The 57,671-nt window shown below is 45.5% G+C and carries 35 protein-coding genes and 1 tRNA gene (1 of these 36 running past the window's edge); 21 read left to right on the forward strand and 15 right to left on the reverse strand.

Annotation, left to right across the window (positions count from 1 at the left end; genetic code table 11):
- The 4 genes from GF401_09550 to GF401_09565 form a co-directional block, all read left to right on the forward strand.
- The coding region (locus GF401_09550) for a hypothetical protein (GenBank protein MBD3345293.1) at positions 1-2,857 on the forward strand (2,857 nt) is incomplete at its 5' end.
- A gap of 86 nt (positions 2,858-2,943) precedes the next feature.
- Entirely contained in the window at positions 2,944-3,561 is a 618-nt protein-coding gene (locus tag GF401_09555; protein ID MBD3345294.1) for a DUF4389 domain-containing protein, read from the forward strand.
- Position 3,562: 1 nt separating this feature from the next.
- Entirely contained in the window at positions 3,563-4,060 is a 498-nt protein-coding gene (locus GF401_09560; protein MBD3345295.1) for a DUF4870 domain-containing protein, read from the forward strand.
- On the forward strand, positions 4,057-4,884 hold the full coding sequence (locus GF401_09565; GenBank protein MBD3345296.1) for a M48 family metalloprotease: 828 nt from the start codon (positions 4,057-4,059) through the stop codon (positions 4,882-4,884). Before GF401_09560 ends, GF401_09565 begins: the two co-directional genes overlap by 4 nt.
- Before the next feature lie 91 nt (positions 4,885-4,975).
- On the opposite strand, the gene feoB is transcribed toward GF401_09565, so the two are convergent.
- Complete coding sequence (gene feoB, locus GF401_09570) at positions 4,976-7,111, reverse strand: ferrous iron transport protein B (protein MBD3345297.1); 2,136 nt, start codon at positions 7,109-7,111, stop codon at positions 4,976-4,978.
- On the reverse strand, positions 7,101-7,592 hold the full coding sequence (locus GF401_09575) for a MarR family transcriptional regulator (GenBank protein ID MBD3345298.1): 492 nt from the start codon (positions 7,590-7,592) through the stop codon (positions 7,101-7,103). The genes feoB and GF401_09575 overlap by 11 nt, the downstream gene beginning before the upstream one ends.
- Positions 7,593-8,502: 910 nt before the next feature.
- Between GF401_09575 and GF401_09580 the strand changes: the two genes are divergently transcribed.
- The 9 genes from GF401_09580 to GF401_09620 all read left to right on the forward strand — a co-directional run bounded on the left by GF401_09580 (position 8,503) and on the right by GF401_09620 (position 22,336).
- Positions 8,503-9,795, forward strand: coding sequence for a hypothetical protein (locus GF401_09580; GenBank protein MBD3345299.1), 1,293 nt, complete (start codon positions 8,503-8,505; stop codon positions 9,793-9,795).
- Positions 9,795-11,786, forward strand: a complete 1,992-nt coding sequence (locus GF401_09585) for an efflux RND transporter periplasmic adaptor subunit (protein ID MBD3345300.1) — start codon at positions 9,795-9,797, stop codon at positions 11,784-11,786. The genes GF401_09580 and GF401_09585 overlap by 1 nt, the downstream gene beginning before the upstream one ends.
- Complete coding sequence (locus GF401_09590; GenBank protein ID MBD3345301.1) at positions 11,776-15,588, forward strand: AcrB/AcrD/AcrF family protein; 3,813 nt, start codon at positions 11,776-11,778, stop codon at positions 15,586-15,588. Before GF401_09585 ends, GF401_09590 begins: the two co-directional genes overlap by 11 nt.
- Positions 15,589-15,665: 77 nt before the next feature.
- On the forward strand, positions 15,666-16,679 hold the full coding sequence (locus GF401_09595; GenBank protein MBD3345302.1) for a hypothetical protein: 1,014 nt from the start codon (positions 15,666-15,668) through the stop codon (positions 16,677-16,679).
- Positions 16,680-16,751: 72 nt separating this feature from the next.
- Complete coding sequence (locus GF401_09600; protein ID MBD3345303.1) at positions 16,752-17,594, forward strand: HDOD domain-containing protein; 843 nt, start codon at positions 16,752-16,754, stop codon at positions 17,592-17,594.
- A gap of 7 nt (positions 17,595-17,601) precedes the next feature.
- Positions 17,602-19,107, forward strand: coding sequence for an HDOD domain-containing protein (locus GF401_09605; GenBank protein MBD3345304.1), 1,506 nt, complete (start codon positions 17,602-17,604; stop codon positions 19,105-19,107).
- A gap of 134 nt (positions 19,108-19,241) precedes the next feature.
- Positions 19,242-19,898, forward strand: a complete 657-nt coding sequence (locus tag GF401_09610; protein MBD3345305.1) for a redox-sensing transcriptional repressor Rex — start codon at positions 19,242-19,244, stop codon at positions 19,896-19,898.
- Positions 19,899-19,974: 76 nt separating this feature from the next.
- Positions 19,975-21,057 (forward strand): 3-phosphoserine/phosphohydroxythreonine transaminase, encoded by a 1,083-nt coding sequence (gene serC / locus GF401_09615; protein ID MBD3345306.1) that lies wholly within the window; start codon positions 19,975-19,977, stop codon positions 21,055-21,057.
- Positions 21,058-21,172: 115 nt separating this feature from the next.
- Positions 21,173-22,336 (forward strand): 3-phosphoglycerate dehydrogenase, encoded by a 1,164-nt coding sequence (locus tag GF401_09620; GenBank protein ID MBD3345307.1) that lies wholly within the window; start codon positions 21,173-21,175, stop codon positions 22,334-22,336.
- A gap of 35 nt (positions 22,337-22,371) precedes the next feature.
- Here the strand turns inward: GF401_09620 and GF401_09625 are convergent, their stop codons facing one another.
- The 5 genes from GF401_09625 to GF401_09645 form a co-directional block, all read right to left on the reverse strand.
- A complete protein-coding gene (locus GF401_09625) occupies positions 22,372-25,641 on the reverse strand; it encodes a hypothetical protein (GenBank protein MBD3345308.1) in 3,270 nt (1,089 codons plus the stop codon).
- Between the two features lie 166 nt (positions 25,642-25,807).
- On the reverse strand, positions 25,808-29,776 hold the full coding sequence (locus GF401_09630) for a hypothetical protein (protein MBD3345309.1): 3,969 nt from the start codon (positions 29,774-29,776) through the stop codon (positions 25,808-25,810).
- 64 nt (positions 29,777-29,840) lie between these two features.
- Complete coding sequence (locus GF401_09635) at positions 29,841-32,267, reverse strand: PorV/PorQ family protein (GenBank protein MBD3345310.1); 2,427 nt, start codon at positions 32,265-32,267, stop codon at positions 29,841-29,843.
- 12 nt (positions 32,268-32,279) lie between these two features.
- Positions 32,280-32,879 (reverse strand): hypothetical protein, encoded by a 600-nt coding sequence (locus tag GF401_09640; protein MBD3345311.1) that lies wholly within the window; start codon positions 32,877-32,879, stop codon positions 32,280-32,282.
- A gap of 56 nt (positions 32,880-32,935) precedes the next feature.
- Positions 32,936-34,150: an NADP-dependent isocitrate dehydrogenase gene (locus GF401_09645; GenBank protein ID MBD3345312.1), complete on the reverse strand. Its 1,215-nt coding sequence runs from the start codon at positions 34,148-34,150 to the stop codon at positions 32,936-32,938.
- 153 nt (positions 34,151-34,303) lie between these two features.
- Here GF401_09645 and GF401_09650 point away from each other — a divergent pair.
- The 3 genes from GF401_09650 to GF401_09660 all read left to right on the forward strand — a co-directional run bounded on the left by GF401_09650 (position 34,304) and on the right by GF401_09660 (position 37,474).
- Positions 34,304-34,375 (forward strand) — tRNA-Gly (locus GF401_09650).
- Positions 34,376-34,570: 195 nt separating this feature from the next.
- Positions 34,571-35,305, forward strand: coding sequence for a hypothetical protein (locus tag GF401_09655; GenBank protein MBD3345313.1), 735 nt, complete (start codon positions 34,571-34,573; stop codon positions 35,303-35,305).
- 12 nt (positions 35,306-35,317) lie between these two features.
- Positions 35,318-37,474, forward strand: coding sequence for a hypothetical protein (locus tag GF401_09660; protein ID MBD3345314.1), 2,157 nt, complete (start codon positions 35,318-35,320; stop codon positions 37,472-37,474).
- A gap of 33 nt (positions 37,475-37,507) precedes the next feature.
- On the opposite strand, the gene GF401_09665 is transcribed toward GF401_09660, so the two are convergent.
- Together GF401_09665 and GF401_09670 are read right to left on the reverse strand one after the other, a co-directional pair.
- Complete coding sequence (locus GF401_09665; GenBank protein MBD3345315.1) at positions 37,508-38,458, reverse strand: FHA domain-containing protein; 951 nt, start codon at positions 38,456-38,458, stop codon at positions 37,508-37,510.
- A 40-nt stretch (positions 38,459-38,498) separates the two neighbouring features.
- Positions 38,499-40,601, reverse strand: coding sequence for a hypothetical protein (locus GF401_09670; protein MBD3345316.1), 2,103 nt, complete (start codon positions 40,599-40,601; stop codon positions 38,499-38,501).
- Between the two features lie 357 nt (positions 40,602-40,958).
- On the opposite strand from GF401_09670, the gene GF401_09675 reads away from it, so the two are divergent.
- Together GF401_09675 and GF401_09680 are read left to right on the forward strand one after the other, a co-directional pair.
- Positions 40,959-42,536 (forward strand): tetratricopeptide repeat protein, encoded by a 1,578-nt coding sequence (locus GF401_09675; GenBank protein MBD3345317.1) that lies wholly within the window; start codon positions 40,959-40,961, stop codon positions 42,534-42,536.
- A gap of 114 nt (positions 42,537-42,650) precedes the next feature.
- Positions 42,651-43,493, forward strand: coding sequence for a hypothetical protein (locus GF401_09680; GenBank protein ID MBD3345318.1), 843 nt, complete (start codon positions 42,651-42,653; stop codon positions 43,491-43,493).
- Here the strand turns inward: GF401_09680 and tatA are convergent.
- The 4 genes from tatA to GF401_09700 form a co-directional block, all read right to left on the reverse strand.
- Entirely contained in the window at positions 43,488-43,673 is a 186-nt protein-coding gene (tatA, locus tag GF401_09685) for a twin-arginine translocase TatA/TatE family subunit (GenBank protein MBD3345319.1), read from the reverse strand. The two genes, GF401_09680 and tatA, sit on opposite strands and share 6 nt — an antisense overlap.
- 77 nt (positions 43,674-43,750) lie before the next feature.
- The gene (locus tag GF401_09690) at positions 43,751-44,896 is read right to left on the reverse strand and encodes a hypothetical protein (protein MBD3345320.1); all 1,146 of its coding nucleotides are present in this window, start codon (positions 44,894-44,896) and stop codon (positions 43,751-43,753) included.
- Complete coding sequence (gene gltA / locus GF401_09695; GenBank protein MBD3345321.1) at positions 44,757-46,163, reverse strand: NADPH-dependent glutamate synthase; 1,407 nt, start codon at positions 46,161-46,163, stop codon at positions 44,757-44,759. Before gltA ends, GF401_09690 begins: the two co-directional genes overlap by 140 nt.
- Positions 46,160-46,999, reverse strand: coding sequence for a sulfide/dihydroorotate dehydrogenase-like FAD/NAD-binding protein (locus GF401_09700; GenBank protein MBD3345322.1), 840 nt, complete (start codon positions 46,997-46,999; stop codon positions 46,160-46,162). Before GF401_09700 ends, gltA begins: the two co-directional genes overlap by 4 nt.
- A 364-nt stretch (positions 47,000-47,363) precedes the next feature.
- On the opposite strand from GF401_09700, the gene GF401_09705 reads away from it, so the two are divergent.
- Positions 47,364-51,683 (forward strand): activase, encoded by a 4,320-nt coding sequence (locus GF401_09705; protein MBD3345323.1) that lies wholly within the window; start codon positions 47,364-47,366, stop codon positions 51,681-51,683.
- 50 nt (positions 51,684-51,733) lie between these two features.
- On the opposite strand, the gene GF401_09710 is transcribed toward GF401_09705, so the two are convergent.
- Entirely contained in the window at positions 51,734-52,468 is a 735-nt protein-coding gene (locus tag GF401_09710) for a metallophosphoesterase (protein MBD3345324.1), read from the reverse strand.
- Between the two features lie 3 nt (positions 52,469-52,471).
- Positions 52,472-53,254: an FHA domain-containing protein gene (locus GF401_09715; protein MBD3345325.1), complete on the reverse strand. Its 783-nt coding sequence runs from the start codon at positions 53,252-53,254 to the stop codon at positions 52,472-52,474.
- 311 nt (positions 53,255-53,565) lie between these two features.
- Between GF401_09715 and GF401_09720 the strand changes: the two genes are divergently transcribed.
- Both GF401_09720 and GF401_09725 read left to right on the forward strand, forming a co-directional pair.
- Positions 53,566-54,495, forward strand: a complete 930-nt coding sequence (locus GF401_09720; protein ID MBD3345326.1) for a hypothetical protein — start codon at positions 53,566-53,568, stop codon at positions 54,493-54,495.
- Positions 54,496-54,544: 49 nt separating this feature from the next.
- A protein-coding gene (locus GF401_09725; GenBank protein MBD3345327.1) for a hypothetical protein crosses the window boundary here: on the forward strand, positions 54,545-57,671 show its 5' portion. Its footprint extends 650 nt past the window's final position; the window shows 3,127 of its 3,777 coding nt (coding positions 1-3,127); the start codon lies at positions 54,545-54,547; its stop codon lies off the right edge, out of view.

Below are 57,671 nucleotides of genomic sequence, written 5' to 3' on the forward strand. Positions count from 1 at the left end.
AGATGCCGGATTGGAGGCTTCTACTGACAAGGAAGGGAAGTTTTTTTTAGGAGGCGATTTTTTTCCATCACCATCAAATCCATCCAGAATAGCTCCAGGTTCCCGGCTGACTGCAAGAGGACGGCAGATTATTTTTACAATCGGCGCTCCAAGGGAACTTGTGCAAATCGCCCTCTTCGATTCCCGGGGGAGGGTGATTAAGCGAATTTACAGCGGTTATTGCAGGCAGGGGACTCACGAGCTTACTATCTTCGATGAAATACCCGATATTCCCGGGAGCAATTTTTTTCTTGTCAGAGTGAATATCGGTGAGTTTATCGGAACCTTTAAACTGCTTCATTTCACGGGGAAACAATATACGATCTCCGGTTTCCATACCTTTGCCCCTCTGAGCTCAGACACACAGAAGAGAACTCCGGTCTATAAAGACACTCTGGTTGTCTCAAAATACGGATATTTCGAAGAAAAATTTATTGCCACCTATACAAATATGAATGACTCGACTTATATTCTCACCCCCCGTAATAAAGCGGATTTTTATGCCGCAATTACCGGGTTTACCAGTTCCTGCAATTACAAAAGTGATACGGTTCTTTTGAGCTGGAACTACTCCGGATCGACAAACAATACCTTTTTCCGGGTATATACCACAACAAAAACCAATTCGTACGGTACGCCCGACAAAAGTACACTTGTCCCCGTTGATGGGTATGGAAATATAGCTGCATCGAGGAAAACGGCCAAAATGGTGCTCGCCACCCCGCAGGAAATTGTTTATTATACACTTCGACCGGGAATTTTTACTGAAAGCGACACCCTCTGGGGTAATGTCATTCCCTTTGCCAATGTTATTTATCCATCAGCACTGGTAACAGTTTACAATGACAAAACCGGCCAATATCGTGACAGGCGATTTGTCGAGCTTACCGACTACACAACAGAATATACCATGCCCGACTATACGAGCAAATCGCAATGGGTCAACCGGGCAGAGTATCTGAAAACGCACATAAAGGTAACAAACAGTTTATACCCCTCCTCCCCGGAAACACCCCTTAATCCTCGCTATTACGGATCGGTGGAGTTTGATGATTTCGTTGTTGACCGGGTCTGTTTTGAAAGTTTCCCCGGTTTTTATGTCACCGGAAATCTCTACAGACCCAAAGGCAAGGAAGGGCCTTTTCCGGCAATTCTCTGTCCTCATGGGCACTGGTCGAGGGGCAGACTGGAGAAGACATCCAGAGTTAATGTCCCGGCGCGGAGTATAATGTTTGCCAAAAAAGGCATAACTAATTTTTCCTATGATATGATCGGTTACCTGGATTCACGGCAGCTCGGTCATCGTTTCGATAATGATCAGGCCCATTTATGGGGAGTCAGTGCCATGAGCCTTCATATGCTGAACTCGGTACGAAGTCTGGATTTTCTTTTGTCTCTTCCGGATATCGATACTACCCGGGTCGGTTGCACCGGCGCTTCGGGGGGCGCAACGCAGACATTCATGCTTTCGGCTATCGATGATCGTATTACTGCTGCTGCGCCGGTAAACCATATATCGGCGCATCTTCAGGATGGATGTATTTGCGGGAATGCACCTTTAATGCGCATCGTGACCTTCAATGTCGAAATCGGGGCCCTCTTTGCTCCCAAACCGCTCTTTATCGTTTCGGCCACCGGTGATTGGACTAGCAATACCCCGGAAGTTGAATATCCTGCAATCAGACATATCTATTCTCTTTTCGGTAAAGAAGACCGGGTTGCCACGGTTCAAATTGATTACCGGCATAATTACAATCTCGAAAGCCGGGAAAATGTATATGCATTCTATGGAAAAGAGTTTTTTGATGACGCCGATGCCGGTAACTGGAAAGAATCGTCGATCCCATCAATTACCAGCAGTCAGTTTATGGTATTCAATGGACAATCACTCCCCGATAATGCTCTGGACAGTGTAGCGCTTGTTCAGGCGATGATCGACAGTGCCGATAACCGTATTCTGGAAGATATCGCTGAATCGTATGGAAAATTCAATGAATTCGAAAATTGTTATCGTACCTCTCTGGAACATACTCTTCTTGTTTCGGAACCTTCGGTGGAGAGCCTTGCCGTCGTCAACTGCGGAACTTGGAATCTGGATTCGATTATGCTCGAAAAACAACTTCTTTACAGAAATCTGCATTTCGATTATATCCCGGCTGTTCTGGTGTCTTCTCTGAAATACCAAAAAAACAAAAAGGCAACCTTGTGCCTTCACAAGAGCGGGAAAAACGGCCTGATCGATCAGCAAACAGGAGGCTTTCTGCCCCTTGTCGACAGTCTGATTGCCGGCGGCGAGCTGGTCTATATGATCGATTGTTTTAATACCGGTGAACACAAGATGCTCGAGCCGGGATATTCCAGGGAAGACAGCGTTACTTTTTTTACCTCTTATAACCGCTCAGACAGGGCCGAAGCCGTGCAGGATATTATTACCGCACTCAAGTATCTTTCTCGAAGGCATGATATTGACGAGGTCCGCGTAATCGGGATTGATGACGCCGGTTTGTGGGCAATGCTTGCCCTTTCCCAAACCGATTTGGCATCAACCGCAGTTGTCGACGCTGTGCAGTTTGACAATACGAATGATTTCTCTTATCTCTATAAACTGAACATACCAAATATCAGAAACACCGGTGGAATTGATGTTGCTGTTGGTTTGACTAAAGCAGACAGACTGATCATTCACAACGCAGGGGAATCGTTTCAGACCAACCGGATTGAATCGATCGCCATGGGGGCGGGAAAAGATAATATCGAGGTGTATGAAGATCGTGCTGCTCCGGAGGACATTCTTTACTGGTTGGCCGGTAAACACTAATTATCGATTTTTCTTTGATTTACCTCCGGCCCTTTATATATTAGCCCAGTGACGGTTTATCCACCCCTTTCTCAAGGAGGTTTTCAATGAAGCTTCGTATTCGTCATCAGGATCTCTATTCCCGGGGAGAGTTGCTTCTCAGGACTATTTTCGGATTTTTTTATATTATAGCCCCCCATTCGCTGCTTTTGATGTTTGTTGGTCTCTGGTCGGCAATTCTGACCTTTATTTCTTTCTGGATCGTTCTGTTTACGGGGAAATATCCGGAGAGTTACTTTGAATATCAGTTGAAAGTTAAACGATGGATGTTGCGGCTTCAAGCGATTATTATGAACCTTGTCGATGGTTATCCCTCTTTTGGTATCAACGGTTCGAGTGATAAGATTGATCTTGATGTTCCCTATCCTTCCCGGTTAAGCAGGGGGCTGGCCCTGGTGAAGCTTTTTTTTGCACCGGTATATGTCGGCATTCCCCATGGTTTCTGCCTGTTTTTCAGAATGGTTGCCACCCAGTTTTTGCAGTTTCTGGCCTGGTGGGTCGTGCTGTTTACCGGAAAGTATCCCGAATCCTGGCATGAGTTCAATGTGGGGACACTGAGATGGATGCAGCGGGTTGGGCTGTACAGCAGTTATATGACCGATGAATATCCGCCCTTTTCGGGGAAAGAATTGCAGACCGTGCCGGTAGGCGAGGAGACGAAATAATATGGAACCCGCACCCGCACCCATACCAATTCCCCAGCCTCATGAGATAAGCGATCGTGAAAAAGAAGATGCCATGGGGTCGTATCTCATGATGTTCGCTGCCTGGGGCGCCGGGCTTCCCCTGCCGATTATAAATCTGATCGCAGCGGTAATCTATTTCTTTATCAATAAAAAGACATCGCCCTTTGTTGCGTTTCACTCCTTTCAGTCGCTCTTGACTCAAATCCCCATTACGCTGTTTAATGCAGGGGTCATCTTCTGGCTTATAATGATTATTTCTCCCTATGCGGAGGATACCGTCTACTTTTATTCCTATCTGGTTTTTGTTGTGCTGTGGAATTTAATCTATATGGTTTTTTCTATTATCGCCTGTCTACAGGCACGAAAGGGTAAGTTGTACTATTTCTGGGTGTTCGGAAGGCTTGCCTTTGCCCGATATTTTGGTACAAAAGCAAAGAAAAAACGCGAGGAAGTGAATCGCCCGCCGGAGGGGTTTTGAGTATCGGAAAATGGATAAATAAAGAACTACTCTTTTTGTTGGCCTTTATTATTGTCACTGCAGGTACTGCATACCTTATTGCGAAGTATGTTCCGAAAAAAATGGAAGATTCAGGGAAGACAATCGAAGAAATTTCGGTTGAATGGGAAAAAAAATTCAAGGAGAGTGTAAAATCCTATATTGCCGAAGATTCAAAGATTGTTACCGACAAGGAACTCATCGGAATGCTGGAGACAATTTCCGACAGGCTGCTTGATAAAATCGATAAAAATCCCTATGATGTCGAAATACTGCTGGTTCAATCGGATGTTGTCAACGCATTTGCTTTTCCCGGGGGGTTAATTGTTATCTACACACCGTTGATTCGCACCTGTGATTCTCCCGAACAGCTTGCAGCAGTAATTGCTCACGAAATGGGTCATGTAATCCATCGTGATCCTCTCCGGAGGCTTATCCAGCAATTCGGAGTATCGGTACTGTTGTCAATGATCGGTAGCGGTGAATCGGTGGCCTATCTGGAAAGTATCATAAAAAATGTCATCAATATGAAATACAGCAGGGGCCAGGAAGATAAGGCAGATGATTTTGCACTTGCACTGCTCGATTCATGTTTAATCGACCCCATGCACTTTGCCGATTTCATGCAGAAAATAGCGGTGGATAAAAAATCAACCAATTTTGCCCGCTGGTTCATGACCCACCCCGACACGCAAAGCCGGATCGATAAAGCCATGGAAAAATCGGATGAATTTAACAACGTAGAGGACAGATTCACTATCGACTGGGAAAATGTCAGACAACAATTGCCGTCGGTGTTTGATTGAGTGGGGGCTAAAAAGAGCCGAAGGTATAAGGTCAGGATAGAGGATTCCCGGGTATTTTCTCAAATCGTTGTCTCTTTTTTTATCTTTGGCCCTATCCCAACCCCAGAAATTTTCCTGCCTGATACACGATTGTCGCACAAATCCAGGCAAAGGCGACCTGGTATCCAATCGAAAAGATCGACCATTTGAAGCTTCTCAGTTCGTGGACAACAGTTACCAGCGCAACAACGCAGGGAGTATAGAGCAGTACAAAAAGCATGAACGCAAAAGCTGAGAGGCGGGAAAAATGTTCCCGCAATTTTTCACGGAGGACTGTGCTTTTTTCGGTCTGTTCTTCGCCGGCCGCATACAGGACTCCCATGGAGCCAACGACAACTTCTTTTGCCACAAAGCCCGAAATAAGGGAGATAGCTCCCCGCCAGTCGGTTCCAAATGTTCGAACCATCGGTTCGAACAGGGTGCCGACCTTGCCGATATAGCTGTGTTTAAGGGTTGCGGATAGTTTTTCCGCTTTCAGGCTGTCTATCAGAGTGGCTTTTTTGTTTTGTGAAAGCTCCGATGCCGTTTTTATTGATTCGATTCTGTTTTCAAATTGCTGTTCGATCTGCGGTGCTTTCGGATACTCCACCGCCCACCAGAGGATTACCGAGAAGACAAGCACAACCCCCCCCATTTTTTTAAGATAATGTTCTGCTTTATGCCACATATGGATAACCACACTCCGGGCTGTGGGAATGCGATAGGGGGGGAGCTCCATGACAAAGGGGTAATCTTCGGTTTTGCGGAAAAGGGTATGTTTGAACACCAATCCCATGAAAAGAAAGGCGCCGAAACTGAATATGACCTGAAACAAGAAAACAATATTGCCTGCATGACGGGGGAACAGGGACCCTGCGAAGAGCACAAAAACCGGTAGTCGGGCTGAACAGGCGATGAGGGGGGTGAGCAGGATTGTTTTGATTCGGTCCTTTTCCGATTCAAGTGTTCGCGCCGCCATAATTGCCGGTACACTGCAGCCCAGCCCCATGATCATGGGAATAAAACTTTTGCCGTGAAGACCCACATGGTGCATCAATTTATCGGTGATAAATGCTGCCCGGGCCATGTAGCCGGTGTCTTCCATAATCGAAATACCCAGAAACAGTATCAGAATGTTGGGGAGAAAAACAGCGACTCCTCCAACACCGGCAATAACGCCTTCAGCAAGAAGGTCTCTGAAAGGGCTCTCATCCATAGTGATAATAACAAAACCATGGAGCCAGTCAAAAAGCATTTCGATCCATGACATAGGGTATTCACCCAGCTTGAATGTCGCCTGGAACAAAAGCCACATGAACATAATAAAGATCGGGTAGGCCCAGAAACGATGGGTAAGGACCGTGTCGATCCGGTCGGAAATCTCTACGCGGTTAATTTTTGTCTGTTTAACTGTTTCATGAAGCGCACCTGAAATAAATCCATAACGGGCTTCGGCAATCAAACTCTCGGAATCTTCACCCAGCACGCGCTCAAGATGTTTTTCGGCTTCATTCCGATCGCTAATGATCGTTTTTCCTTTGTCATGTTCATGGATAAACCGCTCTATTTGATTATCATGCTCGAAAAGTTTGAGTGCAAGCCATTCTGATGGATATTTTTCGATGCCGGTCTCCCGAATTTTTAACCCGAGTTTTAAAACTGCACTCTCAAGTTCCTCCGGAAGAGTTACCCGGAAATTTTCCAGCGAGGAAGGGTTTTGCCGTGTCTGCTTTACGGCTTCCCGGAGAAGCGTATCGATTCCTTTTCCTGTCGTCGCTGTCGTCGGCACGATAGCGAGCCCTAAAAGAGCACTCAGGCGTTCGATATCGATCGACACTCCTTTGGATAAAACTTCATCCCACATATTGAGCGCCAGAACCGGACGAACTCCCATTTCCATCATCTGGACAGTAAGATACAAATGACGCTCCAGATTGGTAGCATCGATAACATCAATAACAACATCGGGATTCTCTTCGATGATATAATCCCGGGCAACGCGCTCTTCGAGAGAATAGGCACACAAAGAATAGGTTCCGGGAAGGTCGATAATTGCAACTTTTTCGCTGTCAATCGATGTGAAACCTTTCTTTATATCGACAGTTACACCACCCCAGTTGCCAACCTTCTGCATTGCACCGGTAAGTTGATTGAAAAGTGAGGTTTTTCCGGAATTAGGATTTCCCGCAAGTGCTATTCTAATGCTCATCGTGCTCCTCGTTGATAGGGTATCCGCAGGTTGATGTACAGTCAATTTTTTTTGAATAGTATGCAATTTTTTTCTTCAGTGTTTCGGATAATCCAGGATTGTTTTCCATTACCGCACAAAGGGACGCTAATTTTCTGCACACCTTCGGAGTCATGCCATGTTCCATTTTGCATGCGGCGTCATTGGCGTCGGATTCGGGCAAATCGAATAGTTTCATGAAAACGTCCTGAAGAATATGATGCCGTCGATCGATGCATTGTGCGGCATCTCGCCCCTTTTCGGTAAGCGTGATATAGGACCGGGGGGTATAATTGATAAGGCCTTTTTCGGCAAGGGAACGGAGCGCAACGGTAACCGATGACCGCTTAACGCCAAGGTGTTCCGCTATCTCCATCGAGCGAGCAACTTCGTGAGTTGAAACGATAGAGAAGATGGTTTCCAGATAATCTTCGAGATTGGATGTAAGTTTTTTAGTGTTCACAGGCTATCCAAACAAGTAAGTTAGATTGTTCTAACAAAATAAAACAATCCTAACCAAAAGGCAAGGGCACAAAATAATTTGCAGATGCGCCGGTAACATAATTGGCTGCTCCTCATTTTTGCCCATTAGTTGCATGGATAATTTCTCTAAATGCAGTTAGTGCACATGCCACTACCCGATGTCGGTTACGACAATATGTTTAAATACAGCAATGAGTCATGCCAAACACTTGTATTCCTTTACCTGGTCGATTTCGATATCATTGGATGATGAGGCAATATATTAATTATATTTATAAATATTATAAACATTAAATACGTATTTTTATTGAAACTCGACCATATCAGGAGCTTGTACCATGAAACTGCTCAAAAGCGTTTTCGCACTCCACATTCTCCTCTACACCACTGTCTGGTCGGGGTCATCGTGTATGTGCGGGATACACTCCACCGGTGCACAAGCCATTAAATCCCCTGCATGTTGCAATTCAGAATGTTCGATAGAAAATCAACTCAATGAATCGCTGTCAGGCTTTTCATCGTCCAATCAATCAAATCAGAAACTTTGCGAAGGCTGTTGTTTCAACCATGATAATAAGCCTCTTGCCTTAGAATCACGAACAACTCATTTTCGATTTGTTTCATTAGCGCCATCATTTTTATGTGCATTGCCTTGTGTCAATGAATTGAATTCCGTTGTAAGCTCCTGTGCAAATCGCATAATGCCCCGAAAAACCGGTTTTCTTCAAGCAATTCCTCTCCGGCTCTGATTCTTTCCATACCTTGGTTTCAGCACATTCAGCTGTACGATAAAATTCGACTAATTATTATTTTACTTTAAAGCTTTAAAGCTTTAAAGCAGCATCTGAAATCCGCTGTTTTATTATCCTTAGCACTGGAGTTGATGCCGGATGCATACAACAATAAAAAAGATCAGTTATCCTCTTTCGATTACCTTTTTCATGCTGATGTCGCAGGTGTTTTCTCAGATTTCCAGCGCCGAAAGTGAAAAGCATGGGCTTGGTTATTATATCGATCTGGCGTTTAAAAACAATCCCGAGATGCATGCAATGAAAAATGCTGTTGACGCCGCCGGGCATGGGGTACAGGCAGCGTTCGATATGCCCGACCCGGTACTTGGAATCCATACGGGCATGACCGATTTCTCTCATCCGACAAAATTCGTACTTTCCCAGACAATTCCCTGGCCCGGCACACTCATGGCCCAAAAACGGGAAGCGCGCAGTCTCCATTATCAGCGAAAGGCTGAATACAAAGATGCGGTCAATGATCTGATATTCATGATCCGTAAAACCTGGGGGGAACTCTATGAGACCGGCAGAACAATTGAGCTGACCCGCCAGTCACTCAAACTGCTCGAACAGGCCGAATCGGTCCTTTTAGCCAAATACTCAGTGAATCAGGCTTTTGCCGGTGACCTCCTTAAACTCCAACTCGAAATGGCTGTCTTAGAGGATGATATCCGTCAAATGCGCACTGAAGCTGATAATATTCGTAACCGTTTCGGTATCCTGATCGACAGCAGCAACCTGTCTATTCCTTTCCCAGATTCGATACCCTCGCTGAGTGTTCCCGACGATCCGGCGACGGTGGTGCAGATAGCGCTTGAGCAGAATCCGGAAATCGTTGCCTATGAATATGCACTCGAGGTCAAAGATGCGCTGGTGGATGCAGCAAAATCACGTTACCGACCATCGTTGGTGCTGTCGGCGGATTATGAAACAAATAAAATGATAAACGGCGTATCGGTGGATGATGATCTTATGGCCGGTATTGGTATTTCTCTTCCGATCTGGTTGTCGCAAAAAAAAGGAAAACTCCAACAGGCCCGCTCGCTACAAAAAGTGGCCGCCAATGAACTCAAACAAGCTGAAAATGAACTTGCAGCAGAAGCGCGTATCTATTTGAATACCCATAATGATGCTGTCAGACGTATCGAATTGCTTGACAATGTCCTCATTCCGAAGGCAGAACAAACCTTGTCGGTTATCGAAGAAGGATACCGGAACAATACCATGTCGATTCTTGATTTTCTCGATGCACAGCGGACATTGCTTGATCTGGAAATTGAAAAAGTATCCAGAATAGAGCTGAAAGAAATGATAGCCGGGGAAATCGTTATCTGTTGCCTGGCGGAATTTACAAAAAATAAGTCAACCCATTCCACGGAGGCGGAGAAATAATGAAAATCAAAAAGCAACGGCTGTTTATCATCGCTCTTGTTGTGTCGGTGCTTGCCGCTTTTCTGGTCGGCAGGATTTCAAAGGGAACCGGTTCGCAAGCTCATAGCGATGCTGCAGCAGCAAAAGACGCTGGTGAAGATGTTACCTGGACCTGTTCCATGCATCCGCAAATTCAGCTCCCTGAACCCGGGCAGTGTCCCATCTGTTTCATGGATCTGATTCCGGTAAATGAGAGCGAAGCCGGTGGGGAGCACGAAGCTCCCGCCACGTTAACACTTTCGAAACATGCCGCTGCCCTTGCCGGCATTCAAACCATTCAGGCAGTGAGGCGTGGAGCTACCGCAAAAATTCGCATGGCCGGCAAAATCGATTTCAATGAAACGAAAGTCGAAATGATTACCTCCCGGATGTCGGGAAGAATCGACCGCCTCTATGTCGACTACACCGGAATCCCGGTAAAACGGGGCGACCATCTTGCCCGTATCTACAGTCCCGAACTTGTCTCGCTTCAACGGGAGCTCCTCGAAGCCAAAAAAGCGGCAAACCGTTTGGACAATACCGGAATTTCTGGTATTGCCGAAGAAAGTATAACCCGGACCCTCGAAGCGGCGAAGGAAAAACTGAGATTACTGGGCTTCTCGGACGCCGAATTGAATGCTATCCTTTCCCGGGGAACAACCTCCGAGCATATGACAATCAGGGCAGGGCAGCAGGGCGTGGTGATCAAAAAGCTTGTCGATGAAGGCATGTATGTTCAAACCGGAACCCCGCTGTTCCATATCGCCGATTTGCAGTCGCTCTGGGTAAAACTTGATGCCTACGAATCCGATCTTGCGTGGCTTCGCCTGGGACAGAAAGCCACTTTTAGTGTCGAGGCCTGGCCGGGGGAGAATTTCAAAGGAACAATTTCGTTTATCGATCCTGCGGTGGATCCCGAAACCAGGACAGTCAAGGTGCGGGTTATTGTCGATAACAAAGAAAAAAGACTCAAACCCGAAATGCTGGTTACCGCACGGGTAAAGGCCCACGTGTCAAAATCGGGAAAAGTGAAAGGCGGTAATCTCAAAGGAAAATGGATCAGCCCGATGCATCCGCAAATTGTCAAAGATGGTCCCGGGACCTGTGATATCTGCGGCATGCCGCTGGTACCGGCCGAGGAACTCGGATATGTTACCTCGGGCTTTGAAGATGTCGATCCGTTGGTGGTTCCCTCAACCGCGCCGCTGATCACCGGTGAACGGGCGATCGTCTATGTCCGCCTTCCCGATAAAGAAAAGCCGACATTCGAGGGCAGAGAAGTCGTTCTCGGGCCGCGGGTCGGCGATTATTACGTTGTTAAATCGGGGATCTCCGAAGGCGAACCGGTTGTTGTTAACGGTGCGTTTAAAATCGACAGTGAATTGCAAATCAGGGCAAAGCCGAGTATGATGAATCCCGGGCATGGCACAACCGCTCAGGCATCGGCCGACAAGACCCACCCAGCGGCTGCGCCGGCCAAAGTGTCCGGTACGGTCTCCACAGAGTTCAGAAAAAAATTGAATGGACTTTTCGAGAAATATTTTGCGCTTGCCAATGCTCTTGCAGGAGACGATCTCGCCAAATCAAAAAAAGCCATGGAATCGCTGCAAAATCACATTGCTGCTACCGATGCACCACAATCAAAACTGTACAAGGCATGGCGCTCGGCAAAATCGAATCTTTTGGAAGCGCTGAAACAGAAAAAAGATATCAAAGATTTATCCGATGCCCGGATGGTATTCGAAAAAATATCCGGGCAGGTTATCATCCTTCAAAAACACTATGAGACCAATACCGACGACCATTACCTGGCATTCTGCCCAATGGCGTTTGGCAATGAAGGCGCGTACTGGCTTCAGAAAAAGAAAGAAATCCGTAACCCTTATTTCGGAGCATCCATGCTCAAATGCGGTGAAATAAAAGAATCTTATCCATCACCCGGGCAAGCAAAGGGACATAACCATGAACACTGAAAAGAAATCGTTGTCGCCGGTTGATAAGGCGATCCGCTTTTGCCTGAACAATAAGCTCATTGTTGCCCTTGCCGCTGCCGGACTGGTGGTCTGGGGCATAGCCGTAGCGCCCTTTGAATGGGATATTCCCTGGTTGATCAGAGATCCGGTCCCGGTGGATGCTATTCCTGATATCGGCGAAAACCAACAGATCGTTTTCACCCGGTGGCAGGGGAGAAGTCCCCAGGATATCGAAAACCAGGTGACCTATCCACTCACCGTCTCTCTGCTCGGGATACCGGGCGTCAAGACAGTCCGGAGTTTTTCCATGTTCGGATTTTCGAGTATCTATGTGGTTTTCAAGGATGATATCGAATTTTACTGGTCTCGGAGCAGACTCATGGAAAAGCTGTCATCCCTTCCTGCAAACACGCTCCCTGAAGGAGCGAAACCCACCCTTGGTCCCGATGCCACTGCCCTGGGCCAGGTGTTCTGGTATACCCTTGAAGGCCGCGATGCAAACGGTAGTCCTGCCGGCGGATGGGACCTCCAGGAACTCCGGTCGATACAGGACTGGCATGTGCGTTATGCACTCATGGCCGCCGACGGCGTTGCTGAGGTTGCATCGGTGGGAGGGCATGTGAAAGAATTTCAGATCGATGTCGATCCCAGTGCGCTTCTGGTGCACAATATCACCCTCGAACAGGTCTACAATGCGGCCCGGCATTCCAATATCGATGTTGGTGCAAGAACCATCGAGATTAACAGCGTTGAATATGTGATACGCGGAGTCGGTTTTGTCAAAAATGTTGCCGACCTCGAAAACGCGGTGATCCGGGTTGAGAATAATGTGCCGATTACAATCGGTGATATTGCCACTGTCGGCCTGGGACCTGCTCTTCGACGGGGCATTCTTGATAAGGAAGGTGTTGAAGTTGTCGGGGGTGTTGTTGTTACCCGGTACGGCGAAAACCCTCTTAAAGTTATCTCCAATGTCAAAAATACGATTGCCGAAATTGCACCGGGACTTCCGGAAAAAGAACTCAGCGACGGCTCTGTTTCAAAAGTCACCATCGTTCCGTTCTACGATCGCGCCGGATTAATCAAAGAAACCCTGGGGACGCTCAATAACGCAATCTATCTTGAGATTCTGATAACCATCCTTGTAATCCTTGTCATGCTCAATAGTATCGGGAACTCCCTTGTCATCTCCATGGTGCTTCCGGTAGCCGTGTTGATAAGCTTTATCGGAATGAAATTATTCAATGTGGATGCCAATATTGTCTCTCTTTCGGGCATCGCCATAGCGATTGGAACTATTGTCGATATGGGAATCGTGCTCAGCGAGAATGTAATGAAACATTTCGGGAAAGCACAGCCCGGCGATTCAATTAAAGAACTCGTATTTAAAGCATCGTCGGAAGTAGGTGGTGCGATCCTGACTGCGGTACTCACCACGATTATCAGCTTTTTACCGGTCTTTACCATGGAAGCCGCAGAGGGTAAGCTTTTCAAACCCCTTGCTTTTACCAAGACCTTTGCGCTGATAGCTTCGATCCTCATTACGCTGTTTGTTCTTCCGCCGCTGCTTCATGTGATATTTGCGCGAAAAAGAAATCGGGGGGGTTTTGGCATATGGATTCTGCCGTCACTGCTGTGCATCGGAGGAATTGTCGCATGGGTTGTTATCGGATGGTGGGCCGGCATACTGTTGATTCTCTTTGGCATGCGTTCGCTCGCTGCTAAGTTTCTCCCGCAAAAATGGAAAACCCGCCTTCCTCTTCTCGGTACGAGTGCGGTGGTTGCGGTAACCGGTATTCTCCTCACAAAAGAATGGCTCCCCCTGGGCGCATCCCGGACATTCCTTTTCAACTTACTCTTTGTCGTTCTCAGCGTAGGAGGATTGCTGTTCTGTTTCAAAATATTTATCAGGATATACCCGAAACTTCTTGCGTGGTTTCTCGATAGAAAATGGGCGTTTCTGACGCCGGCAGGTCTGGTTGTTCTCACCGGGCTTGTAATATGGCTTGGGTTTTCCCGGGTGTTTTTCTTTATTCCCGATTCTGCCTATAAATTCAAGCCGCTCTCCGGGCTCTATCACAGTTTTCCCGGACTGGGTAAGGAATTTATGCCGTCCCTTGATGAAGGTTCCTATTTGTATATGCCCACTACCATGACCCATGCTTCGATCGGTGAAGTCCATGTTATTCTCCGGAAACAGGACATGGCGATTACCGCAATTCCGGAAGTGGAAAGTGCGGTGGGTAAGCTCGGGCGGGTGGAAAGCGCACTTGATCCTGCTCCGATTTCCATGATCGAAACGATAATCAATATAAAACCGGAGTATAAGCTCGATGAGAAAGGTGACCGAATCCGTTTTAGATACGATGGAAAGAATAAGGAATTTATCCGCAATGAAACAGGCGAGCTTATTCCCGATCCCCGCGGCAAGCCCTTTCGGCTGTGGCGTGATAATATCACCCATCCCGATGACATCTGGGATGAGATAGTCAAAACAGCGCAGATCACCGGGGTGACCTCGGCGCCGAAACTGCAACCGATCGCAGCACGCATAGTCATGCTTCAGAGCGGCATGCGAGCACCCATGGGTATTAAAGTCAAAGGCCCGGACCTTCACACAATAGAACAGTTCGGTATAGAACTGGGGCGTTTGCTCAAAGAGGTCCCAACCGTCAAATCTTCAGCGGTCTTTGCCGACCGGATTGTAGGAAAGCCCTATCTTGAAATCGAAATCGACCGGCATGCGATTGCCCGATACGGCATTTCTGTTATGGAAGTCCAGAATGTTATCGAAATCGCCCTTGGCGGCAAGAGTATTACGCAGACTGTTGAAGGACGGGAGCGGTATGCGGTGCGGGTACGCTATCCCCGGGAACTCAGAGGGCTGGGCAAGGGTATCGACGACATAAAGAAAATCCTGGTTGCGACCAGAGGCGGGGGACAGGTGCCGCTGGGGCAATTATCTTCGGTCATTTACCGGAGAGGACCGCAGGTTATTAAAAGTGAAGATACCTTTCTGACCGGCTATGTGCTCTTTGATATGCAAAAGGGAAATGCCGAGGTCGATGTTGTCCGTGATGCACAGAAATATATCAGCCATGCAATTGCAACAAAGGAGATAAGCGTGCCTGATGGGGTATCCTATTCTTTTGCCGGAAGCTACGAGAATCAGGTGAGGTCGGAAAAACGGCTGGTAATTATCCTTCCGGTCGCACTGTTTCTGATCTTTCTCATTCTCTATTTCCAGTTCCGGAAAGTACCCGTAACGCTTCTTGTTTTCAGTGGGATTGTTCTTGCCTGGTCGGGTGGGTTTATTCTGATATGGCTCTATGGTCAGGGATGGTTCATGGATATCAGCATTGCAGGAGTAAACTTCAGGAATCTGTTCCAGATACAAACGATTAACCTGAGCGTGGCAATCTGGGTGGGATTTCTTGCGCTCTTTGGTATCGCTTCCGATGATGGCGTTGTTATGTGCGCATATCTCGATCAGAAGTTTGCAGATAAGAAACCGGGTTCGGTCGACGAAATCAGGAAAATGACTGTGGAGGCAGCGATAAAACGGGTCCGTCCGGCCCTGATGACCTCTGCGACAACGATTCTGGCGCTGTTCCCGATCCTTACCGCCACCGGACGGGGCTCTGATGTCATGATTCCCATGGCGATCCCCTCATTCGGCGGCATGATGATCGAGGTGCTGACAGTATTTCTGGCCCCGGTGCTGTATTGTATGATTCAGGAGCGGAAGATGAAGAAAGCCCATGGAAAACATGGAAAGGCACAGAAGGAAGAGGATAATTGAGTATATAACGCACCTCTCGAATCCTTTTACCATCCAATCCTCCGTTCTCCAGCATCTTTCTTCGCCCCTGTGCTATTTTGTTTATATCCATGCAAAACGGCAAAGAAGATAAAATAAAGCGCCTTCGGGCAAAGCTCGATGCTCTGGAGCGGAAGCACAAAAAGGGGGAGAAGCAAACCCAGAGACGTCCTGCCGCGCTCGATGAGCTGTATCGGGCGGTTGGTCGCCATAAAAAGAAATCTTCTCCTGACTTTGAGCCGTCTGATAATGTTTTATCAAAGCCGGAGCCCATTGTCTATCACCGAAAACTGCCCCGTGCCGCAACAAAATCATCTGTTCGGACAAAACCTGCTGTTGCACAGGCCTGGAAAGTCTGTCTGGAAGATGCTGTTGAGGGTGTAGAAATGCCTGTTGAAGGCAGGGGAAAGGCCTGGCTGGTGTCGAAAATGATCGATGAAGTCGATCAGGCGGAATTTGTAAGCCGCGATTTTGCTCATCGATTATCAGAAGACAATTCATTTCTTGCGGGTAAACTTCAGGCCCTATTCGGGGGAGAAAAGCCTGCTCCCGATGATTTCATTTTTATGGATATCGAGACCACCGGCCTCAGTAATTCGCCGCTCTTTTTGATCGGGGTTATGGTATGGACCCGGGGTGGATTTGAAGTACAGCAGTTTTTTGCCCGCGATTACAGTGAAGAAGTTGCGGTGATCCACATGTTTTGCGAGGCCTGCAGATCAAAAAAAATTCTGGTCACGTTCAATGGGAAAAGCTTCGATTTACCCTATATCCGCACCCGCGCTGCTGCAATGGGTGTCGGGTTCGACCTGAATCCTCATCATTTCGATCTCCTCCATGAAAGCCGCCGAATCTGGAAATATACCCTCCCAGACTGCAAACTTCAGACTCTCGAACGCCATATCTGCAACCGGCGGCGATTCGGTGATATTCCCGGAAGTGAGATTCCCGATGCCTATCACCAGTATGTGCATACCGATAATGCCTGGCAGGTGGTGGAAATCCTCAAACATAACCTGCTCGATCTTGTCACCCTGGCCGATTTGATGGTCAGAATGCCCGCAAATGATTAAAATCATTTTCTTTATCTTACCATAAATATAAAATTAAATATCAAAGCATTATTCGTTTATCAACTGCCTGGTATGCTAACCATGATTTCATCAGAGCAAAAACGACAGCTGTCTCAAAAAATTACCGACCTGATCGAGCAATTACCCCCCCTGCCGGATACCATTGCGGAACTCAGGCGTGTTGCAGCCAATCCGAATGTGCGGTTTTCCCATATAGCGCCGATCCTCAAAAGAGATTCTTCACTCTGCGCCGATCTGTTGCACCTCGTTAATTCTGCCTATTTCGGTGTTAATCATTCGGTTGATACAGTCGATGAAGCTTTGCGGATATTCGGGGTAGAACCCCTGATTAACTTTGTCACTCTTACGTTTTCGGAGAAAGTAATACGGGAGCGGTTTCTCTCGATAAATAATGTCGGGGATTATTTCCAGCATTCCCGTGAAATTTCAAAGGCTGCGGTTATTGTTGCCGGGAAAGCGAAAATGAACCGGCGAATCAAAGATTTCATTTCCACGGCAGGATTGCTGCATGATATTGGAAGACTTGTCATACTCATGGCGCAGGATAAAAGTGTTTTTGAATTGGCGGGAAATTCGGCCGAAAGCCTGAAAGAAGTAATTGAAAACGAACAGGATATTGCGGGGATGAATCACTGTCTGGTCGGGAGTCTTATCTGCGAAAAATGGCATCTGTCCACGTTTTTACAAAACGCAATCAAATATCATCACACACCTCTTGATGGAGGAGTACATACTGAAGCCGCCTATATTTTTTTAGCCCACTTTCTTACTTTTAACGAAGTTTCCGATATGATGCTTGCTACGGTATTGCCCCAGGACAATATAAAATCACTCGGTCTCTCACCAAAATCCATTGTCGCTGCTAAAGAAGAATACTCGAAATCGCGGAAATAAAGCTATCATGGAATTCAGGGAATCAGAGATAGTTGAAGCTGTTGAAAATTGTAAGTCGATCAGGTATCGATTTTACCGGATAACCGATGATTCCAAGTTGTTTCTGAATTCTGTTATTACCACCCTTCTCAAAGAACTCAAAAAGGATTTTATTTCAAGCAAACTTCAGTATATTGTCCATGAACTGATCGATAATTCTTATCGTATACTGCTGAAACGGCTCTATTTCAAAAAAAGAAAGCTTGATATAAATAACAAAAAGGATTACGAGACCGGCATTCAACTCTTTGCGTCTCAGTTATGGGATGAAGAGGATGAGCTTGCGCCATACCTGGAGACAGAGGGATATTATACCGATGTTCAATTTAAGGTCGACGCCGATTTTCTTTCAATATTAATTGTCAACAAAGGCCTTCCGGTCGAACAGGAAATGGAAAAAATTCGGTACCGTCTTAATTCCGCCATGGGGATGCGAACTATTGGTGAGGCTCTGAAGCGACTGCAGGATAATACCGAAAGTGCCGGGTTGGGGACGGCAATGATTATCATGATCCTCCGCAAAATCACCAATAATCCACCCGAAATAGAACCTTATATCTTTTCTGTTGAGCAGAAAAACAATCGAAGTATTGCAAAAGTTACAATTGCGCTGAATACGCTGCCCGAAAAACTTGTTGAACCGCTGTCGGAAAAAATCGCCGGAGAAATCCGTACACTTCCCGTCTATCCCGAAAACCTGCTTGAGCTTGAAAAAATGCTGGCCCAATCGGATATTCAGTTTTCGCAGGTGGCTTCGGTGATCGAAAAAGACCCTGCGTTGACAGCCGAGCTTTTGAAAGTTATTAATTCGGCCCAATATTTTCTTCCTCAGAAAGTCAAAACCATTCAAAATGCCCTCTCCTTGATAGGTATTCGCGGTCTCAGAAACCTCCTTCTCTCCTTTGGCGCAGCACGGATAATGAAAAAGCGGTATGGAAAACAACAGCAACACTGGGAACATTCGGCGCGATGCGCATTCTATGCCTGTACAATTGCACGTGACTACAATAAAATGAAATTAATTGACGATATCTACATGGGTGCGATTCTCCATGATATTGGGGAGATCATTATCCGTAGCGTGGAACCCTCACTTGCAGAAACAATACAGAAATTTTGTGTTCAAAAAGGGATTAACGGCGACACGATCGAACAGCTCAGTATTGGAACTTCACATTTCAAAATAGGTGCTTCTGTCCTTCGGAAATGGAATTTCCCCGAGGACATCTGCTCGCTTATCGAATTTGTAATCGAACCGCTCATTGCTCCTGATAATCTCAAGGAGATAGCTGCAGTTATCTATGTTGCCGATCAACTGGCAATGTTTCATGAAAACAGAATCAGCCTTTCTTCAATGCAACCCACTATCTTTAATGTATTCGATCTAAAATCATCCGAATCAATTAAGAGCTACAGTCAGCACCTTCAATCAAAATATTCCTCGATGCTCGAAAAGAAAGAGTATTCTTTGTAGATTTATTTCAACCACCTAAAATGTGAAATATATCACAATTAAAATACTCTTCAGCGTATTTACTGAGGTATTCCAAAATATATTTGACTTTTTATTGCATTAAGCGTATATTTAATGTGAAATATATCACGATTATGGTACAAGCTATTATGAAAAAAGAAATGCCGAAGCCAACAATTGAACGACTCTGTCTGATTTACGGCTTTTTGGAAGACCTTTTAGAATCGGGCAAAAAGGCGACATCTTCGGTCGAAATCGGTGAAATGCTTGGAATCGGGGCGCACAGTGTACGAAAGGATATAAATTTTCTTGGTGAAATCGGCAATACCAAACAAGGGTATGAAGTAGAAAAGCTAAAAAATGCTATAGGCGAGACACTTGGACTTGAAAAACCGAGAAATACCTGCATTGTTGGTCTGGGTAAGTTGGGGACGGCGATACTCAATAATTTGACAATATCCGATGGAAAATACAGAATTATGGCTGGATTCGATTCCAATATTAATAAAGTCGAAACAATGAAAGCGCCGGTTGATCTGTATCCAGCCTATGAAATGGAAAATATTATCAAGCAAAAGCAGATAGAACTTGCAATTCTATCGGTTTCTGCTGATGCGGCCCAGGAAACGGCAGAAAACCTTATCGAGAGCGGTATAAAAGGAATTGTCAATTTTGCTCCTGTTGTTATCCATTCACCACGACCCGATGTCAGTATTCGGAACTTGGATATAACTGGAGAGCTGCGATTATTATCAGCATATATAGAAACAAAAACCGGTGTAGTGGAATAGGAATCGAAAAGAGTTCCATTATTCTTTCCATACCTCCCATACTCCACTACTCCATTCTTTCATGAAAGGAGCAACCATGAGCCGTGTATTTAACTTTTCAGCAGGTCCGTCGACCTTGCCGGAACCGGTATTGCGTAAAGCTGCCGATGAAATGCTTGATTCCCATGGAGCAGGCATGTCGGTTATGGAAATGAGCCACCGTTCCCCCGAATTCAAAGAGATTATCGAAGCTGCCGAATCCAATATCCGTGAGCTTATGGGGATTCCCGGCAACTATCGTGTCCTTTTTCTGCAGGGTGGAGCATCCACTCAATTTGCCATGGTGCCCCTAAACCTTTTCAGGAAATCAAAAAAAGCCGATTTTGTCAATACCGGCGCCTGGTCCAAAAAAGCTATTGCCGAATCGAAACGATACGGCACAGTTAATGTCGTCGCCGGTTCCGAAGACAAAACCTTTACCTATATTCCGGAGTTAACCGGCGACATGTTTGATCCTGAGGCCGATTTTGTTCATATCACCACCAATAACACGATCTATGGCACCCGGTATACGACACTTCCTGAGGTCGGTGATGTTCCTCTTGTTGCCGATATGTCGTCGAATATTCTCTCCGAGGCCATGGATGTCACCAAATTCGGGATAATCTATGCCGGGGCGCAGAAGAATATCGGCCCGGCAGGAATGGCGGTTGTCATTGTCCGCGAAGACCTTGTTGGCCATGCCCTCGATTTTACCCCGAAAATGCTGAATTACCAAACCCATGTGGATGCGAAATCGATGTTCAACACCCCCCCATGTTATGCCATTTATATCAGCAATCTGGTTTTTGAATGGCTGAAAGAACTGGGCGGAGTTGCAGCGATCCAGAAACAAAATGAAGAAAAGGCTTCCATGCTCTACGATTATCTCGATAATTCGAAAATGTTCGAGGGGACAGTGGCAAAAAAAGACCGTTCAATCATGAACGTGCCTTTTGTTTGTCCCACCGAGGAACTGAATGCAAAGTTTATCAAGGAAGCCAAAAGAATCGGGCTGGTTACTCTCAAAGGTCACCGTACTGTTGGTGGTATGCGGGCAAGCATTTATAATGCCATGCCTGTTGAGGGAGTCAAAAAACTGGTTGATTTCATGAAAAAATTCGAAGCGGAGAATAAATAACAGACTATGAATAGAACGCTGACAAGGCTGATTTTGCTGATATTCGCGGGTCTGACTTTCAGCTCAATCAGCGTAATCGGCGTTCTATCAAAAAGCACAGAAGGAGCAGACACGCATGTTTAAAATTCAGACACTCAACAAAATATCGAATACCGGACTCGATCTTTTTCCCCGGGAAGACTATGAAATAGCTTCGGAGATACTTAACCCTGATGCAATCCTGCTTCGGAGTTTCAAAATGCACGACATGGAACTTCCACCGTCCCTGAAAGCGGTTGCCCGGGCAGGCGCTGGAGTCAATAATATTCCTATCGACAAGTGTTCCCAGCAGGGAATCGTGGTATTCAATACGCCTGGTGCAAATGCCAACGGCGTAAAGGAGCTTACTATTACCGGGCTTTTTCTTGCTTCACGAGGTATTGTTGATGGCATTATGTGGGCGAAATCGCTGGTCGGCAAAGGTGCTGATGTTCCCAAGCTTATCGAAAAAAACAAATCGAATTACGCCGGTGGAGAAATTGTGGGTAAAAAACTCGGTGTTGTCGGCCTGGGCGCTATCGGTGTTTCGGTTGCCAATGCAGCAATTGCGCTTGGTATGGAAGTTACCGGGTATGATCCTTCAATTTCGGTGGAAGCCGCCTGGGGATTGTCACGAAGCGTGCAACGGGCATCAAGTTTGGAAAGCCTCCTTGCAGAGTCCGATTTTGTGACTCTTCATGTGCCCCTTCTCGAAAAAACCAAAGGGATGATCAATCGGGACAAATTTGTTCTCATGAAAAAAGGTGTGTGCATTCTCAATTTTGCCCGCGGAGGCCTGGTTAATAACGAAGATCTCAAGCAGGCTATCAATGACGGCATTGTTGATGTTTATATTACCGATTTTCCTGATGAAGAACTCTTGAAAATGGATAAAGTGATTCCGGTTCCCCATCTGGGCGCCTCGACACAGGAAGCTGAAGATAATTGTGCGGTTATGGCTGTTAATCAACTGAGAAATTATCTTGAGCACGGTACGCTGAAAAACTCAGTCAATTTTCCCGATTGCCAACTGCAGCGAACCGCATCAAAACGTATCGTCATCGGAAATGAAAATGTTCCTGCCATGGTTGGTCAAATTACCGCTGTTTTAGCCGAAGAAAAAATTAATATTGCAGAGATGCTCAACAGAAGTAAGGGCAAACTCGCTTATAATATTATCGATTTCGAGGGTGAACTCAGCGAACAATCAATGGAGAAAATCCGGAAAATCGATGGGTTGATAATGGCGAGGGTACTTTAGAAAGCGAGTGATGGGGGAAGCCGGTATTCGATTCACTACCGCTTTCCCCGTCCTTTGGAAATATAATCGGGGATTTCGATATATTCCCAGTTATCGAAACTGAAGCCGATCCCCACGGTAAACCGGTCACCGCCAACAGGAGCGCCACGGTCGATTCCCCGGTCCCATTTCAGTTTCAGGGCTAAAGGGTATCTGCTGAATGTCTGGGCTTCCAGGCGAATTTCTGCACCATAAGAAAGTAGCCAGTCATCACGGTTAAGCTCCTTGATTTCTGCGGGATCGTCCCATCCTGCACCACCGATTACATTGAATGCACCGTAGAGACGGTCGAAATAGATGAAACTCAGTTTCCGTTCAATAGAACCCGGCCAGAGAGGGAATCGATAGGAGAATTTGGCGTGAGTTACTGCATTGCCGGCAACGACACCTTTTAAATAGGGGAGACGTTTTATCACTGTATCGCCGGTTGTTTTGACAATGATCTCATTCTTTTCTTCCTGAGTATAGTAGGCATAGCCCGGGTGCCACCAGATAGCCGGTTCATAATAATAGGGGAATTTATCGGTATCGGCGCCCGAGAATTTAATGGGCTCGATACCCATTCCGCCAAGCTCTGCATAGAGTGAATGCTTCTTATACCAGGGTGCATCAAAACCGAGCTTAATATCGGCCTTTACCGAGTGAAATAAATAAGAATCGTAGTTTTCCTGCATATCGGAACCAAAAGCATTTTCATCGTCGATAAGTTTCTGTTTTTCCACACTGTAGAGTACTTTGAGGTACGACCCTTTGGGATTGATTCTCATTGTAGGTTCCAATTTTTGTCCCATAGAGGCCAGAAATGCGCCGATACGATGTCCTTTTCCGATATTGTACTGAAACGTGAAACCTTCCTGCTGCCGCAGAAGAATGGCGACATCGGTTCGGTTCAAAGATGCAAAGGGATAGATACCAGCGATCGCTGATGCATTTGAAGTTATACTTCCTCGCATAAAATAATAGGGCAAAATTATATCTGCATAGTAATAGGTAACATTATACGGCTGTGTCTGGAGTTCTTCCTGAGTTTCATTGTAAAACTCATCCTTGCCCGTTATGCTGCGTTGTGAATAATTAGTCTGAATTGGGGTGGGAAGGAGGTTTGTTTCTCCAAAAAAGCCCAGATCATAATCAACTTCAGGATTGATAAATCCTACCTGCGGATCAATAAATTTATGGATTTTCGCCGGATCGAGCAGTAAATACCCTCCCAGCGCGCTCCCGGTCTTGGCGGCAAAATAATAGGGGTCGAACAGATTTAATACAACCCCTGCCTTTAAAGCGGTTTTTCCCCTGAAAACATCATCGTCATCACTTACCACCTCTTCGCCCAGAAGCGTAGGGATCAAGAAGAGTTTTCTTGGCATAAACGAATATCGCCGCGGCGGGGTGGTAGGCACATGATTGGTTTCAACGACTTTAGGTTCACGGTCTTCAATGACAGTGCTGTCGGGGGAGAATTCTTCAACGGCGGTAATACTGTCGATCAGATAAATCCCGTAGCCCTTTTTGTCATAATTGGCGTATACCAGCATGGACTCATCGTCGGTAATATCCGGAGCAAAGGCGCCGCCCGATACATTGGTAATTCGCTGCAGGGCTTTAGTATCGAAATGGTATCGGTAAATATTGAATATCCCGGTCCGGTCGGAAGAAAAGTAGAGTGTTTTGCCGTCACGGGAAAACCGCGGGTCGCGCTCGTCGTGCTCGGTATCGCAGAACACGCTGAATTCTCCTGACGATGTATCGAAAATGCCGATTTTTCTGTCTTTGTTATCAATATAGCTGATAGCGATAGCGTTGCCCTCGGGCGACCAGTCGAGGCTGAATATTTTCTGAACACTCAATTCGGGACGGGATGAATCGGGGTAAAGACGTTTGACGTTTTCCCCGGAGGTGTCGCTCATACATAAATAATTTTTTTCATTGTTATATCTAACAAATGCAAGCATGTCGCCTGAGGGCGAAAAAGCAGCAGCCATAGCTGCTCTTTTTTCGGTGACCTGACGCTCTGTTTTGTGAAAGGGCCTGAATTTTTTTTCTTCAGGGGGGAGGGTGTCGATAAATATATCAGGAACACTTTTCGCTCCTTCACTAAGCGGTAACATTGATTTTCGTGATTTTGCACTTGAAAAGGCTATCAGGCCATTTGTATCGCAAAGTGAATAGAAACTTTTGACAGTATGCATCTGCGGTTTAATTCGCTTATCTTCCTCGACAGTATCAACAAGATTATATGAGTAGAGGGATCGTAACGAATATTCATATTCACCATTTGATATGAAATAGATTTTCTTTTCATCGGGTGAAAACCGGGGCCAGTAGTTGTCGTAGCCCTTTTTGTTGATTTTGGTGCCGTATACCTGTGGTCCGATTGCTTCGATCTGTTTTTTGTATTGTTTTTCTAAATGCTGTTTCCACTCTTTATAGAGTTCCCGTGCTCGAATACCCAGTACATTTTTGATACTTCGGTCAAAGTTAATTCTCCCGAATCTGGAGCTTTCCCGCAGAATCGCAACAACTTTATCATAACCGTACTCTTCTGCAATATACTTTACCAGCGAAAAACCATGGTTGTAGGTTTTTTCGTAATCATCACCACGGCCGGCAAAAACGTACATATGATCGTAGGGAAGCAGCGTCGATGACAAGGACAACGTGCGGACTATCATATCCCGGTGCGAATCCCATCGGTCGGAACCATGCCGGAAACTCTCGTATTGCGCAATCCCTTCAAAAAACCATGGGGGGAGAATTTCCAGTGGATATATGTGAAGCCCTTCAAAACGCTCACCCTCGTTTGGATGGCTGAATGCTCCAAACTGGAAGTAGGGGATTAACGACGACATCTTGTGAGATGCCGTAATGGAAACGATATGAGCGTACTCATGGGTAACGACATCCCTCAGCCAGTGATGCGTTCCCCTGAGATTGAAATCAAAGGCATTCGGCGAAATCAGCAGCATATTGGCAATATCCATCGCCCATCCATTACCGCCAACATCGTTGGCAACGAGAACGTCGGTTTTTTCCGGAAGTGTCAGATCGTAGGTGTCGCGATAGATCGTATACAGCTCTTCCAGGATAGTAGCCGTTCTTTCGGCAACATGGTGGAGGTCTTTGGTAAAATGAATCTTAAAATGGCTGCTTTCAATGGTATAAATCGGCATTCTGAAGGCATTGAAACTTGCAGATCCTGCATGAATGGCAAGAATGATAACCAGGAAGAGGCAGAGGGAGAGCATTTTTTTCATCTGTTGCAACATATTTCTAAAACAGCATTGAGTATATAACAACGTACAGCATCTCAAAAGATTTCGGTTAAAATAATCCTATATTATTGAAGCGCTAAAATTTCTTTCTCATATCGTTGTTTCTCTCCCGATAGCAATCGGGACAGGTTTTTGTCATGGATTTCCCTTTTTCACCCCATTATTTAACCACCGCCATCTTCCATAGAGTACTTACCTTTTCTCCATTCACGGTGGCTTCAAGGCGGCATCGATAGACCCCGGGACCGAATTTAGCCAGGCCGATTGGTCCGGGAAGCTCGTTCCAGTCTTTCCAGTGAGTCAGATACCGGTTATCAGAGGGGTTCCAGTGGTAAACATGAAAGCCGGTGTAGGTGTATATGTCGAGCCTGACATCCTTTGCCGGACCGTTGAATTTAAACCTGAACCGGACTTCATCGGCGCCGTTAGTGGGATTGGGAAATGAATAGAGACTGATTTTTTCCTTGTCTACACCAGATGCAACGGGATCGGAGCCCTGATAGGCAAAGGACCGTCCACTATTGTAACCCACCTGAGGCCAGAAGAGAGAATCGAGGGACAGGGCGTTATTCAGTTCCCATCGATACACACGGCCGTTTTCGGCAATGGCAAACATATCGATACGATTATCTGAATCGATATCAGCAAGAAGAGGTGAGGTGACAGGTCCGGCGCCATAGGTGAGTGGCCAGTAAGACTGGCGTTCGGGGCCAGTGCCCTGGAGATCGTTAATAAAAACGGGACGTTTCGGTCGTTTACCGCTGTAATCCACCGCATCGATAAATCCACCCGGCATGATATAATCGGGTATCAACGAATCGCCGTAAACAAAAAGCGTGTCGACCAGTGATGGTTTCAGGCCACCGATACTATCGGGTGTACCGTCGTTACGAGTAAAATAGACCTTCGTGCTGTCATCAGTTGTGCTGTCGATCTGGAAAAATGAAAAAGTCTCGTGCTCACCGGTCGGCGATGAATAGAGTACAATTGGATTATTCTGCTTCTCACCTGCAACAAGAGGTGTGGTGGTGACCGATTGACGGTAGTACCAGTACCGGTTATCGAGGTAATAGGGCCATCCGTACAACAGCACGCCTTTATAATTGAGTGCATAGAGGCCGTTTGTTCCTCCCACAACAATATCGAGCATACCGTCCTTGTTAAGATCGGCAAGGGCGGGTGATGAATTGTTGACCGGCAGTGTTCCCCGCGGCGCGGTTGTGCTGTTTTCCTGATAGGTATACACACTCGGCCAGTCGACTGGGGCATTCTCCCATCCGGGAGCCCGGGAAAGGTTGCGAGTATAGCACCAGAGTCCCTGGCGGCTGTCGGAGACGATTATTTCGCTCGAAGGATTATCTGGGCCGTTTAAATTTCCGGTCACCAGAGTAAAGGGGCCGATACCGTTGACCAGCGTGCTGTCGAGAGGATATCCTGAGGATGTGTCACAGATCGAAAGTATTCCATTGAGTTGAACGGCAACAGCCTTTCCTTGTTCTTCCGGAAGCGCCGCGCAGGCAACAACAGGAAAAGAATCGTTATGAGCAGTAACACTGTGTTCAATTGAATCGGTGATTGCATTGCCAAATAATACCTTGCCGTTCGCACATCCGATAGCCCACCAATTACCGCTCAGTTCACACACATAGGTAGTTGCCGGTGAAGGCAGTGGTATTGTGCGCCATACCGGAACGGCAGTCGTATCCGGATTGACAGCCAGGGGGTTACCGATAGAGATACTGTCGAGTATCCAGAGCGTATCGCCGGCCGGGAGGTATACCTTATCGTTAATGACACTTGGAAAGGATGATGCCTGGGATGGTCCCTGCATGGAGTATACAGTGTCAAAACCAACATGGATAAGCTTTGTTGTGTCGATTGTTGTATCATGGGGAAGCGAGGCGTCTGAGCTGTCGATAGTCATCAGGGTGACATCAGAACTGTCTTTCAACAGAACATCAAGGGAAGGAAATGTGTCGATATGCCCGCCGAAAGAACGTTTTTTCGACGAATCGGCCGACCAGACATAGAGTTTGCCTGTTTCTGAGAGGGCGATAAACTCCTGTGAAGCATCACCTTTATAGACATTTGCGCATACCGGTTCTAAAATTTTTTCGTCGGGATGAACCCGTTTGGGCCATCCGTTAACATAGGATGGAGCGAGCCATGCCGAGGCTGAATCTACCGGTGAAGGAGGGACATCCCATTGCAGCGATATCTCGAATACGGAGTCGACATAGTTTTCGGCGTAATAATCCCTGATTGCCGCCATTTCCGAGGGATTAAGACCGGTTGTCGCCGGTGTGATACGCATGGTGAGATAACTGTGCCCTCCGTCATTGCTCTTTGTCGACGGGCGGGTCCAGGGGCCCATGGAATCGACAACGATTACCTTATCGTTCTTCCGTACCCGGTGAGGGAAGACATCCTCGGCCCCACCATAATCGAAGGCAGCCTGATAGAAGACATCCTGGAACATGATTCCCAGATCGGTAATACCATCAGCCTCAACAAGCCGGACACCGCGATAAATCGAATCGGCATTGACCATGTTGTATTTGATTCGATCACGAATAATGTTTTCATCGATATGCCACACCAGTACACCCGAAGCCGGAAGGCTGACATCATAGTTTTTCACGTTTAGAATAGCATTTGTTGCATCCCCGGAGGTCGAATCGACAACTTCATCGAGATTCACATTGTACGGATAGGGGGAAATATAGACTGTATCCCCGTATTCTGTGGTGTCATACCCGAAAACATCGGGATTGCCTTCGAGATTGCGCTGGCGGTTCTCGATAAGGTAATATTCATGATCGTTGATCGGCACCATGAGGATTGTTGTATCAGCTCCCGAGGGATCCGCAGCACCGATTGCCCGCAGATAATGGGTTTGTTCCCCCTCCTGTGGAACGATATGGGGAGTGTCCCATCCCATGAACATACGGACCCAGGCCGATGGCCAGGGAGGGATAAAGCCGTAGCCGGCAGAATAACCTGCAAAATCCATAATACAAAAGGCTCCGATACCGGAAATACCGCTGCTGGTCGAAAAAAGATCGGGAATGCCGACAGCTCGTGCAATCTGATTTACCAGAATGCCGTGGACACCCCAGTTGAGATCATCCTGATTTGACGTCTCTCCCATAAGCATGATTTCATCAACCAGAATCGAATCGTTTCCGGTCCAGAGGGTCAAACCGTTTTCACTTCCAATCGTATCGAGATCAAGTGTATCGCTGAAATACTTGAAAAATTCCTGTGAGATAAAAGCATCGATCATATCGGCGGGGGTGTCTTTACCGAAAACGCCGTCTTTCCCGCCGTCGGTAAGATATGATGCCCCGGCATGGATAATCAGAAAGGCAACCTTCTTTCCGGTCGAATCAACGATATGACCGGTTGACGGGTCCCGCCGGAGAGAGGAAAATGGAGAACCGTAGATTTCGTCTTTTGAAGCTGTAATAATAGCGTCACGAACAAATTTCATCAACCCGACAGTCTTCCTGAATCCATATTCATCCCATGACTCCTTTTTCTTTTTCCCCGCAGGAGAGTAGTATGCCATGGTCATGGTGTCTTTCAGAGACCGTGCTTTTTTTATCAACATCGTGTCTTTGCTTACTGTCGGGGCTAGCTGGATTGTCGTATCGACACTGTCCCGCAAAACGATCGCTTCCCGTACCGAATAGGCGCCGGTCTCCGTTCTGGGGTAAACGGTATATTTGATGGCAAATTTTCCACGAGAAACCCGGTTGAAATATTCTTTTGCATACTGGAGCTGATATTCGAAATACTGGCGATTATGAGGCATGTTGTCGTATTTGTAAATACTTGTGTCGTTGTATGCTTCGATTTCCTCGGGATCATCCATGTCGCTGAAATTTCCGGTACCGGTTGTAGCATCGGCGGTGTCCCGTTTGAACTGAACCCGGAGAGCGATAACATGAAGTGTGTCGGTTTTTTCTTTTTTAAACGAATAGAGCGGACCGGGATTGTCGACCGCTGTCTTGAACAAGCCTTTGCTTGACTTGCTTTTATGAAGGGTCGGGGGGGACGAAGGATCGGCGGAACCCGAAAAAACGAACAGGAGCAATGCAACGCTTAACGATGCATATATTTTCATTGTTATTAACCCTTTCATCAATCGTTATACCGGGCAAAGAGCAGCGATTAGTTGTGCAGTCATATCAGAATTTGAAAATAAGCGAGAAACGGGGTTGTCCGTGCCGCACTCCATGACTTCCTTCCAGATGAGAATCGGTTTCATCCTTGATAAACGTTTTCATAACATCTTTAAAGAATCCCGGAGGGGAGTGGATATAGGAGAAATCGAAATTCAGATTTCCGTATTTGACACCAAGCCCGATAGTCAACTCATACCGCTCGCCGAGATAATCGAAGAGGAATCCCATACGAGCTGCTATAAACTGAAGATACCAGTATTCAAGTCCCATATTGACATTGACTTCTTCGAATATGTCGACAATGCCTTCTTCATCCTCGAGGTCGGTAACGATCGCTTTCCAGAACGGATCGGGATCGCGTTCGATATAATTTTTCGCAAGCTCCCTGTTTAAATCGAGGAGAAGGTTAAGGTCGTGAAGTGGCGTTTCGACAGCACGGTATGCTAAGCCGAATTTAATGGTGAAGGGAATTGGATCGGCTTCTTCACGGGAAATATAGAAGATTGGCGGTCCCATATTTTGAAGCGAAAGCCCAAGGTCTAAACCACGGGTCAGAAGATTCCGTTTCAGTAATCCGGCATCGACTGCAAAGGTTCGCCCCACACCCTCGGAACCTTCCCCGATACCCGGTGCCAATGCACTATGCACATACTTGATATTAAGGCCAAGTGAAAGGTCTTCTTTGAGCGCAAGACCATAGTTCAGACCGAAAACGCCTTCCCAGGACCTGAACCGGGCAATTTCGCGGCCCTCTTCATCGGTCATGTAATTTTCACCGAAATTAATGAAATTAATAGTAAACCCGAGCGTTCCCCAGTCTTCGGTAGGAAGGACAAAGGATGCGTACATATGATGAAGATCTCTGAGTTTCAGTGCAGGAAGAAGCAATTCCCAGAAGAGCATTACCTGCTTTTCTGCATAATCGTACTGATTCACCGCCTTATCGGTTGCCAGCCAGACATCTTTACCATGGACCGCAACACCATAAACATCATCGCCCTTCAGAGCGTTCTTGGAATGGAATGCTTTCCACTCAGGAGGTTCTTGGACAACAGCTCCTTCCTTATCGGTTCTCACCCGTCCTTCTTTGTAGGAAATAGCGCCCCGGTTGGTGCCGATCCACACCCGTCCTTCCTCGAGTTCACCGAAGGAGTATACTTTGCTCTCGGGGAATTTGTACCGTTTCCATGAAGTTTCATCGTAAATGGAGATGCCGCCCTTTCCACCGATCCAGAGCTGGTCCTGCGAGTCAAACATCAGAGCAGTAACCGACTGGTTCAGAAGTCCGTCTGATGTATCAAGCATTTCCCAGGAATCTTCTTTTTTCACGAGTAACCCATAGGGGGTACCGACATAAAGAACGCCCGGCGTTCCAAATGCAACGGCATCGACCTGGGGTTCGGGTATTTCCTGAAAATCCAGTTCGTAGGTCTCCCAGAGTCCTTCGGAAAAGACAGCAAGACCGAGATCGGTACCAACTGCTATTTCATCGTAAGGCCCCACTCCCAAAGAGGTGATATGGGTTGAAGGAAGACCATCAAGGATGCCGAACCGGCTCCAGGTGCTGCCGTCAAAACGCCACAAACCACTAGGGGTTCCGATCCATACCTTTTCGGAAGCATCAACAGCAAGTGCAGTGATACTGTCATCAACCGCAATAGTAAAAGGAACTTTCAGTTCGACAAGGTTTTTGAATTCTTTATCTTCGGTTGTAAGAATCTGAGTTACTTCGTTGGTAAGAGCGGCAGCGGTGGTGGTGTCGATTTTTTCTGCAAGAGCATTAAAGATACCGGAACTGTCGTGATATACCGGATCCAATTCGAGTATTTCGAGGGCAAGATCGGCCGGCGCCAGCGTGGAATCTCCGGATTGCTTATCGGCGCTTGAATCGGCAACCTGTTTTTCGAAAAGGGTGGTAAGGGATTTGTAGCGCTTCATCTCGATATCATTTGTTTTCCTGATTATCAAAGCCGCTTTTTCGATGGCCTCTTCATCCTCGGTTTCCAGGTATTTCCGGGCGATGGTGAGCAGATCGTCACCTTCCTCGATCAGATATATCTCATGGGATTCCCAGGATTTGCCGCTGTATCGTAAAAGGCCATTCTGGGTTCCTGCCCATATTTTTTCACTGAGACTGAACTCTTTTTTCTTTTTTGCGGCAATAACATAAAATGAGGAACCGGAGTTGGCAAGATGGGCTTTCCATGTATTGGCGAGCGGCGCCTGTCCCAAGCCTGCCGGGTTGAAAAATGTGGCATTGGCATCGTCGGCCAGCGCAACAAAAGCTTCTCCTAACCCGGTTGCCCGTGCACCGGGAGGGAAGACAAGAGTGATAACCGCAGCCTGAAATGCCGCTGAAACCGAACTCGAAAACAATAAAAGAAAAATCAGAAAAAATGAAAATGAAACCGATTTTCGTACACTTTTCATTAAATGAACTCTCTATTGAATTTTTGAGACATTTTTCCAGTCGGGAAGTGGAGGAAGTTTATCTTGGTTGAAAAGGGATTGCATGCCGATAACGGTTGTTTCCCTTAAATTTTCATCTCCGCTATATCTTTTCAGGGTGCATTGGCAACCCAGATGAAAGGGAGGAATAATTTTTGGATATTTATATATTTGTCCTCGTGTCACAAAATGCCCCCGGGAAATCTTATTTTTACATACAGGATCTTCATTTTTATAGCTGTAATAGTAAAACTCCACACCTTCTTTGTCGCCTTCTTCTATTTCGGAAATGCTCGATTCAATATCATTTTTCCAGTCTTCAATGAGCAGTTCTTTATCATTTTTAAGAAGCTTAGTACCCCTTATATCTTCGTTTTGTGCCGCCAAATATTTTCGCAAATCTTCCTCGGAAGGTTTGACCTGATCAATAGATTCCCGGGGGCTCTTGCGCACAATCGAATATATGCCGCTTTTATGGATTACCGGAGGGTGCAATTCCTGTTGACTTTTTTCTTTATTAACGCCGACTCGAATTGCTATAAGCAAAAAGACAACAAACAGAATTATGGCAACTAATGCGAGAATAATGCTCACAATAAACAGCTCGACAAGGTTAAGTGATATGCACTGTTATTTTATTACAATTATAGTTATTTGTCCATGTTTTCCACAATTGCTTTGCCAAAACCGGAGCATGACAAAGTTGTTGCGCCTTCCATAAGTCGGGCAAAATCGTAGGTAACCTGCTTTTTCTCGATTGCTTTGCTTATTCCGCGTTCGATCAGATCGGCAGGCTCTTCCCAGCCCAGATGACGAAGCATGAGGACACCCGAAAGAATCACCGAACTCGGATTAACTTTATCAAGGTTGGCATATTTGGGAGCTGTTCCGTGAGTTGCCTCAAAAAGAGCATGGCCGGTTTCATAATTGATATTGGCGCCGGGAGCAATACCGATGCCGCCTACCTGTGCAGCAAGAGCATCGGATATATAATCTCCATTCAGGTTCATGGTGGCAATAACATCGAATTCATTGGCCCGGGTTAGAATCTGTTGGAGAAAGATATCAGCGATCGCATCTTTTATCATTATCGTTCCTTCAGGAGGATTCCCTTTACACTCCTCCCAGGAGACTACCTTGCCGCCGTATTCTTCTTTTGCCAATTCATATCCCCATTTGCGAAACGCACCTTCAGTGAATTTCTGAATATTTCCTTTGTGAACAAGTGTTACACTCTTTCGATTATGCAGGAGCGCATATTCGATTGCTGCCCGGATAAGACGTTTTGAACCGGTAATTGAAATCGGTTTAATCCCGATACCCGAATCTAAACGAATCTCCCATCCGAATTTCTCTTTGCAGAAATCAATAAGCTTTTTCACCTCGGAGGTGCCTTCCTCAAGCTCTTTCCCGGCATAGACATCTTCGGTATTTTCCCGGAAAATAACCATATCAATAAGATGGGGCTTTTTAACAGGAGAGGGGACACCGGCGTAATATCGGACAGGCCTGAGACAGACATACAGATCGAGGAGCTGCCGGAGAGCGACATTAAGCGACCTGATTCCGCCTCCAACCGGTGTAGTCAAGGGGCCCTTGATTCCAACCAGATACTTTCTAAAAGCTGCAACCGTTTCATCAGGGAGCCAACTTCCGACCGTATCGTAGGCCTTCTGCCCGGCAAGAACTTCTTTCCACTCGATTTTTCGTGAACCTTCATACGCTTTTTCTACCGCGCTATCAAATACATACTGGGCTGCACGCCAGATATCAGGACCCGTCCCGTCTCCCTCAATAAAAGGAATTACTGGATTTTCCGGTACATTCAAACTTCCGCTTTTCATGCTGATTATGCTTTCAGACACCTTGGTATTCGCTTTCTGGTTGAGATGAGTTAAATTCTTCTTAAAAAGATTAAAAAATAGTTAAAACATTCTAAAATACGAAATAGACCATCAAATCACAAGGGCAGGTATTGACATTATTAACCAATAAAGTTATCTTAAACTATTCAAAACGCGGGAGTAACTCAGTGGTAGAGTGTCACCTTCCCAAGGTGAAGGTCGTGGGTTCGAATCCCATTTCCCGCTTTTTACTCTTTTTTTCCGATAATCCCATATAAACCCCCTTTTTTTTCGATATTACCTCTGCCTCCGTTTATATTTATAAGGTCCTAAAAATTAAAAAACCTGTTTCAGGCAACTAAATTCCAGAAAATATTTGTTTGAACAATCGTTTTTTTGTATAATATTATCAAATGCTACAACATCTTTTTGCCCTGAAAAATGAATAAACGCTACATTATCGACAGAGTCAAGTCGGACTTAAGAAACGACATATACGAGTTAATGACCCATTATGGCTACCATACTCTCGAAAAAGAGCTGACCGAATCGTTACTCAATAATAACGAAGTCTATTGTGCCTTAAGGCATTATATGAACAGGGGAGATATCCCATTACCGGAACGAGTGGAAAGAAAAACGGTCTATTCCTACCTTATTTTCAAAAAGATGAATGAACAGCTTGGCGGATTTCATTTCGATCGCTTCAAAAGCTTTACTATAGGAGACAGTCAGAATGATTTGCTCAATGAAATGATGAGTAAATATGATTTTGCTGATTTCCTCCGCAATTACGCTTCCTTTGAATCGATGAAAAATGAAGAACCTTACCACGATTTTGCAAAGTCAAATCAGCACAAGAATCTTGAGGACACCATTGCCATGGCAATAAAAAAAAATAATGTTATTCCTGCGGTCACCAATGCGATTGCCCAGGATATTGTCGATGCTCTGGAATTAACCGAGAACTATTTCTATATGCAATTAGGGGAGGCGTCCAGAGAACAGGTTTTCGATTACTCGGAAGAGTCCATTTCTGATTATATATCTCTGAAGAAACTGAAAGTGCTTGCCGATAATTCTCAATGCACGGTAATGCTGAAACGCAGCCAGCCCGGTTCACCCTATTTCACATTTTTGCTTACCAATTTCGGTTCATGTATTCGAGGAAAATAATTTAACAATTTTATGGTATCATCCCCAAAAACTCCTGAAAACGGATTTGCCCGGCGTGAGGCAGAACTTCTTGCAATCGCCTTCAATGTAATGTACAATAGCGCCAATTTTTATGGCGCACAGCATCCTACAACACAGAATAATGCCGCGGATTTTTTTAAACAGTTAAAAAAAACTCACACCCTTCTTCCGGTTGTTACCCTCTCACGACAGCATGATTCTCTTTATATCGAACAGTATTGCGTCGATTCGAAACTGAAGGCAGACAGGATAATTGGTGCATTTAAAAAAGTGGGCATCGAATCGATATCTTTTGAGCAGGGAATTGCTGTTAAAGATATCCGGGAATTTGCGCGAATTTTCGATTCGAACGAACAGTATGATTCAATTGATGCCGTGGAAACAGAACTGGCCCAGCGAAACGTTGGTGGTGTTCGTTTGAATTATATAACCTATCGGCAGGTTAAGGCTGATGAAGATATTGTTAATCGTGATGAAACTTTTCTGAATGATGCGCCAGGTGTATCGAAAGAAGATGCATTTCAGAACCATTCATTGGAAAAGCTGGGTAAGCTATTTTCCCTGAATGAACTGATAGAAAAACCCCGGGATATCGCCGGTGATATCCTTTCGGTTGTTACCGATGGCACCGATAAAGCTCAATCACAGGTCGTCGGCAGGATACGGGAACTGAATTATCAAATCCAGCAGCGGAAAGAGGTGGCTGAACAGGCGGTCTCAATTGATGAAATGATGGAAGCCATGTGTCAGCTGAAAATGCAGCTCCGGGAGGGGCTCGAATTGCAGCGAACAATGGGGAAAATCGTAAAAACTTCGGCCCCCGTATTTGAAGAGGTTGATCAACTCACCTACGAAGTCATTATTCGCCTTGTCCGTGAAGAATTCCGCAAAGGACAGATCTCGGTGAGTAGGCTGGCCCAACTCATACAACGGATTCTTCCCGATATTAACGAACTCAAGCGGTTACTTCCCCGGCTGAAACACGGGCTTCTCGAAGAAGGTATGTCGCTTCCCGATTTCCTCCTGCTGGCCAAAGAACTCAGCAAAGAACTTCAGAGCGAATCGGTCATTCATGCCATTTCGGAGAGCGCCGATGAATTCGGGATTTCCACCGATGAGGTAGTACATGCAATTAAACGGGATCCCAAAGAGGCTGTCAAACTGATTCTATTAGGCTCCGAAATCAAACAAGGTACCGGGGGCACCCAAGAAGAACTGTCCAATCTTTTGAGTTCCTATATAGAAAATACCAGCAGCAAGCTGGCTTTGGAATCCCATGAAGCACAGGGGAGGGCAGGCGGAATTCAGGCCCTTGAACAGATCATCCATACTATCGAAAAACAGCTTATCGCCCGATTGAGAACTGAAGGTGTATCAGAAGAGGTGATGCATCGTGTTGAAGATCAGCTCACTACACGGTTTAAAAAGGCGCTCTCGATCCTTAAATCAAACTGGATTGTCGATCTCGTTGCAAAGGGAGAAGAAAGCGCAACATCCTACATGATGCAGATTGTCGATACCATTGTCGATCAGGAAATTGAAATAAACAGCATTAATAATCCACTGAGAGATGTTCTGGCCCATAGGGGATATACCTCTGCTCAGATTAACGAATTTATGACAAAAATAGCAGAGCGGGTGAAAAATCGAAAAACTCTGCGTCCCCTTCCCAAAGGCGTTTTAAATACTCAGAACCTTCTCTATTTTCTCGGCCGCGAAATCAAAAGCTGGCTCAGATATCAGAGTCCCTTTTCCACTCTCATGGTTGCCCTGCGCGGCGTCAGGTATGAGATGGTCTGGAAAGAGCTCAAAAACAATGAACAGGCAGAAATTATGCCGGAAATATTTGCTTCCATTCGCTCATTGCTCCGTGATCTTGATCTGGTAGGTTCTATAGGAACCCGCTCCAAAGAAATACCCCTGATTATTCTTCCCATGACCGATGAAAGCGGTGCAAAAATTGTCAGGCGCCGAATAGCAACGCAACTTCAGAAGAATTCCATCCCCATTGACGACAAAAAAGCGGGAATTCAGACGGTCATCTCGATAACGTCGTCACAGAATGTAACCGGTCCGGATGTAATGGAGTATATGAAAACAGTTAAGGAGCGCCATAGGGCTGCTGAAGAGCAGGCCAGGAGTGCGTGATTTGCTGAAAAAAAGAAACCCGCCAAGAGAAATTTACTTTACACAGCAAACCTCGATAGGATTCTTGATCCCCTTCAGCTTGGCCGTACCGCACCAGATGAAATCATCGCCGAAACTCGGGGTACGTAGCTTGATATCTTCATAAAAATATCGGGTACACAGAACCCGGTCGCGTTCGGGAAAAGAATTTAAAAGTTTAATAAAGTCGTTCTTCTGGAGGCTCTCGATACGAAAGGCGATATTGACTGCATTGCCGTGAATGTCCTTTGCCCCGGAATCGATTGTGTATGTTTTCCCCTTGTGAAGAGCAATTCTGACATGGATTTTCGGATTTCGCGTGCGCTGATTGCGGTCGGTGATTCTCCAAAGTATTTCACGGGAGGCCCGGAATGCATCAATTGAATTTTTAAAAGAGGCAATGAAACCATCACCGGTATTTTTATGAAAACGAGCATGATGAGCATTGAGCGCCATGCGGGAAATCGTATCGACTCTTTTTTTCAAATGAAATGCCATGGTTTCATTCATGTTCGTTAAAGAGGTGGAATCACATAAATCAAGAACAAGCATGCTTTCTTCACGTTCGAGATTTTTTATGCTGTACACCTGAGACATCGACAGTTTGGGATGGGCCCGGGTGGCGTCTGCAGATTCATTTGCTAAGTGAGTAATTGCTTTCAGTTCTATGCGCAGAGATATTTCTTCGCCTAAAAGCAGTTTGAAAGGCGGAATGGTATGAGTCGTGCCGCCGATTTTATGCCATTTGTTATTTATTTCAAGAAATGTTCCATTAACGCTCCCGAGGTCTTCAATCAGGCAATCACCCTTGCATAGAGAAAGTATGAGGTGTTCGCGCGAAATATAGCTGTTTGCAATAACAATATCATTGGCAGCGTTGCGCCCTATCGTAATCCGTTCTTTTCGATTGGTGTAGCGCTGGGTTTCGTGGATTCGCAAATCTTCAACTTCAATTTTCCATTCCATGAAATTTGCAATACATGAATAGGGTGAAGAAACAGATTAATTATTGTGCACGTTCTTTTGTCCGCACGAAAAGTATTCGATCCGCGGAGTTGAGATCAGGAAGCTTGACAGTGGTTCCTGAGTAGTGCTTGTTACGAATATATTTCCCAATCAATCTTCCCTGCAAGGAATAAATAAAAAATTCACCGGCATCAGGAGAGAGGCTGATTTTACCGTCGAATGATGGAATTATTCTCTGGACAGAGAACGAAGGGTTTTGTTTGTTGCCGGTGTTGATTTTAGGAGTGCTATGTATGACATCATTGGTTAATTCAAAGCCTGCGTAGAGTCCCATAAGAGACCCATGGTCCGATCGGGATGGGAGGTCTTCTTTGCGAATAGTTTTTGTGGCGCCGTTCCGAATCTCTTTGATATGGATCGGATAATTTCCCTTGTCCGAATATGCTGAAAGTGCATAAATAGCCGAAACGGAAGAATTGTTATTAATAAATGCCGGTGGTTCCAGTGATGCATTTCCGAAATCCTCTGCAGGATATAAGAGTGTGCCTAGAAATTCTGTCTGGCCGTTGTTGATTGTTTTTATTACCGTGCCTTTTCGTTCGGTTTTCATACCCAAAAGCCATAGTGTTGCACCGCTATTGGTGATTTTCGGCGATGAAGCATCGGTTTCGATATTGAGTTGCCGGGCCCAGATCGATTGGGAATGGGTGAATGCAAGGGCACCTATGACAATATCTTCCAGAAACAGCTTTCCTGCGCCACTGCTGCTTTGATATGAATGAATAGCGCAGCTTTTCAGCACTACAGGCCTTGATGACTCGTGTTTGACCCATACCGTTCCTTCATGCGATTCATCTTCCTGAATCATTTCGATAATGCATGGTTCACTGCCTGCCTGATTGATATGAAATACCGTCACTTCGGAATCATATACCCGGAGGTGGGTGTCGAAACCCATTATTTTTCTAACGGTGCCGGGTACCGAAAGGGTGTTATTAATGATAAAAAATCCACGAGGAAGGTATACCAGCGGTTTGCCACTGTTCAGCGCAGCCTGTATTCCGGGAGCATCATTCTCCCAGTCATCAGGATAAGCACCGTGATCTTCAACATTTTCCCACTTTGAAAGATCGTTGGGGTGATAAACAGGGGTTTCTTCGACAGGAAGCCCAAGGGATTTATGGGGGCTGTCAAAAAGCGTATGCGATTCGTGTGAGATATATTCGGTAAGAGATAGATCAGATTCGAATGCTTTTTGATCACTATTATTTATTTCTACCGAATAACGGTACCCTTTGGAAGTTACATTGCGTGCATAAAGACGCCCGGTTTGCTTGAAATCAACCATGCGGGTAAGCCTTATCGCCGGATTTGATGAGGCTCCATTTTCAAAAACGGCATCGATTAGAATCGCCATACCGCTTTTACATATCAGCGCAGGGACACTGTTGCTGCTGTAAATATCTCTGACCGCGATAATATTATCGATATTCCTGATCGCTGCAATTTTCTGGTTTTTAAGGGTGATATGTTCAAATGGGATCCCGAATTCCGAATGGGCTATATCGATACCATAGCGAAACCCGTTTACTTCAAGATTAGAAATTAAACAGGGCCCCGGCCATGGTTTGGTAAGGTCCAGACCGGCAACTCCTTCTCCGTCTCCGGAGCTTATGGTTACATTGCGAAGAGACCCTTTGTTGTTTGCCAGGTAGGTGATTCCTGTTGCACCGCTGTTGCCCTTGCCGGTGTTTATCCCGATATCCCAGATATTATTTCTGTGCGCCGAGTTTCCGGGAGGGCCGGTTTCGATTACCGATTTGGGATCATCCGGATTATCATATCCATAGGCGTTGTCGGCAAGCTTGATGATACTCTGCTCAGGTCCCTGACCACGAATTGACAAGCAGCAACGGTCGGAAATTAGTGCCTGTTTGACTATATATGTGCCGGCGGGGAAGTAAATAAGTTTTGGACGCCCGTAATCCTGCGGTGATTTGGCAAATGCCCGACGGATAGGCTCGGTATCATCCGTAATGCCGTCTCCCTTTGCATTAAAATCCTTTTTCATATCAAGCCAGCGGATGTCATCGGGATAGGTAATCTGAGCGATGCCGCGAAATACGAAGCTTGTGACTATCAATAAAACAATGAATGAAAAATGCAGGCAATGGACAATCGTTGGAAGAGAAATAGTATGCTCCTTTATCTATTTTTAACGTAATTGCAGGATAGAGTACTGTAATAGTATAATCTGAATATATCAGACGATAATTATTTACTCTGTTTCTAAGAATCGCCAATGGCAGGTCGCTAAGGGTATTAATATAATGATTGTTGAAAATGAATGCATGAAAATATTTATGGACTTGTCTCATAACACCCAGCCGGCGTCGACCGGCTACAGAGCCGACCGGTCTTCGGCCAACAGATGTATGTATGAGACAGGTTCTTGCAAAAAATCTTTTCAAGCACCAAAAGCGTTACACAACAAGGAGTTATGTCTTTGGAGTATCCGATAACCGTTGCCGGTAATACAAACAAAGCTCCATTGGTTGGCCTGGTAAGGATATGCTGCATGATTGTTGGTTTCTGCGGTATTGCCTTTTGCTATGAGCCCTTTGAAGACATTCAACAAAAAACGACCTCTAATAAATTGTCAATTATTACGTTACGAATTCTTGATCGTAACAGAAAAGTGATGATGCAGGGTAATGCGTTTTTTATTTCAAATACCGGTGATGCCATAACCAGTCGCCATCTTTTTGATAAGGCATTTTTCATTGAAGCGGTTACTACCGACGGCAAGGTGTATCCGGTTGATACGATTGTTTGTGAAGATAAGGAAGGGGATTTGATCTGGATATCAGTACCGATTCCCAAGGATATAATTCATCCCCTTGATATTAAAAAAACGTTGCCTTCGGTTGGTGAACAGATCATGGTAATGGTGAGTGCAACGCTTGTTTCCGATGGCGAGGTCTCTTCAATTATTTCAATCCCCAATTTCGGCAACCTGATAAAAATTTCCGCCCCCGTATCTCAGGGCGCGACCGGAAGTCCGGTGGTGGATATGAACGGGGAAGTAGTTGGTGTTGCAGTGCTTCATAATATCGATGGCCAAAACCATGTCCATGCCCTTCCCGGCAGCAGAATAATAAAAATGGAAAAAACAAAAGGAATCACCTTAGCCCAGTGGCAATCATCCCGTCTTGAAAACAGGAAAGCCGTTGCAGAAGAGCTCTATGCCGGAGCACTTCCCTTTATCCAGACCGGAAAATATGAAGATGCACTGAAGCATCTTATAGCAGCAGTAAAGAAATATCCCGGTTATGTAATAGCCTATACCCAACTGGCTTACTGCTATAAAAAACTCGGAGCACTCCAGGAGGCCGGCGAAGCTCTTGAGGCAATTATCCGAATAAGTCCCAAAGATACGAGAGCTTACTACAATCTGGCGCTAAATTTTACTGAGCTTGGGTTATATAACGATGCCATGATTACTCTGCGCGAGGCCTTGAAAATTGATGATGAATTTCCTGCAGCCTATACGCTTATGGCATGGATATACAACGAAACGGGATCGCTGGATGAAGCGGTCAAACCATGCAAAAAGGCGATAAGTATCAAACCCGATTTCGACTATGCTCATGTTGTACTGGGAACAGTCTACATGAAAAGAAACCAGTTCGACTGGGCGGTCAATTCATTCAAGCAGGCAATTAATATCAATCCCGAAAATATCGATGCCTATCTCAATCTTGCACAAGCCTATAACAGACAGGGGATGAATGAGAAGGAACTCGAAATACTATCACAGGCTAATAAGGCGAATCCCGGAAATTTCACTATACTGAAAAACCTTGGTGAAGTCTGTATCAATCAGGAAGAATACTATAAGGCTAAAGGGTATCTTAAGAAAGCCCGGGAAATCAACAGCAATGATCCTGATGTTTTATATAATCTCGGGATGGCATATTTGAAGGGCGGAGATAAGAATAAAGCGATGGCATACTACAAAACACTGAGACGGATTGATAATATCAGAGCGGAAAAACTTAAGAGGCATATTAAATAGTATGGAAAAATCTTTTTTTAAAGAGGAATCGGTACAAAATTATTCTGTTCGGCTTGCCTTCGTGGTGTTGCATAAATAATTTTATTTATTCATTATTAAAAAATTATCATCGTAATGCTCCCGCAAAACAACGTGAAACCCTTTTCGATTCTCCTCGCAATCCATGAGCAGGCCGACTCAATAGGTCCCTTTATTCATGCACTCAGTCTGGCTTCAATCATGAAAGGCGAATTGGAAATTATCGATGTCCGCAGAGATTGTCATCATGGTGACCTTGGCGTGAGGCGAACTTTTGAACAGTGGCGTATGCTTCCGGCCGGATCAAACAGAAGTGACGTTGGTAAGATGGGGATTAATGTCAAAAAAATTCTTAAAAAGGGCCATTCCGAAAAAGCCATAGGAAAACGGCTGGAGCGACGCAACCATGATCTTCTTGTAATCGGAACCGATACCCGAAGCGGATTTTCTGGTCTTTTCGGACAGTATGTCGCCGAGCATCTGGCACAATCATATCGCCAGACAACGCTCTACGTGCCCGGAAAAACCCGCCCTTTTGTCGACAGCCTCTCGGGTAAAATCGGCCTGAAAAAAATTCTGATACCCATCACCGAACACCCCTGCGCAGAACCTGCAATCAAACTGACCAAAAATATTCTCCATTCTTCCAGTCTCCATTCGGCCGAAGTAACCGGATTTCATGTTGGAGAAAGTTTTCCGGTTTTATCATCCCTTGTCTTGGAAAATCTCATATGGAACGAAGTGCTTTTTGTTCCGAAGGGGGATAAACTCGTCGATACAATTATTAAAAAAGCCCATGAACAAAATCCGGACCTTATTGTAATGACGACCAACGGAAGAGATACGTTTACGCAGAAAATCATGGGGAGCATTACCGAACATGTGCTCAGAGAAACGCCATGTCCTGTACTTGCGGTAGCTGTTGACTCTCCCTTATGATGCTTTGGAATTATCGTCCTTATCGGTATCTTCAATCTGTTTCTGAACATCATCCTGGGCTTTCTTGAACTCCTTAATACCCTTGCCAAGTCCTTTCGCGAGATCGGGTATTTTTTTTGCACCAAAAAGCAGCATAAGAATAATCAGAATTATTATCAGTTCCTGTGGACCTAAACCCATATTAAAACTCCTTGTATCAGCAGTAGTACAATTGGTTTGTTCTCAGATAATATAGTCTAAAAGTGAATTTTTTGGAATCAATCTGTTATTTCAATTCGACGGGAGCGGTAATTTTTAATGAGCTTATCGATTATATCGGTTACTGTTTTTGTTGGATTTTGTATTTCAAATCCGGTAAAAAAATTTGAAGAATCATGGTCGGGATTGCACCAGATACTTTTGATATTCAGTTCGAGAGTCTCACCATATATACATTCACCGGGGAGGATTATATTGATTTTGTATACCGAACCGAGATTGGTCTCAAACTGGCTCATAATTTTCAAGCCGTGGGCATTAATATCGATCAGGGAGCCCATATGCTGCTGAGTTTCTTTGTTAATTACCGGAAGCTGATCACTGAGTTGTATCCGTTCGAGTTTGCGCATGTTTTTTGCCATTTCATCTTTGGGAACGGTGAGAAGCGCACCTCGCATATCGCAGTTTATCTGTTCGAAATCATAATCGGGGGGCAATACGGCTCCCCTGAGATCCGCTCCCCTGAAATCTGAGTCATAATGGCCGGTTCCCAGGGTTGCTCCCCTGAGATCTGCACCGGAGAAGTTGGATTCGCTGCAAAGAGAATCGACCAGGATTGCTCCCCGAAGGTCTGCACCCCGGAAATCCGAGTTATTGAAATAGCCGAAACTGAGATTCGCTCCCCGAAGATCGGCGCCAATAAAGGAAGCTCCCACACAATTGGCTGTTCCGAATTGAAGAAAGCGGAGGTCGGCTGCAGTAAGATCGGCATGTTCGAGATTGACTTTTGTTATTGTGAAGCCACGAAGGTCGATTCCTGAGAGTATTCGGTGCGACAAATCGATTTCGGAAAGATTCTTTTCATTAATGCGCTCTTCGCTTATTCCATTTTGCAGCAGTTTTTCGGAAGTAAAGCCATCCATAAAAGCCTCTTTGGTTAAAATAATGTTCAATAACCAGGCAAGGAAAATCGGGAAGTAATATTCATTATATATTATACCATAAAAAGCGCAGCGCGTCTGCCGGAAAATGTTTTTATCCGGTATAATGGAAGAGGCGGACCGATCAGTTCTCGAGCAGATCTTTAATAATACTTTGTGCAGCTCTTTTTCCGGCGCCCATAGCCAGAATAACTGTCGCAGCTCCGGTAACGATATCGCCGCCGGCATATACATGTTTTTTTGATGTCCGGCCGTCTTCTTCATCTGCTTCGATCGTACCCCATTTGGAGACTTCGATATCAGGGCTTGTACGGGGAATCAGCGGGTTCGGTTTATTGCCGATGGCAATTATAACAACATCACAATCGATTACAAACTCACTACCTTCAATCGGAACCGGCCGTCTCCGTCCGGAACTGTCGGGTTCACCCAGTTTCATTCGGATACAACGGATTCCTTCAACAAACCCTTTTTCATCCTGAATAATTTCGACAGGGTTGCAGAGAAGATTAAACTGGATACCTTCTTCTTCGGCATGGTGAATTTCTGCTGCCCGGGCGGGCATTTCGGCTTCACTACGGCGATAAACAATGATAGATTCATCGGCGCCAAGGCGGAGTGCGGTTCTGGCGGAATCCATGGCAACATTTCCTCCGCCGACAGTCACAACACGTTTACCCCGGATGATCGGTGTCTGGGACTCGGGCTTGTACGCCTTCATGAGGTTGCTTCTGGTTAAATATTCGTTTGCAGAATATACTCCGATACCGTTTTCACCTTTAATACGCATGAAAGAGGGGAGACCTGCTCCGGATCCTACAAAGACAGCATCAAAACCGTCTTCATTGAACAACTCATCGATAGTGGCGGTTTTACCCACAATAAAATTCTTTTGTATTTTCACCCCGGCCTTTTCGAGCATTGATATTTCCTGCTGAACAATCTCCTTTGGCAGCCTGAATTCGGGTATGCCGTACATCAAAACGCCGCCAGCTTCATGAAGCGCTTCGAAAATGGTAACATCAAAACCTTCCTTAACAAGTTCGCCTGCAGCGGTAAGGCCGGCCGGGCCGGAGCCGACAACGGCGACTTTTTTGCCCCTTGAGGCTTTGCATTCGGGTGTCGACATCTTTCCATGGTCCCGCTCCCAGTCGGCAGCAAAACGCTCGAGATTACCAATCGCTATGGGAGTGAATTTCTTGGCCAGAATGCATTTCTGTTCACACTGATCTTCCTGAGGACACACTCTTCCACAGACTGCCGGAAGTGAATTCGTTTCTTTCAGAATATGGGCCGCTTTGTCAAATTCTCTGTCGGCAATCGCTTTTATGAATTCAGGGATTTTTACATTAACCGGGCACCCTTGCACACAAAGGGGCTTCTTACATTGAAGGCACTGAGAGGCTTCTTCAACGGCCTGCTCTTCGGTGTAGCCAAAGGGTACTTCTTTGAAATTCCGCACTCGTTCCTGCGAAGGCTGCTCATTCATCGGTACCGGTACAGTCCGGCGCTTTCTCTCTTGTTTGCTCATGCCATGCCTCGTAATCTGCATTGGTGTTTTTCTGTTGCATCTTTCTCAAAGACGGAATAGCTTGTCAGGCGTTTGATAAGCTCATCCCAGTCTACCCCGGCTGCATCAAATTCGGGACCATCAACGCAGGCAAATTTCGTTTCTCCGTTTATCGTTACCCGGCAGCCTCCGCACATACCGGTACCGTCGACCATAATAGGGTTGAGCGATGCCATACAGGGAATTCCGGCATTTTTTATCAATTGAGTAGTAACTTTCATCATGATAACCGGCCCGATAACAATTGCATAATCAAATTTTTCACCTTCAGACAACAGCTTTTCAAAAACAGTGGATACAAACCCTTTTGTTCCTTTGGAACCATCATCGGTCGTGATAAAAAAACGATCAGACCTGGCATTCATTTCTTCTTCGAGGATAAGCAGGCTCTTATTTCGGGCACCGATAATTGTAGTGATTGAGTTCCCGGCATCTTTGAGAGCGCTGACTATCGGATAGAGAGGTGCAATACCAACACCGCCACCGATACAGAGGCATTTGCCGAAATTGGTGATATGAGTTGGCTGACCGAGAGGGCCGGCAAGGTCAAGAATCGTATCACCCTCATTCATCGCAGAAAGCTGCTGAGTGGTCCGTCCAACAATCTGAAAAATGATCTCAATCCATCCTTCGGAAGGATAGGCATCGGCAATCGTGAGGGGAATCCGTTCGCTGTCTTCTTCCGGGCGAAGGATTATAAATTGACCCGCTTTGCGTTTTTTTGCAATTCGCGGAGCAGTAATTCGGAACCGGTAAACAAATTCCGATAACTGCTCGGTTTTGATAATTTCATTCATGATTCAATTCCCTGTATTAATTCAAATAATCGAAATAAAATAGCTCGTAGAATGCTTTTGTTCAAAATTTTGTTGACGATCAGGCTTATCTGAGCATAAAAAGCAGGTAATCTTTCACTCTATATACGGTATCCGGAAATGATTATTTTTCTGCTTTCCGGTATTGCAGAACGGAATTATATGAACTTGAATCTTTGCTAAAGAAGATACAAGTTAGTGCCCCCGGTTTTCGGCAATATGCATAAATTTCACTAAAAAAACCTATCATCGCAAACTTTATATTCTCAATCTTTTATATTATTACCTTTCTATGGCTGAAGAGGCATATTTATTCAAATTATCCACCCAAAACGATTGAGACCTCATGAAAAAAGCGAAATCTTTAGGAATTTGTTTAGGTGCATCAAATATTAAGGCAGTTGAGCTAATTGAAGAAAATGAAAAGCCATGTATGGGTAATACCTGGGTCAAGGGGCACGAAAGCAATCCCCGTCAGGCTTTCAGCGATCTCCTGAAAGAGATGGATATATCCCGCTATGATTACGTTTCAATCACCGGAAGAAAGTTCAGAGATATTGTCGATGTTTCATCGATTACCGAACCTGAAGCGGTCGAGTATGGTCTTCAGTTTTTAACTCTTTCCACCGGAAAACAGGAGCCCTATACTGCAGTTGCAAGTTTAGGCGCCGAGAATTTTGTCATTTATATCCTCGATAAAGAAGGAAATATCGCCACCGTTGAAACCGGCAATAAGTGTGCATCCGGCACAGGAGAGTTTTTTCTGCAGCAGATCCGACGAATGAATATCGGTCCTGATAAGGCTGTTGAGCTGGCCCGGGATTCGGAAGAGTACAGGGTATCGGGGCGTTGTTCGGTGTTCTGCAAAAGCGACTGTACCCATGCGCTCAATAAAGGTGTACCGATTGGAAGAGTAACCGCCGGATTATGCCGTATGATGAGCGAAAAGATCATGGATCTTCTGGAAAAGCTTCCCGAGAAAAGAGTGCTTGTTATCGGCGGTGTCACCCACAACTCGGTGGTAATGAATTATCTCAGAGATCGAGTCGACTCTCTTTCGGTTCCCAATGAAGCTGGGGTATTCGAAGCCCTGGGTGCGGCCTGGTATGCCATGCAAAACAAATCTAAAACAGAAATCGATCCGGATAATGTCTTTAAAGAAGAAAAAACCTCATTCTCTTTTCTGCCGCCAATTTCTGAAGGCGAACGGCTGGTCGAATTCAAGGATGTTCCGGAGGGAACTGCCCGGGATGGAGATGAATGTATTGTCGGTCTCGATGTCGGATCGACAACAACAAAGGCGGTATTGCTGCGGATAACCGATAACGCCATGCTGGCTTCAGATTATCTCCGCACCAACGGCAATCCGGTCCAGGCATCCCGTCAATGCTACGAATCTCTGGCCCGTCAGATTTCGGCAAATATTTCACTCGTCGGATTATCGGTGACCGGTTCAGGAAGGCAGATTGCGGGACTCCACGCCTCCACCGATGCGATTATCAATGAAATTATTGCCCATGCAACCGGAGCGGCCTATTTTGACAGTGAAGTCGATACGATTTTTGAAATAGGGGGGCAGGATGCCAAATATACCTTTTTGACCAATGCGGTCCCCTCCGATTATGCCATGAACGAAGCCTGTTCTGCGGGGACAGGATCATTCCTTGAAGAATCGGCCCGAGAAAGCCTCGGAATCGATTACCGTGAAATTGCCAACGTTGCGGTTACCGGCAAAGCTCCACCAAATTTCAACGATCAATGTGCGGCATTTATCAGCTCCGATATAAAAACTGCAACCCACGAAGGAATCGAAAAAGATGATATTGTCGCCGGCCTGGTATATTCGATATGCATGAATTATGTCAACAGAGTTAAAGGTCAGCGACGTACAGGAGAAAAAATATTCATGCAGGGAGGAGTCTGTTACAACCGTGCTGTCCCGCTTGCGATGGCGAACCTTATTGGCCGGAAAATTATTGTCCCACCGAATCCCGGGTTAATCGGTGCTTTCGGCGTTGCCCTGGAACTTAAAAACAGGCTGGAAAGCGGCCTGGCACAGAAACAGCATTTCGATCTGCAAGAGCTTGCTGCACGGGAAATCGAATACGGCAAAACCTTTGTCTGTAAAGGTGGAAAAGAAAAATGTGATCGGGGCTGTGAGATCAGCATGATGATTATCAACGGTAAGAAATTTCCTTTTGGCGGGGCCTGTAATCGTTACTACAACCTTGTTCATCATATCAAATACGATGCATCCGAATATGACCATATCAAAAAGCGTCAGGCCTTGATTTTCGACCACCCCACAAGTCCGGAAAATAATTCTACAGGAAAAAAAGTGGGGATCAGCAGAAGTTACCTGACCAATTCTTTCTTTCCCATGTTTTCATCCTTTTTTACCAGGCTCGGATATGAAATTGTTGTTTCGGATGATGTTGATCCTGACGGTATCAAACTGAAACGCTCGTCATTCTGTTATCCCGGCGAGATTGCTCATGGATGTTTTTCCAACCTTATTAAAAAGGATCTCGATTATATCTTTATTCCCCGAATTCTCGAGCTGTATGTGGATAACAGCGTTAGTTATAAAAAGGAACATCAGTGCACCTGCGTTCTTCTTCAGAGTGAAGCATACTGGTTGAAAACCGCTTTCAAGGATATTCCTTTTTCGGCAAAATTGCTGACGCCGGTTCTGAATTTTTCCAAGGGGTATGAAAGTGAAGAGCATGTTTTTGGAAATCTCGCCCGGTTTCTCGGCCATTCGGCTAAAGAGGGGATTGATGCATTCAGGTATGCGGTTGCTCAGCAGCAAAAGGTTGCCAGGCAGACAAAAGAGGCCGGGGCAGCGTTACTCGAACAACTGGATAAAAAAGATGATGAAATTGCCATCGTGCTCTTTGGCAGACCCTATAATGCCTTTGCCCGTGAAGCCAATCTTGCGATTCCGACGAAATTTGCCTCCCGGGGCATTCATATTATTCCATGGGATTTTCTCCCCTTCGAAAAAGAGTACTGTGATGAAAACATGTGCTGGGCAATGGGGCAGAACCTCTGGAAGGCTACCGAGTATGTAAAAAAGCATCCCAGGCTGTTCGGCGCTTTTATTACCAATTTCAGTTGTGGTCCCGACTCTTTTCTGCTCAGTTATTTCCGAGAGATAATGGGAAGAAAACCTTCACTGACCCTCGAACTGGACAGTCATACTGCCGATGCCGGAGTGGATACACGAATTGAAGCCTTTTTGGATATTGTCGACCGTTACCGCCATCTCGGAGAAATTGAAACGGCCAAAAAGGCATTTAAACCCGCGGTGGTACAACAGGAAAATAATCAACCCTGGTATGTAACTTCCGAAGGGGAACGGGTGAGTATCTATGATAGGCGGGTTCATCTGGTATTGCCATCAATGGGTGCGCTTACCACCGAATTACTCGCCGCGGCATTCAGAGGAGCCGGCATAAAAACAACCGCTCTTCCCGTGTATAGTTTTGATGTTCTCAAGCTCGGACGTGCGCACAGCTCCTGCAAAGAGTGTTTGCCCCTGCAGCTGACCGCAGGAGGCCTGCTCAATTATCTTAAAAACCGGACAAAGAAAGACGAACTTCTGATTTATTTCATGCCCACGACCGGGGGGAACTGTCGATTTACTCAGTATAGTGTCTTTTTAAAACTGCTGATCGAAAAACACCGGATGCGCAATGTCGCTCTGCTCTCGCTGACTACCGAAAACAGTTATGCCGGATTGCCGATTAAAAGTGCATTGAATGTGCTGAAAGGTATTATTGTTTCCGATGTTATGGAAGATATCAAGAATGCACTCGCTGTTCTGGCTCTGGATAAGAAACGCGGACTTGAGATATTTGATGCCGAGTGGAAAAGCATTTGTGATGAATTCGAAAAAAATGGCGCCGGAAATCTGTATGCGGTGCTTAAAAAGAGCGCCGGCCGTCTTGCCGGTGTCCCTCTCAAATATCCATTAAGCCAGGCAAAGAAAGTTGCCATGATGGGTGAAATATTTGTGCGGAGAGATTATTTCGCCTGCAGAGATCTTATCGACCGATTAGAAAAACGTGAGATTATCGTGAAACGGGCCCATATTTTCGAATGGCTCCGTTATATCGATTATATGGTGAAATATAATGTTTATGATCCGGAATTTGACTTAAAAAGCAATATCGAATTTTATGCAAAGCGTTTTCTGCAAAGAGGTTACGAAAAGAAGATAAAAAAGATTCTCGCCAAATCTATGCTCTATGAGTACGAGCCTGTGGAGATGAAAAAGATTCTGAAATACGGAGAACAGTTTTTTGACCTTCGTTTTACCGGCGAATCGATTATTGTTGCCGGCGCCTTTTTCAAAGATATGCTCCATACGGTTCAGGGAACGGTTTCAGTGGGGCCCTTTGCCTGTATGCCGACACGGGTGATTGAATCGATTTTATCCGCAGAATCGACTTTGGTAACCAAGCAACGGCTCGATAACGCCATGGGAAACGGCCATCATTCAAAAACCTACCACTCTGTTATGGAACTTCCGTTCCTCTCGGTTGAATCCGACGGCAATCCTTTTCCACAAATAGTCGAGGCCCGTATCGAGGCGTTCAGTTTGCAGGTGGAGCGCATGCATGCAAAACTGGGAATGGTGACTGAGACTGCTGCAAGGTAATTGGCGGGGGCTCTATTGCAGCCGGTAGCGGATCGCCTGTTGTATCACACTTATTGACCTTTTTCCAGGCGAGTGATAAGAAATTCGGGCATTTTAATTTTTTTCATTTTGTCCTGGCAGCGCTTGATATCGTATTCAACCCGCCGGAAAGTGAAAAAGCCCTCTTCGGTATCGAGAATACCATAACAGGACCGGGGATCATGGTCGCGGGGTTGCCCGATACTTCCAATGTTGATTAAAAGGCGGGCATTTGGAATTTCCTGAAGATTAATGCTTGTATCCTGATGGACATACAGCTCATTCCGGTTATTGACCACAATGATCAGCGGTATATGGGTATGACCGATAAAACAGAAGTCGGTGTCGAAAAAACGAAAATTATACGCGGCTTCTTCGAGTGACGTAATGTAGTGCCACATGTTCGGTTCATAAGGAGTGGAATGAACAAAGGATTGGGAATACCTGACTTTCTTCAATGGAAGGACATGGAGAAAGGATTTCGATTCGTTGGAAAGATTTTCGGATGTCCATTCGATTGCCAGTCTGGCATGAACATTGAAATTTACTGTTGAAAGCATGCAGATCCCCGCAGCATCGTGATTGCCAAGTAAGGTGAGGGGACAACAAGCTTTTATCAATTCGATACACCGGTTGGGGTCTGCGGCATAGCCGACTATATCGCCCAGACAGATCGTTTCGTCGATATTCTGGTACTCGATATCCTCAAAAACAGCTTCGAGGGCTTCCAGATTTGCGTGGATGTCTGATATTATTGCAAGGCGCATTAATTATTCGTTTTCCATGAATCGAAAGGTACTGGAACCAATTTCAATTCGATCTTTATGCTGAAGAAGATGGTTTTTTACTTTTTTGCCGTTGATTTTTGTTTTTCCAAGCAATTTTTTATTCGTCAACCAGACCCCGTCATCCTTTTTTTCAATCTCAACAATGGCTTCTTCGATAAACAGACCGTCGACAAAAATATCATCATTTTCAGAATTGCCCAATGTAAAATGTTCTTTATCGATACGATATACAACATGCTTGTTGGTTTCGATAAGTACCGGACAATTTGGTACAGGCCCTGTCTCGACTGGATCCTGTTCGAGCACTTCCTGTTTTTCGTCGCTCTTTCCTGCAACCTGTTCCCCGGAGGGCAGGGGAGACTCTCTCTGTATGGTATGCGGGGAAGCTTGTCTCGAAGCTGATTCCATTGTCGGTTCAAGGGCAAAATCGGTTTCTTCCCTGCTATCGGCAGAAGAATTGTCATTTGCAACAGGCACCATATTTTTAAAAATAATTGTATATTTTCCTATTGTTATTTTATCACCAACTCCAAGGGCGCCTTTGTTGATTTTTCTGTTATTTACAAAGGTGCCGTTCAGAGAATTGAGATCGATAATCTGGTAACCGCCTGATGGATCTTTTTCGATACGGGCGTGCCGTCGGGAAACACCCATATTTACGATAGATATCGTATTTTCGGGCAAACGGCCGATGGTAATGACCGGTTCCTGAATATCGTATGTTTTCAGATGTTGATCATCGAATAAGAGAACAAACTCTGCCATTGCTTTTATTTACGCCTCATATCATAATTAGTACAGAAGGCAAAATATAAAATTAATATAAGTAATTTCAATAGTATGATGGATTTTATAGATTATTATAAATAATTAACTAACATGAATATTTGTCGATATATATACTGAATAATTATATCTATAAAGTGTATTTAAGTTCAATACTTAGTGGAAAATATCATTCAATTCAATGAATTATTTCTTTTATGGATGTCGGCGATTAATATTTTCTTTAAGAATTTATTGGAACCTTATTGTCGTATATGATATTTTTCCTAAAGAGTTATAATAGTAATGTTATGAGAAAAATATACTTTCCCATCACCCCCTGTTTCTCGCCGATCATGCATGCCGTGTTTATTGCTGCCGTTATTTTCTTTTCGACAGGAACATGTTTTGCCCAGGATGATCTTATTTCGCAGAAAAAAAAGCTGACATCGCGCCTTGATTCGATCCAGTTGGAGAAACAGAAGCGAAAGAGAGACGGCGCCGATATCAATAAGCTCGAGAAAGAGAGTGCTCGACTAAGAGATTCTATCGATGCCTTGAAAAAACGTCTCTTTTCCCTGGATCCATCAGTATACGAGCAACGAGCCGAAGAACTGGGTAAAGCCGAAGGGCCCGAAAACATACTCAAGAGCCTGATGCCCCGGGATCTGTTTGACTGGATAATTATAATAATCGGTGGAGTAGCTATCCTTTGTGCCGTGATCCTTATTGCAGGCCTTTTTAAAAACTCAGGTTCCCGGAAAAAAAGAGCTAAAGAAAAGAAAGGGCAATTTCAAAAAGCAGTACCCTCACCACCTCCTCCGGAGCATCCAAAACCGGCTCCCCAGCGTTCACAGGGCTTTCCGCCACCACCCGAACAGGTGCCGAAACAAAAAGTCCGTCCTCATACCGATACCGACGATGCCCGAATCAATGCTTTGCGCCAGAGGATTAATAGCGAAATATCACAAATCAAGAAATTTGACAATCAGATTCCGCCTGGTATCGAGACCCGGCAGATAAATGACCCGGAACCTGCCCCCAAAAAGGTTCCAAATCTAAAAAAGGCTCAACCGCAACCGTCTGAGTCGCATCCGGATTCCGGCAATCTGAAAAGTCTGGTTGTCACTGATGCCGCCAAAGGCCTGGGGGTACAGGAGATATCACGGAAACACCATATCAGCATCGATCAGGTTTCACTCATTCTCCGAATGGCAAAAAAAGACTACGGAAGCAGTTAACTCAGGACGAGCAGGCATACTAACAATGATTCTATAAACGCGTAGTGTAATGATCCCAAATGCATCCCATATTGCCGCTACCATACTCTCTGCAATCCCCCCACGACTCGTTTCTGAGCGCGGTCGAGTGCTGCAAAAAATTGACGATTCAACTTTCCTGATAAAAACTTCATCCAGTAGTGTTACCATAAAAGTGAACAATGGCTCTCTGGATGCAGGAGAAGATGTACAGCTTACCCGTTTCGGTGATGAGATTTTAATTGAACGAAAAGAATCCGGCGATTCTTTTCACCGCCCAGGAAATAATCAGTCGGCGGATTCGCTCAAGCTCGATACAGATCCCGCTACCGCAAAACTGAGGGCACAAATCGACACATTGTCCGAACAGGTACAGGGAAAAGCAAGCAGTGCCACGTATAAAGAAATCGAGCAGATAGTCAAAGCTGTATCTCAGGTTCTTAGCGGGAGAGATCTCAAGGCACAGGAAACAATCCGCTCCATTACTCAGATTTTATCCACAGTCTCCTCTCAAAGCGCTCCTGAAAATACCGAAAAAAATCGGGAATTATCAGAGCTTCTTTCCTTACTCAAAGAACAGCTTCAGAACCGGGGGAAAGTGGAGCAAACAGAGGCGACGAAAGCTCCGGTTGTTGTTCTGAAAAGCGGAGAATTAAAAGAAGGGTTCTATTTCTTTGAGCGCGTTCGAGACCTTGCTTCATGGCCTCCCTATAAAGAAGGGCGGGCGAAAATCGATCCATCTGCCCTTATAGCACTGGCGGGCGAAAAGGGGGTGGCTGTCCGAACTATGCCCTCCGGTAATGAAGAAACAAGGGCCTTTGTGATGAGTACTCGTGATGCTGCTGGGGAATTAGCTCATTTTATTAACTCCGAATTAAAAAATGTTGCCTTAAAACAGCTTTCACTCGAAGATATTTCGGTGCTTTTAAAGAGCCTGGACACGTTATCTTTTGAGGAGCTTCGTGCAATCGACCGATTTTTAGTTCGTGCCGCTACAACCGATCAGCCACCGGTAACACCCTCGATTCACGGCGCCCATAACTCCCTTCTCCAATGGATAACGACGGCATTGGAGAGTCGAATCAATCTGGATTTGCTGCCCTTGAGTACTCCCTCAGTGGATGCATCGACAATTCCGGTATCATTCAATCAGATCACTGAACTGGGAGAAACTATCGGTATAGAGATGAAACATTATAATGAAGATCAGATGTTCATCACGGAAAGCATTCTTTCTGAGGGCAATAAAAAAGAGCTTTTTCAGGCTTTAATCCGGCAATTGGGATATATGCTCGAGCATGATCTGGCCCAGGTAAAAAGCGATATTGCTGAAGGCGAACGTGTTGGGGGTTCTCTTAAAAGTGAGCTTCTTCATGCCGGAAATATTGCAGAAACGATGAGTGTCGGTGGGGAAATCGATCCAAGCGGTGTGGCCGACAAAACAGGGGAGACCGTTTCTGAAGAACTGTCGGCAATTCGCATGGTCCTGTCCCGGATAAGCGGAGCTATTAACGAGCTTTCTTCAAAGGTGAGTTCTGTGTCAAATGAGCTCCTGGATCGTCTTCCGGAGCTGAAAGCTGAGGTTTTACATACGTTGGTAAGTGGAAATGCTTCCGGATCGCAAGACAGCATTGAACAGGCCGTTTCAGGTGAGATTGCTGCAGTGCAAAAGAATGCTGATCAGTCTGACACGATTCGTGTCGTTGAAGCTCTTGTCCGGGAGATCGCCTTTCAAACAGATTCAATGATCCGGCAGGCTGAAGAAAACCGAAACAGCTTATTATCCGCCCTTCTCGGAAAGATTAAGCATGTTGCTGATGACATTCTCGGGAAAATAGAGGCGATTTTAACAACAGGGTCTCGTGCAGAAGAGGGCGGGCAAATCTCCCCCGAATCGACGAATACCGACAATACATCCTCACCTCCGGTTAAGCCGGAAAGCGCGCCGGTTCAAGAAATTGCCGGCCGGGTTTCCGAGATTATAGATTCCATGCCCGAAAGACTTCCGCAGGAAATGACCCATCAAGCCGAAAAGCTCGTTCGTAAGGTGGAAAATCTTCTCCAGATATTCTCATCCAGACTTCCTGCATCTCAACCGCAGGCGGCATCAATCTCATTTGCCGAAATTGAAGCAGTTCTTCTTAATGCACACCGAACGATTCCCCGGCAACTGACAGAATCAGCCAATGATATCAAAATTAATCTCGAAGATATCATGAACAGAATCAGCCGGGATATCCGTGAGTTGATCGAACGAATTGAAAACCGGATTCAATCTGCTCCAAACCAATCGATGCCGGCAGATTCGGCCCAGACCAAAGAAATACTGGGTCATATCGAAAAGGTTCTGGAAACATTGCTTTCGCAGCTTTCACTGAAAACCCAGACGCTTCAATCTGAAACTGCGGCAGTATTCAATACAACGATACGGGATATTGAGAAAGCGATTCAGGAGATGTTGGCTACCACCAGACAATCGGAAATCGAGTTCGACAAGGGTGCTCTCTCAAATGGGAGCCGTCAGTTAGCCTACTATTTTTCTCAGCAGATAGATGGATTACAAAAGCTGTCACAAAGCTTTAACGAGCAGTTTGATTCACTCGTACAATCGTTGCAACAGGATACGAATGCAATCAAACATGAAAATGTCTCTCATTTGAATCATATCAGCGGACAATTGTTTCCCGATAAAAACAGTATTCCCAACGAGAATCTCAGCATTTCATCTTCGCAGGAGTACTCCAATTATCATTCTCCAAGTGAAAGCAGCGCTTTTTCTGCCCCCATGGAAACAACAAGAGCCGGACAGATAGACAAACTTTTTGGTCAGTTGATTCAGGATATTCGATCTATCTTTACTACTTTTACCGAGCACCTCAAAAATTCTCCGGATTCTTTGCAGGAACAGGTGGGGAAAATTATCGAGAGAGTCGGTGAACAGGCCGAAAGTGTTCTACGAAACAATGCAGCGGGTTCGGCTGGAAGTGAAGGGCAGAAGTCTTTTGCCGCATCCGGGGAAAAGCCACCTCAGACATCAGAATTCACCCATCTTCTTTCCCAGGCAACACAATCGGCCGCCGGTGAAGATGTTTCACTTCGCCCTCATCTGGAAAATGTCATTAAAAATGTTTTACAGCAGCTCGATACGCTCATTAGAA

Source organism: Chitinivibrionales bacterium, from assembly GCA_014728215.1.
In the GTDB taxonomy this organism is placed as follows: domain Bacteria; phylum Fibrobacterota; class Chitinivibrionia; order Chitinivibrionales; family WJKA01; genus WJKA01.

Bases quoted from the DNA above. Each gene is read 5' to 3' on its own strand.
- GF401_09555 (MBD3345294.1), top strand. From the start codon at position 2,944: ATGAAGCTTCGTATTCGTCATCAGGATCTCTATTCCCGGGGAGAGTTG.
- GF401_09560 (MBD3345295.1), top strand. From the start codon at position 3,563: ATGGAACCCGCACCCGCACCCATACCAATTCCCCAGCCTCATGAGATA.
- feoB (MBD3345297.1), bottom strand. From the start codon at position 7,111: ATGAGCATTAGAATAGCACTTGCGGGAAATCCTAATTCCGGAAAAACC.
- GF401_09580 (MBD3345299.1), top strand. From the start codon at position 8,503: ATGCATACAACAATAAAAAAGATCAGTTATCCTCTTTCGATTACCTTT.
- GF401_09585 (MBD3345300.1), top strand. From the start codon at position 9,795: ATGAAAATCAAAAAGCAACGGCTGTTTATCATCGCTCTTGTTGTGTCG.
- GF401_09590 (MBD3345301.1), top strand. From the start codon at position 11,776: ATGAACACTGAAAAGAAATCGTTGTCGCCGGTTGATAAGGCGATCCGC.
- GF401_09600 (MBD3345303.1), top strand. From the start codon at position 16,752: ATGCTAACCATGATTTCATCAGAGCAAAAACGACAGCTGTCTCAAAAA.
- GF401_09605 (MBD3345304.1), top strand. From the start codon at position 17,602: ATGGAATTCAGGGAATCAGAGATAGTTGAAGCTGTTGAAAATTGTAAG.
- GF401_09610 (MBD3345305.1), top strand. From the start codon at position 19,242: ATGGTACAAGCTATTATGAAAAAAGAAATGCCGAAGCCAACAATTGAA.
- serC (MBD3345306.1), top strand. From the start codon at position 19,975: ATGAGCCGTGTATTTAACTTTTCAGCAGGTCCGTCGACCTTGCCGGAA.
- GF401_09620 (MBD3345307.1), top strand. From the start codon at position 21,173: ATGTTTAAAATTCAGACACTCAACAAAATATCGAATACCGGACTCGAT.
- GF401_09625 (MBD3345308.1), bottom strand. From the start codon at position 25,641: ATGTTGCAACAGATGAAAAAAATGCTCTCCCTCTGCCTCTTCCTGGTT.
- GF401_09630 (MBD3345309.1), bottom strand. From the start codon at position 29,776: ATGAAAATATATGCATCGTTAAGCGTTGCATTGCTCCTGTTCGTTTTT.
- GF401_09635 (MBD3345310.1), bottom strand. From the start codon at position 32,267: ATGAAAAGTGTACGAAAATCGGTTTCATTTTCATTTTTTCTGATTTTT.
- GF401_09655 (MBD3345313.1), top strand. From the start codon at position 34,571: ATGAATAAACGCTACATTATCGACAGAGTCAAGTCGGACTTAAGAAAC.
- GF401_09660 (MBD3345314.1), top strand. From the start codon at position 35,318: ATGGTATCATCCCCAAAAACTCCTGAAAACGGATTTGCCCGGCGTGAG.
- GF401_09665 (MBD3345315.1), bottom strand. From the start codon at position 38,458: ATGGAATGGAAAATTGAAGTTGAAGATTTGCGAATCCACGAAACCCAG.
- GF401_09675 (MBD3345317.1), top strand. From the start codon at position 40,959: ATGTCTTTGGAGTATCCGATAACCGTTGCCGGTAATACAAACAAAGCT.
- GF401_09680 (MBD3345318.1), top strand. From the start codon at position 42,651: ATGCTCCCGCAAAACAACGTGAAACCCTTTTCGATTCTCCTCGCAATC.
- tatA (MBD3345319.1), bottom strand. From the start codon at position 43,673: ATGGGTTTAGGTCCACAGGAACTGATAATAATTCTGATTATTCTTATG.
- GF401_09690 (MBD3345320.1), bottom strand. From the start codon at position 44,896: ATGAAGAAGACGGCCGGACATCAAAAAAACATGTATATGCCGGCGGCG.
- gltA (MBD3345321.1), bottom strand. From the start codon at position 46,163: ATGAGCAAACAAGAGAGAAAGCGCCGGACTGTACCGGTACCGATGAAT.
- GF401_09700 (MBD3345322.1), bottom strand. From the start codon at position 46,999: ATGAATGAAATTATCAAAACCGAGCAGTTATCGGAATTTGTTTACCGG.
- GF401_09705 (MBD3345323.1), top strand. From the start codon at position 47,364: ATGAAAAAAGCGAAATCTTTAGGAATTTGTTTAGGTGCATCAAATATT.
- GF401_09710 (MBD3345324.1), bottom strand. From the start codon at position 52,468: ATGCGCCTTGCAATAATATCAGACATCCACGCAAATCTGGAAGCCCTC.
- GF401_09715 (MBD3345325.1), bottom strand. From the start codon at position 53,254: ATGGCAGAGTTTGTTCTCTTATTCGATGATCAACATCTGAAAACATAC.
- GF401_09720 (MBD3345326.1), top strand. From the start codon at position 53,566: ATGAGAAAAATATACTTTCCCATCACCCCCTGTTTCTCGCCGATCATG.